The sequence below is a fragment of the Prauserella rugosa genome, assembly GCF_000719975.1.
GTDB classification, from domain to species: Bacteria; Actinomycetota; Actinomycetes; order Mycobacteriales; family Pseudonocardiaceae; genus Prauserella; species Prauserella rugosa.
Genome location: NZ_JOIJ01000004.1, coordinates 230687 through 288357 on the forward strand (window position 1 = coordinate 230687; position 57671 = coordinate 288357).

50 protein-coding genes (1 of these 50 cut by a window edge) are annotated in these 57671 nt (G+C 70.1%); 31 read left to right on the plus strand and 19 right to left on the minus strand.

Translation table 11 applies throughout. The features are described from left to right. Positions 1 to 798, plus strand: partial view of a precorrin-4 C(11)-methyltransferase gene (gene cobM / locus IF64_RS0107825; protein WP_051757552.1) — the 3' portion only. 27 nt of this gene lie to the left of the window's left edge; only the last 798 of its 825 coding nucleotides appear in the window; the start codon falls outside the window, past its left edge; the stop codon is at positions 796 to 798. A 31-nt stretch (positions 799 to 829) separates the two neighbouring features. Further along, positions 830 to 1447: a DedA family protein gene (locus tag IF64_RS0107830; protein WP_030531359.1), complete on the plus strand. Its 618-nt coding sequence runs from the start codon at positions 830 to 832 to the stop codon at positions 1445 to 1447. Here IF64_RS0107830 and erm read toward each other — a convergent pair. Together erm and IF64_RS0107840 are read right to left on the minus strand one after the other, a co-directional pair. After that, a complete protein-coding gene (erm, locus tag IF64_RS0107835) occupies positions 1338 to 2162 on the minus strand; it encodes a 23S ribosomal RNA methyltransferase Erm (RefSeq protein WP_051757553.1) in 825 nt (274 codons plus the stop codon). The two genes, IF64_RS0107830 and erm, sit on opposite strands and share 110 nt — an antisense overlap. Before the next feature lie 322 nt (positions 2163 to 2484). After that, positions 2485 to 3552: a cobalt-precorrin-5B (C(1))-methyltransferase gene (locus IF64_RS0107840; RefSeq protein ID WP_030531361.1), complete on the minus strand. Its 1068-nt coding sequence runs from the start codon at positions 3550 to 3552 to the stop codon at positions 2485 to 2487. A 61-nt stretch (positions 3553 to 3613) separates the two neighbouring features. On the opposite strand from IF64_RS0107840, the gene IF64_RS25305 reads away from it, so the two are divergent. Beyond that, positions 3614 to 4396 carry a cobalt-precorrin-6A reductase gene (locus IF64_RS25305; protein WP_036875962.1) on the plus strand — a complete coding sequence of 261 codons (783 nt, stop codon included), beginning with the start codon at positions 3614 to 3616 and terminating at the stop codon, positions 4394 to 4396. 35 nt (positions 4397 to 4431) lie between these two features. Further along, complete coding sequence (locus tag IF64_RS0107850) at positions 4432 to 7599, plus strand: arabinosyltransferase domain-containing protein (protein WP_036875965.1); 3168 nt, start codon at positions 4432 to 4434, stop codon at positions 7597 to 7599. A 75-nt stretch (positions 7600 to 7674) separates the two neighbouring features. Here the strand turns inward: IF64_RS0107850 and IF64_RS0107855 are convergent, their stop codons facing one another. The 4 genes from IF64_RS0107855 to IF64_RS0107870 are packed head-to-tail and all read right to left on the minus strand — an operon-like array spanning position 7675 to position 11639. After that, positions 7675 to 8211, minus strand: a complete 537-nt coding sequence (locus IF64_RS0107855; RefSeq protein WP_030531363.1) for a nitroreductase family protein — start codon at positions 8209 to 8211, stop codon at positions 7675 to 7677. A gap of 13 nt (positions 8212 to 8224) precedes the next feature. Then, positions 8225 to 9757: a precorrin-2 C(20)-methyltransferase gene (locus IF64_RS0107860; RefSeq protein WP_030531364.1), complete on the minus strand. Its 1533-nt coding sequence runs from the start codon at positions 9755 to 9757 to the stop codon at positions 8225 to 8227. Continuing rightward, positions 9754 to 10383, minus strand: coding sequence for a precorrin-8X methylmutase (locus IF64_RS0107865; protein ID WP_030531365.1), 630 nt, complete (start codon positions 10381 to 10383; stop codon positions 9754 to 9756). The genes IF64_RS0107860 and IF64_RS0107865 overlap by 4 nt, the downstream gene beginning before the upstream one ends. Continuing rightward, positions 10380 to 11639: a hypothetical protein gene (locus tag IF64_RS0107870; protein WP_051757554.1), complete on the minus strand. Its 1260-nt coding sequence runs from the start codon at positions 11637 to 11639 to the stop codon at positions 10380 to 10382. Before IF64_RS0107870 ends, IF64_RS0107865 begins: the two co-directional genes overlap by 4 nt. 179 nt (positions 11640 to 11818) lie before the next feature. On the opposite strand from IF64_RS0107870, the gene cobN reads away from it, so the two are divergent. Continuing rightward, positions 11819 to 15442, plus strand: a complete 3624-nt coding sequence (cobN, locus tag IF64_RS0107875) for a cobaltochelatase subunit CobN (protein ID WP_030531367.1) — start codon at positions 11819 to 11821, stop codon at positions 15440 to 15442. 98 nt (positions 15443 to 15540) lie between these two features. Here the strand turns inward: cobN and ilvD are convergent, their stop codons facing one another. Beyond that, on the minus strand, positions 15541 to 17214 hold the full coding sequence (ilvD, locus tag IF64_RS0107880; RefSeq protein WP_030531368.1) for a dihydroxy-acid dehydratase: 1674 nt from the start codon (positions 17212 to 17214) through the stop codon (positions 15541 to 15543). Positions 17215 to 17257: 43 nt separating this feature from the next. Between ilvD and IF64_RS0107885 the strand changes: the two genes are divergently transcribed. Both IF64_RS0107885 and IF64_RS0107890 read left to right on the plus strand, forming a co-directional pair. Next, positions 17258 to 19660, plus strand: a complete 2403-nt coding sequence (locus IF64_RS0107885; protein WP_030531369.1) for a Tex family protein — start codon at positions 17258 to 17260, stop codon at positions 19658 to 19660. Positions 19661 to 19798: 138 nt separating this feature from the next. Beyond that, positions 19799 to 20263 (plus strand): GreA/GreB family elongation factor, encoded by a 465-nt coding sequence (locus IF64_RS0107890; protein WP_030531370.1) that lies wholly within the window; start codon positions 19799 to 19801, stop codon positions 20261 to 20263. On the opposite strand, the gene IF64_RS0107895 is transcribed toward IF64_RS0107890, so the two are convergent. The 4 genes from IF64_RS0107895 to IF64_RS0107910 form a co-directional block, all read right to left on the minus strand. After that, on the minus strand, positions 20247 to 21083 hold the full coding sequence (locus IF64_RS0107895; protein WP_030531371.1) for an alpha/beta fold hydrolase: 837 nt from the start codon (positions 21081 to 21083) through the stop codon (positions 20247 to 20249). The genes IF64_RS0107890 and IF64_RS0107895 overlap by 17 nt on opposite strands. A 70-nt stretch (positions 21084 to 21153) precedes the next feature. Beyond that, positions 21154 to 22986 carry an NPCBM/NEW2 domain-containing protein gene (locus tag IF64_RS0107900; RefSeq protein ID WP_030531372.1) on the minus strand — a complete coding sequence of 611 codons (1833 nt, stop codon included), beginning with the start codon at positions 22984 to 22986 and terminating at the stop codon, positions 21154 to 21156. A gap of 138 nt (positions 22987 to 23124) precedes the next feature. Next, on the minus strand, positions 23125 to 23421 hold the full coding sequence (locus IF64_RS0107905; protein ID WP_048808203.1) for a hypothetical protein: 297 nt from the start codon (positions 23419 to 23421) through the stop codon (positions 23125 to 23127). 97 nt (positions 23422 to 23518) lie between these two features. After that, positions 23519 to 24622 carry a WXG100 family type VII secretion target gene (locus tag IF64_RS0107910; protein ID WP_030531374.1) on the minus strand — a complete coding sequence of 368 codons (1104 nt, stop codon included), beginning with the start codon at positions 24620 to 24622 and terminating at the stop codon, positions 23519 to 23521. Positions 24623 to 24856: 234 nt separating this feature from the next. Here IF64_RS0107910 and IF64_RS27060 point away from each other — a divergent pair, with 234 nt between their 5' ends. Beyond that, on the plus strand, positions 24857 to 25222 hold the full coding sequence (locus IF64_RS27060; RefSeq protein ID WP_145600644.1) for a hypothetical protein: 366 nt from the start codon (positions 24857 to 24859) through the stop codon (positions 25220 to 25222). A gap of 213 nt (positions 25223 to 25435) precedes the next feature. On the opposite strand, the gene mftR is transcribed toward IF64_RS27060, so the two are convergent. Further along, complete coding sequence (mftR, locus tag IF64_RS0107915; protein WP_246134855.1) at positions 25436 to 26023, minus strand: mycofactocin system transcriptional regulator; 588 nt, start codon at positions 26021 to 26023, stop codon at positions 25436 to 25438. 89 nt (positions 26024 to 26112) lie between these two features. Between mftR and mftA the strand changes: the two genes are divergently transcribed. Genes mftA through mftE form a run of 7 tightly spaced genes read left to right on the plus strand, consistent with a single transcriptional unit; the run spans position 26113 to position 31707 of the window. Further along, positions 26113 to 26235, plus strand: coding sequence for a mycofactocin precursor MftA (mftA, locus tag IF64_RS0107920; RefSeq protein ID WP_030531376.1), 123 nt, complete (start codon positions 26113 to 26115; stop codon positions 26233 to 26235). Beyond that, positions 26225 to 26506, plus strand: coding sequence for a mycofactocin biosynthesis chaperone MftB (gene mftB, locus IF64_RS0107925; protein WP_030531377.1), 282 nt, complete (start codon positions 26225 to 26227; stop codon positions 26504 to 26506). Before mftA ends, mftB begins: the two co-directional genes overlap by 11 nt. Continuing rightward, positions 26507 to 27724, plus strand: coding sequence for a mycofactocin radical SAM maturase (mftC, locus tag IF64_RS0107930; protein ID WP_030531378.1), 1218 nt, complete (start codon positions 26507 to 26509; stop codon positions 27722 to 27724). It abuts the gene before it with no gap. Beyond that, positions 27724 to 28896 carry a pre-mycofactocin synthase MftD gene (gene mftD, locus IF64_RS0107935; protein ID WP_030531379.1) on the plus strand — a complete coding sequence of 391 codons (1173 nt, stop codon included), beginning with the start codon at positions 27724 to 27726 and terminating at the stop codon, positions 28894 to 28896. The genes mftC and mftD overlap by 1 nt, the downstream gene beginning before the upstream one ends. Positions 28897 to 28901: 5 nt before the next feature. Further along, positions 28902 to 29681, plus strand: a complete 780-nt coding sequence (locus IF64_RS0107940) for a mycofactocin-coupled SDR family oxidoreductase (protein ID WP_030531380.1) — start codon at positions 28902 to 28904, stop codon at positions 29679 to 29681. After that, complete coding sequence (gene mftF, locus IF64_RS0107945; protein ID WP_030531381.1) at positions 29678 to 31012, plus strand: mycofactocin biosynthesis glycosyltransferase MftF; 1335 nt, start codon at positions 29678 to 29680, stop codon at positions 31010 to 31012. The genes IF64_RS0107940 and mftF overlap by 4 nt, the downstream gene beginning before the upstream one ends. After that, positions 31009 to 31707 carry a mycofactocin biosynthesis peptidyl-dipeptidase MftE gene (mftE, locus tag IF64_RS0107950; RefSeq protein ID WP_084705720.1) on the plus strand — a complete coding sequence of 233 codons (699 nt, stop codon included), beginning with the start codon at positions 31009 to 31011 and terminating at the stop codon, positions 31705 to 31707. Before mftF ends, mftE begins: the two co-directional genes overlap by 4 nt. On the opposite strand, the gene IF64_RS0107955 is transcribed toward mftE, so the two are convergent. Beyond that, complete coding sequence (locus IF64_RS0107955) at positions 31695 to 31913, minus strand: hypothetical protein (protein ID WP_030531383.1); 219 nt, start codon at positions 31911 to 31913, stop codon at positions 31695 to 31697. The genes mftE and IF64_RS0107955 overlap by 13 nt on opposite strands. Before the next feature lie 195 nt (positions 31914 to 32108). Here IF64_RS0107955 and IF64_RS0107960 point away from each other — a divergent pair, with 195 nt between their 5' ends. From IF64_RS0107960 to IF64_RS28120, 8 genes are all read left to right on the plus strand, one after another. Then, the gene (locus tag IF64_RS0107960; RefSeq protein WP_030531384.1) at positions 32109 to 32963 is read left to right on the plus strand and encodes an SAM-dependent methyltransferase; all 855 of its coding nucleotides are present in this window, start codon (positions 32109 to 32111) and stop codon (positions 32961 to 32963) included. A 223-nt stretch (positions 32964 to 33186) separates the two neighbouring features. Beyond that, positions 33187 to 34569 carry an FAD-binding oxidoreductase gene (locus IF64_RS0107970; protein WP_145600642.1) on the plus strand — a complete coding sequence of 461 codons (1383 nt, stop codon included), beginning with the start codon at positions 33187 to 33189 and terminating at the stop codon, positions 34567 to 34569. 6 nt (positions 34570 to 34575) lie between these two features. Continuing rightward, a complete protein-coding gene (locus tag IF64_RS0107975; RefSeq protein ID WP_036875968.1) occupies positions 34576 to 35934 on the plus strand; it encodes a class I SAM-dependent methyltransferase in 1359 nt (452 codons plus the stop codon). 3 nt (positions 35935 to 35937) lie between these two features. Beyond that, positions 35938 to 36438, plus strand: coding sequence for a DUF2867 domain-containing protein (locus tag IF64_RS0107980; RefSeq protein ID WP_030531387.1), 501 nt, complete (start codon positions 35938 to 35940; stop codon positions 36436 to 36438). Between the two features lie 35 nt (positions 36439 to 36473). Continuing rightward, a complete protein-coding gene (locus IF64_RS0107985) occupies positions 36474 to 37304 on the plus strand; it encodes an alpha/beta fold hydrolase (RefSeq protein ID WP_030531388.1) in 831 nt (276 codons plus the stop codon). Between the two features lie 142 nt (positions 37305 to 37446). Continuing rightward, the gene (locus tag IF64_RS0107990; RefSeq protein ID WP_030531389.1) at positions 37447 to 39486 is read left to right on the plus strand and encodes a neutral/alkaline ceramidase; all 2040 of its coding nucleotides are present in this window, start codon (positions 37447 to 37449) and stop codon (positions 39484 to 39486) included. Positions 39487 to 39642: 156 nt separating this feature from the next. Then, a complete protein-coding gene (locus IF64_RS28115; protein WP_342779960.1) occupies positions 39643 to 39825 on the plus strand; it encodes a hypothetical protein in 183 nt (60 codons plus the stop codon). Positions 39826 to 39827: 2 nt separating this feature from the next. Beyond that, entirely contained in the window at positions 39828 to 40151 is a 324-nt protein-coding gene (locus IF64_RS28120; protein ID WP_030531391.1) for a Rossmann-fold NAD(P)-binding domain-containing protein, read from the plus strand. A 104-nt stretch (positions 40152 to 40255) separates the two neighbouring features. On the opposite strand, the gene IF64_RS0108005 is transcribed toward IF64_RS28120, so the two are convergent. Next, positions 40256 to 42046, minus strand: coding sequence for a thiamine pyrophosphate-requiring protein (locus IF64_RS0108005; RefSeq protein WP_030531392.1), 1791 nt, complete (start codon positions 42044 to 42046; stop codon positions 40256 to 40258). A gap of 74 nt (positions 42047 to 42120) precedes the next feature. Between IF64_RS0108005 and IF64_RS0108010 the strand changes: the two genes are divergently transcribed. Then, positions 42121 to 42963 carry a phosphoribosylaminoimidazolesuccinocarboxamide synthase gene (locus tag IF64_RS0108010; RefSeq protein WP_030531393.1) on the plus strand — a complete coding sequence of 281 codons (843 nt, stop codon included), beginning with the start codon at positions 42121 to 42123 and terminating at the stop codon, positions 42961 to 42963. A 33-nt stretch (positions 42964 to 42996) separates the two neighbouring features. Here IF64_RS0108010 and IF64_RS0108015 read toward each other — a convergent pair whose 3' ends face one another. Then, the gene (locus IF64_RS0108015) at positions 42997 to 43308 is read right to left on the minus strand and encodes a DUF3040 domain-containing protein (protein WP_048808194.1); all 312 of its coding nucleotides are present in this window, start codon (positions 43306 to 43308) and stop codon (positions 42997 to 42999) included. Between the two features lie 296 nt (positions 43309 to 43604). Here IF64_RS0108015 and urtA point away from each other — a divergent pair, with 296 nt between their 5' ends. The 5 genes from urtA to urtE all read left to right on the plus strand — a co-directional run bounded on the left by urtA (position 43605) and on the right by urtE (position 48378). Further along, entirely contained in the window at positions 43605 to 44873 is a 1269-nt protein-coding gene (gene urtA, locus IF64_RS0108020; RefSeq protein WP_246134854.1) for an urea ABC transporter substrate-binding protein, read from the plus strand. 67 nt (positions 44874 to 44940) lie between these two features. Then, positions 44941 to 45825, plus strand: a complete 885-nt coding sequence (gene urtB / locus IF64_RS0108025; RefSeq protein WP_030531396.1) for an urea ABC transporter permease subunit UrtB — start codon at positions 44941 to 44943, stop codon at positions 45823 to 45825. Continuing rightward, positions 45822 to 46937, plus strand: a complete 1116-nt coding sequence (urtC, locus tag IF64_RS0108030; protein WP_051757555.1) for an urea ABC transporter permease subunit UrtC — start codon at positions 45822 to 45824, stop codon at positions 46935 to 46937. The genes urtB and urtC overlap by 4 nt, the downstream gene beginning before the upstream one ends. Continuing rightward, positions 46934 to 47692 (plus strand): urea ABC transporter ATP-binding protein UrtD, encoded by a 759-nt coding sequence (gene urtD, locus IF64_RS0108035; protein WP_246134853.1) that lies wholly within the window; start codon positions 46934 to 46936, stop codon positions 47690 to 47692. The genes urtC and urtD overlap by 4 nt, the downstream gene beginning before the upstream one ends. Continuing rightward, positions 47692 to 48378 carry an urea ABC transporter ATP-binding subunit UrtE gene (urtE, locus tag IF64_RS0108040; protein ID WP_030531399.1) on the plus strand — a complete coding sequence of 229 codons (687 nt, stop codon included), beginning with the start codon at positions 47692 to 47694 and terminating at the stop codon, positions 48376 to 48378. Before urtD ends, urtE begins: the two co-directional genes overlap by 1 nt. A gap of 24 nt (positions 48379 to 48402) precedes the next feature. Here the strand turns inward: urtE and IF64_RS0108045 are convergent, their stop codons facing one another. After that, positions 48403 to 48876 carry a nitroreductase family deazaflavin-dependent oxidoreductase gene (locus tag IF64_RS0108045; RefSeq protein WP_030531400.1) on the minus strand — a complete coding sequence of 158 codons (474 nt, stop codon included), beginning with the start codon at positions 48874 to 48876 and terminating at the stop codon, positions 48403 to 48405. 37 nt (positions 48877 to 48913) lie between these two features. Here IF64_RS0108045 and IF64_RS0108050 point away from each other — a divergent pair, with 37 nt between their 5' ends. Further along, a complete protein-coding gene (locus tag IF64_RS0108050; RefSeq protein ID WP_030531401.1) occupies positions 48914 to 49822 on the plus strand; it encodes an RluA family pseudouridine synthase in 909 nt (302 codons plus the stop codon). Between the two features lie 121 nt (positions 49823 to 49943). Here the strand turns inward: IF64_RS0108050 and IF64_RS0108055 are convergent, their stop codons facing one another. The 3 genes from IF64_RS0108055 to IF64_RS0108065 all read right to left on the minus strand — a co-directional run bounded on the left by IF64_RS0108055 (position 49944) and on the right by IF64_RS0108065 (position 56821). Beyond that, a complete protein-coding gene (locus IF64_RS0108055; RefSeq protein WP_030531402.1) occupies positions 49944 to 52427 on the minus strand; it encodes a DNA gyrase/topoisomerase IV subunit A in 2484 nt (827 codons plus the stop codon). A gap of 71 nt (positions 52428 to 52498) precedes the next feature. Continuing rightward, a complete protein-coding gene (locus IF64_RS0108060) occupies positions 52499 to 55474 on the minus strand; it encodes an ATP-binding protein (RefSeq protein WP_030531403.1) in 2976 nt (991 codons plus the stop codon). 297 nt (positions 55475 to 55771) lie between these two features. After that, on the minus strand, positions 55772 to 56821 hold the full coding sequence (locus tag IF64_RS0108065) for a DNA polymerase IV (RefSeq protein WP_425468467.1): 1050 nt from the start codon (positions 56819 to 56821) through the stop codon (positions 55772 to 55774). Between the two features lie 322 nt (positions 56822 to 57143). Here IF64_RS0108065 and IF64_RS0108070 point away from each other — a divergent pair, with 322 nt between their 5' ends. After that, a complete protein-coding gene (locus tag IF64_RS0108070; protein ID WP_048808187.1) occupies positions 57144 to 57455 on the plus strand; it encodes a WhiB family transcriptional regulator in 312 nt (103 codons plus the stop codon). Positions 57456 to 57671 lie beyond the last annotated feature (216 nt).

Sequence of the window (57671 nt, forward strand, 5' to 3'; positions counted from 1 at the left end):
CAGGCAGCGCGAGCGACCGTGCATTTCATCGGCGCGGGCCCGGGGGCGGCCGACCTGATCACCGTGCGCGGTCAGCAGCTGCTCGCCCGCTGCGGCGTGTGCCTGTACCCGGGCAGCCTCACCCCGACCGACCTGCTGGCGCACTGCCCGCCCGGAGCGAGGCTGGTCGACACCGCCGACCTGACGCTCGACGACATCGTCGACACGCTGGTCCAGGCCTGCCGGGACGGACACGACGTGGCCCGGCTGTGCTCCGGTGACCCGGCCGTGTACAGCGCCGTCGCCGAGCAGATGCGCCGTCTCGACGCCGCGGACGTGCCCTACGACGTCACGCCGGGAGTGCCCGCCTTCTCGGCGGCGGCCGCGGTACTGGGACGCGAACTGACGGTGCCGACCGTCGGCCAGAGCCTGGTCCTGACCAGGGCGCAGGCACGGTCGACGTCGATGCCCGACGGCGAGGAACTCGCCACCTTCGCCAAGTCCGGCACGACGCTTGCCCTGCACCTGGCGGTCAACCGGGTCGAGCAGGTGGTCGACGAGCTGCTGCCGCACTACGGTGCGGACTGCCCCGCCGCGGTGGTGGCCAAGGCGACGCAACCGGGCGAGACCGTGCTGCGCGGCACGCTCGGCGACATCGCCGGTCAGGTGCGGGACGCCGGGGTGAACCGCGCGGCGATGATCTTCGTCGGCAGGGTGCTCGCCGCCGAGAACTTCCCCGACAGCTTCCTGTACTCGCCGGGCAGGGAGCGGCACGCGCCCGGCGATCCCTACTGCGAGAACGGGGGCCAGCCCCACTGACCGTGCCGCCCTTCATCGCCAGGGTGGAGGTATGACGGGCGAGGTACTGGACGGCGGGTGGCTCCTGCCACTGCTGGCACTGGCCGTGCTGGCCGACGGTCCGCTGCCGTTCCTGCCGAGCGAACCGCTGCTGCTGTCGTCGGTGGCCTGGGCAGGCGGCGCCGGCGACGGTGGGCGGATCGCCGCGGTGGCGGCAGCGGCCTTCGTCGGCTCCGTCGTGGGCGATGCCGTGCTGTACGTGCTGGGGCGGAGTTCGCATCGGTTCCTGCGGGGCAGACGCGACGGCACATGGGTGCGCAGGCACCTGCACCGCAGGCCGGTGCTGACCCTCGTGGCCGTCCGATTCCTACCGGGTGGCCGGCTGGTGAGCGTCGCGGCAGCGGGCCGCGTCCGGCTGGGCGTGCGGCGGTTCGTGCCCGCGACGCTCACCAGTTCCGCGGTGTGGTGCGGCTACATGACCGGCATGGGACTGCTCATCGCCCCGCTCACCCGCGGCGATCCACTGTGGTCGCTGCTCGCGGGCCTCGGCATGGCCGCGGTCATCGGACTCGTCGGCGAGTCCGCCCGGCGCCTCGCCGGTCGGGTGCGGACGCCCGCGACGGCACCGCCGCGTCCAACGCATGCAGCGCTGCCCACTGCCGTGCGGTGAGCTCACGCGGCAATGCCGCGGGATCCACGTCGTGCTCGGCGAGCCACCGGCGTACCGCGATGCGATTGCCCAGCCGCCGCACCAGGATCGCCTCGATGCCTCGGCCGGCCCCGGTGAACACGGCGTGGACCAGATCGGCGTAGGCGCGGCGCTGCGATTCCGGCACGAGCGGCTCCCGCCTGCGGTGCACGGTCAGCAAGCCGCCGTCGACGTCCGGGCGTGGGCGGAAGGCCGACGCGGCCACCCGCCGGTCCAGGGCGAACTCGAACCACGGCCACCACTGGGCCGTCATCATGCTCGCCCCGCCCACCGCGGCCCTGCGCCGCGCGACCTCCCACTGCACGAGCAGCACCGCGTCCGTCCAGTGCCCGGAGGCGAGTATCCGGCGGAGCATGCCGGTGGTGCGGTGGAAGGGAAGGTTGCCGACCAGCACGTGCCGGGCCCTGGGCAGGGCGAAGCCGCCGAAGTCGGCGCGGACGACGCGGGTGCCGGCTCCCACGCGGTCGCGGAGCCTCGCGGCGAGCCGGTCGTCGATCTCGACCGCCGTGATCTGCCTGCCGAGCGTTTCGAGCGGGATCGTGAGGGCGCCCGCACCGGCGCCGATCTCGACGATCGGGCCTTCGGTACGGGCGACGAGGTCGACGATGCGGGTGATCGTCGGCCGATCGGTGAGGAAGTTCTGGCCGAGCTCGTGCCGGCCACCATGACGGGACATGAGGGTGCTTCTCCGGATGCCGTGGGGTGAGCCGGGCAGCACGACCTCGCCGCCCGGCGGGACCTGCCGGCGGCGGCCACGGTGAACACGCTGCTGCGCGCCGCTCGGCGTCTCATGCGCCGGCGGGGCGTCGAATCGCAGGTGGGGCCGCCGCCTATGCGCGGCGCAGCCGCGCGAACACGGCGACGGAGAGAGCACCCATGGACATGGCCTCACCGTAGCGAGCGGCCCGCCCCCCGGGCGAGCGGATTTTCAAGCCCCCAAGGGCCCCATAGTCGCGTTGAACGCGACTATGGGGCCCTTGGGAGTTTTCCTCGGTGGGTCAGCCGGCGCGGCCGACGATGGTGCCGCCGCGGTCGACGGCGACGACGTCCACGGTCACCGGAGCTTCGCCCAGCACCGCGGACGCCTCGTGCCGCGCCTTCCTCGCCACCAGGTCGCCGAGGTTCAGGCCCGCCGCGTCGGCGATCTCCCACGCGTGCAACGCCGTGTTGGCGGCGCGGATCGGTTCGGCCAGGTCGTCCCGGCCCGCCTCCTGCGCGATCCGGGCCAACAAGCCCAGGTCGACCTGGGAGCGTTTCGAATGCAGGTCCAAATGGCCCGCGGCGAGCTTCGAGAGCTTGGCGAATCCGCCCGCGAGCGTCAGCCTGGGCACCGGATTCCTGCGCAGGTACTTCAGCACGGCGCCTGCGAAATCGCCCATGTCGAGCAACGCCGTGTCGGGCAGGTCGTAGAGCTCCTGCACGACGCGTTCCGACGTGGACCCGACCGCACCGGCCACGTGGTCGTGCCCGAGCGCGCGGGCGACGTCGACCCCGCGCCGGATGCTGTCGATCCACGCCGAGCACGAGTACGGCACCACCACGCCCGTCGTGCCCAGCACCGACAGTCCGCCGATGATGCCGAGGCGCGGATTCCATGTGTGCCGCGCCATCTCCTCGCCGCCGTCGATGGAGATCTCGACGACCACGTCGGCCGGCTCACCGTGGTCGGCGGCGACCCGCTGGACCGCCTCGGTCATGAGGCTGCGCGGCACCGGGTTGATGGCCGGCTCGCCGACGTCCAGCGGCAGCCCCGGCAGCGTCACCGTCCCGACGCCGGGGCCCGCGCGGAACGTCACCCCGCTGCCCGGCGCTCCGCGCCGCACGGTCGAGATCACCAGTGCGCCGTGGGTGACGTCCGGATCGTCGCCGGCGTCCTTGACGACCCCGGCGCTGGCCTCGTCGTCGCCGAGCCGTTCGGTGGCCAGGGCGAACGACGGCCGCCGCCCCTTCGGCAGGCGCACCTCGACCGGGTCGGGAAAGTGCCCGGTCACCAGCGCCGTGTACGCCGCGGTGGTGGCCGCGGTCGCACATGCACCGGTCGTCCAGCCGTATCGGAGCTCGGTCACACGATCAACTCAGTCACACACTCGCTCGGCCGGGCCAGGCGCTCGGTCACACTGTCGGGTCATGGACAGTATCGCTCCACGGGTGTTGATCCTCGGCGGCACGTCCGAGGCCCGCGCCCTCGCCGCCGAACTCGTCGACAGGGACGTCGCGGTGACGTCGTCCCTCGCCGGCAGGGTGGCCGAGCCGCGCCTCCCGAAGGGTGACATCCGAGTGGGTGGTTTCGGCGGACCAGAGGGGCTCGCGCGCTGGCTCGCCGACCACCGCGTCGTCGCCGTCGTCGACGCCACGCACCCGTTCGCCGAGCGGATCTCCTCGTCCGCGGCCGTCGCCGCGACCAGCGCCGACGTGCCGGTGCTGCGCCTGGAACGCCCCGGGTGGAGCCAGGGACCCGGCGACGACTGGCACTGGGCCGACACGTTGGCCGATGCGGCACGCATGCTGCCCGAGCTCGGCACGCGGGCGTTTCTCACCAGCGGCAGGCAGGGCCTGGCCGAGTTCGCCGGTCTCGACATGTGGATGCTCGCGCGCTGCGTCGATCCCCCCGAACCGCCGTTGCCTGCCCGCCTCGAGGTGATCCTGTCGCGCGGGCCCTACCGCGTCGAGGATGAGGCCGACCTGCTGCGCAGGCACCGCATCGACGTGCTGGTCACCAAGGACAGCGGTGGTGCGATGACCGAGGCGAAGTTGACCGCCGCACGTGAGGCGGGCATTCCGGTCATCGTGGTGCGCCGTCCGCCGCGCCCGGCGATGCCCCGTGTGGACGATGTGAAATCCGCCGTGCGCTGGGTTGTCCCGCACATGAACGGCCATCCCCACGACAGCCCGTCGGGGAGCTCCCGCTAGCGTGACGTCCGATGTGCCCAGCGATCTCGACTTCGATGGACAAATCCGGCGACACCCCGGAGGAATCCGGCACGCCCACCGAATCCCCCCGTCCACGCGCGAACTCCCAGAAGAAGTGGCTCGCCACGATCCTGGGCCTCATCGCCGCCGTGTGCGCGATCGCCTATCCGTTCCTGCCGGTCGTGCAGGACACGGCGCGGATCACGTGGCCGAACGGTGGCGACACCGAACAGGTCAACGCGCCACTGGCCGGGTACTGGGCACAGGAACTGAGCGCCGAGATCCCGTGCGAGACGGTGCGATCGGTGGACCAGCGCGGCGCAGGCGAATCCACCCTCCTGTCGACCGTCCCGCCCGAGCGGCTGGAGAACGGCGCCGGGCTGCAACTGCGGGTCAACGACAACACCCTCATCGCCTCGAGCCGCGGTGAGCAGGTCGCACGGCAACCGCTGCCGGCAGGCGACTGCTCGATCACGGTCCAGTCGACGGCGGAGCGCACCGCACTGTCGGTTGCGGGCACGCCGGTGTACTCCGAGGACGGCGACGTGCGCCCGCGCGTGGTGGGCATCTACTCGTCCATCGAGTCGGGGCAGGACCCGGTCGACGGGCTGAGTGTGTCGATCACGCCCGACACCCGGTACCAGTCCGAGGCGACCGTGGTGAAGCTCGTCGTCGGCGGGGTCGGCGTCGTGGCGCTCATCGCGTGCCTGTTCTTCGTCAACCGGCTCGACCGCGGCTTCGCCAGACGCGCCCCGCGCTGGGCTCCCGTCGGCTGGTGGCGGCTGACCGGCCGCGACGCCGTCGTGCTCGGCGTGCTCGGCGTCTGGGTGTTCATCGGCCCGGTGACCGCCGATGACGGCTACATCCTGTCGATGGCCAGAGTCGCCGAGGACGCCGGCTATCTCACCAACTACCACCGATGGTTCGGCGTCGCGGAGGCGCCGTTCGGCTGGTTCTACCACGTCTACGAGGCGATGGCGCAGGTCAGCACGGTCGCCCCGTGGATCCGACTACCGTCGTTCCTGCTCGGCGTGCTCAGCTGGCTGTTGATCAGCCGCGAGGTGATGCCGCGGCTGGGCATGGCGGTGCGGTCGAGCCGTGCCGCCGGGTGGGCCGCGGCGATGGTCTTCCTCGTGTGGTGGATGACCTACAACACCGGTACGCGCCCCGAGCCGGTCGCCGCGCTCGGTTCGCTGCTGGCCATCTGCGCCGTGGAACGCGCACTGGTCACCCGTCGCCTCCTGCCGGTGTGCCTGGGACTACTGGCCGCCGCGTTCACGCTCGCGGCCACCCCGACCGGCCTGATCGCCGTCGCCCCGTTCCTCGTCGCCGCGAAGCCGCTGTTCCAGCTGTTGCGCCAGCGCGCCCGCGACAACGGGTGGCTGCCCGTGCTCGGCCCGATCGCCGGGTCGGGGCTGCTCGTGCTGTTCGTCGTGTTCGCCGACCAGACCTTCGCGACGGTGATGGAGGGCACGCGGCTGCGCACCGAGGTCGGCCCGAGCCTGTCGTGGTTCCAGGAGCTCAACCGCTACCAGCTGCTGTTCGCCGACTCCGCCGACGGCTCGGCCACCCGCCGGTTCCCCGTGCTGCTGCTGTTGCTGTGCACGGCGGCCTGCCTGGCGGTGCTGCTGCGCAGGAGCCGCATCAAGGGTGCCGCGCTCGGCCCGAGCAGGCGGCTGATCGGCACCACGGCCGTCTTCTTCCTGATGATGGCCCTCACGCCCACGAAGTTCACGCACCACTTCGGTGCGTTCGCCGCCGTGGGCGGTGCGATGGCGGCGCTGACGGCGCTGGCGGTCAGCGCGTCGGTGTTGCGTTCCCGGCGGAACCAGGCGCTGTTCGTCGCGGGGCTGCTCGGTGTCGCGGCACTCGCGCTGACCGGGCCGAACGCCTACTGGTTCATCTCCCGGCTCGGCGTGCCGTGGTGGAACATGGCGCCGGAGCTGTTCGGCATCAAGCTCTCCACGGTGCTGCTCGCCGGTGCGGCGCTGTTCGCGCTGTACGCCTTCATCGAGAACATCCGGGCTCGCTCGCCCGAGGAGTCGATGATCTCGCAGCATCGCAAGCTGTACCGCGGTTCACTGGCGTTCGTCGTCGTGAGCGGTCTGTTCGTGGCCGCCGAGATCGGGTCGATGGCCAAGGCCATCCACGAACAGCGCGACACGTACTCGTTCGGCAAGGCCAACGTCGAACACCTCACCGGCTCCAGCTGCGGTCTCGGCGACTACGTGATGGTCGAACGCGACCCGGTCTCGAGCATGCTGAAGCGCCTCCCGCCGCCGCAGCAGCGCACGGCCCCGGTGCAGCAGGAACAGCAGCAGGACGGCAACCGGCCCGAGCAGCTGCCGCGGCCGCAGGAGAACAACGGTCCGACGCAGGCGGGCTTCCACAACCGTCCGCTCGGCGACAGCGACGCCCTCTCCGATCCGCCGCACGGCTTCACGCCCGAGTCGGTGCCGATGTGGAGCAGCTACAACGAGGTCGCCAACCCGACCGGCGAGCTGCGCACCGACTGGTTCGGCCTCGGCGAGCGCAAGAAGGGCGACCAGGTCGTCGTGTCGGCCTACGCCCCCGGCGGCAAGGCCACGCAGGTGGGGCTGGAGTTCGGCAGGCAGTCGCCGCAGGGCTTCGAGGTCGTCGGCACCGAGACGGTGCTGAGCTCGGGCGACGGGGGCGGCGAGTGGAAGGACCTGCGGCTGAACCTCGACGACGCCCCGGAGCAGGCCACGGCCGTCCGGGTGGTCGCGAACGACGACGACCTCACCGAGGACGGCTGGGTCGCCGTGACCGCCCCGCGCGTGCCGACGTTCACCACGCTCACCGAACGCGTCGGCGACGCCCCGGTCTACATCGACTGGCCCGCCTCGTTCGTCTACCCGTGCCTCAACCCGATGAAGATCCGCAACGGCATCTACGAGATGCCCGAGTACCGGATCATCTCCGAGCCGCTGGCCAACGAGTCCAACATCGCCAGCAGCCAGGGCGGCGGTCCGATCGGCAACCTCGAGGAGGTCGCCGACGAGCCTGAGGTGCCCAGCTTCGTCAAGGGCAACCCGAGCCAGCCGTGGGGCTCGCTGTACGAGATCCGGCCGTACGTCCAGGGCACCGAGCCGACAGTGGAGACGGGCCAGGAGACCTTGTGGGGTTGGGAGTCGCCCAGCCCCGGCCCGCAGCAGCCGGACGGCTCGACGAAGAGCAGGTGAGCCGGAGCAGGTAGGCCCCGCGAGGGCGGTGCACCGACATGAGTGAGGGCACCGGATCGGATCCGGTGCCCTCACTCATGTCCAGGTGAGAAGGTCGGCCACCGCGTGTCTGCCCGTCGGTACCGCCGACGTACCCACCGGAGCGTCGACCTCGCGCGCGCGGCCGACCGACAGGGCGTGCTCGGCGCGCCACCCGGACCCGATACCGAGCAGGTCGGCGACCGTGTCCACGTTGTCGTCGGGATAAAACGTCGCCAGGCACGTGTCGTAGCCGCAGGCGGCGGCCGCGAGGATCAGCGACTGCGCGACCCTGCCGAGGTCGAAGGCGGTGTCGCGGAATCCGTTCTCGCGGCCCACCACGACGAGCACCAGCGGCGCACCGGCGAGGTGCCGCGCGTAGGCGCCGCACGCGGCCAGCCGGGCACGCAGTTCCGCATCGGTGACGGCGACGAACCGCCACGGCTGGCGATTGCGGGCCGAACCCGTCCGCCTCGCGACGTCGATCATGCGCTCGACGTCCGTACGCGGAACCGGTTCGTCGCTGAACCGGCGCCGCGAGGGCCTGCCGACGAGGTCCCGCAGTGCGTCCAGCGAGTCGGAGCCCGACGTCATCGCACGTGCCCGGTCACTCGTAGCTGCGTGGTGTCCACACGACGTGGGTGTCGCCGGGTCCCGTCCGCACCTGCGTGCGGGAGGAGCCGACGATGAGCAGGCAGCGCATGTCGACCTCGGCGGGATCGAACCCGCCGAGCGTGTCGACCCGCACCGATTCCTCGGGACCGCCCACGTCGCGGGCGATCACGACCGGTGTCTCGGCCCCGCGGTGGCGCAGGAGCACGTCCCTGGCGGTCGCCAGCTGGGTCGTGCGGCTCTTCGACGCCGGGTTGTACAGCGCCACGGCCAGGTCGGCCGCGCCGATCGCGTCGAGCCTGCGTTCGATGATCTCCCACGGCTTCAGCCGGTCCGACAGCGACACCACGGCGAAGTCGTGGCCGAGCGGTGCGCCCACGCGGGAGGCCGCGGCCTGCGCCGCCGTCACGCCGGGCACCACCCGCACCGAGACGTCGGCGAACTCGGGCGCCTCGGCCTGTTCGAACACGGCCGAGGCCATCGCGAACACGCCGGGGTCACCGGAGGACACGACCGCGACCCGGGCGCCGCCGGCAGCCAGCTGCAGGGCCTCCCGTGCCCGGTCCGCCTCGACCCGGTTGCCGGAGGCGTGCCGCTGCTGTCCCGCGCGCTGTGGCACCTTCGCGACGTACGGGCCGTAGCCGACGATGTGCTCGGCCGCCTTCAGCGCCTCGTCCGCCTCCGGGGTGAGCCACTCCGGGCCCGCGGGCCCGAGTCCGACGACCACGACGTCGCCCGCCACCTCGCCTGCCGCCTCGGAAGCCGGGGCGGGGGCCTCGTCGGCTCCGGACGTGCGTGCGGCGTACGCCGGGCTCGGCACGACGGCCAACGAGAAGTACGGCACCGTCTCGGGGTCGACGTCGGCGAGCGGCTCGACCCGCTGTGCCTGCCAGCTCGCACGCTCCACGTAGAACGCCTCGTCGAGCCGTCCCGACTCGGTGAGCGCCTCGTGCACCGCGCCGAACGTCCGCCCGAGCTTCAGCACCGCGGCGGCCTCGGTGTCGGCGAGCCTGCGCGCCAGCTCGGGGGCAGGCAGCGTGCCGGGCAGCAGGGTGAGGACCTCGTCGCGCTGCACCAACGGGCGGCCGAGCTCGGCCGAGGCGCCGCTGACCGACGTCACGCCGGGCACGACGTGCGCCTCGTACCGGTCGGCCAGGCGTTCGTGCATGTACATGTAGGAGCCGTAGAAGAACGGGTCGCCCTCGCACAGCAGCACCACGTCGCGGCCCTCGTCGAGGTGTTCGGCCAGGCGCTTCGCGGCGAGCTCGTAGAACTCGGCGATGGCTCCCTCGTAGCCGCCCGGATGGTTGGTCGTCTCCGTGGTGACCGGGTACATGAGCCGCTCCTCGAGCTGGCCCTCACGCAGGTACGGCTCGGCGACCGACCGCGCGATGCTGCGGCCGTGCCGCGCGCAGTGGTAGGCGATGACGTCGGCGCCGCCGATCAGCCGGGCCGCCTTGACCGTCACGAGCTCCGGATCACCCGGCCCGAGGCCGACGCCGTAGAGCACACCGGTACGGGACGTCACAGGATCTCCTCCTTGGTGGCGAGCGCGTTGACCGCGGCCACGGCCATCGCGCTGCCGCCCCGTCGTCCGCGCAGGGCGAGGTACGGCGCGGGCGCGCGGGTGATGAGCAGGTCCTTGGACTCGACCGCGCCGACGAATCCGACGGGTACGCCGATGATCGCCGCGGGTTTGCCCACCCCCTCGTTGATCAGTTCGAGCAGGCGGAACAACGCGGTCGGCGCGTTCCCGATGGCCACCACCGAGCCGGGAAGGCGGTCTCGCCAGAGTTCGAGTGCGGCAGCCGAACGCGTGGTGTTGAGCTGTTCGGCCAGGTGCGGGACGCGTTCGTCGGACAGCGTGCAGACGACCTCGTTGTCGGCGGGCAACCGCTTGCGCGTGATGCCGCTGGCGATCATGTTCGCATCGCACAGGATCGGCGCGCCTGCTTCGAGCGCGCCGCGGGCCGCGTCGACGACGTCGAGGCTGTAGGCCAGATCGTCCACGAGATCGGTCATCCCGCAGGTGTGGATCATCCGCACCGCCACCCCTGCGATGTCGTCGGGCAGCACGGCGAGATCGGCCTCCTCCCGGATCATGGCGAACGAGTGTCGGTAGATCTCCGCGCCGTCGCGGATGTAGTCGATCACTGCTGTCCTTCCCGTGTCGTGCGGTCGTGTGCCTGCGCGGACAGGGCCTCGGCGACCCGGTCGAGCCCGACGAACGTACCCCCGACGTGGTAACCGCCCTCCGCGGCGACCACGTCGATGTGAGATCCGCCCGGTCGGCCGCACCGCCGCGAACACCCTGCGAAGTGGGCCACGGCGCCGGGCAGACCCCGCCGGGCCAGCTCCGCGGTCACCGCCGTCGCGTCGCCACGCACGTCGGCGTGCGATTTGGCGCAGTGCGGCGCACCGATGCAGGCGCTCACCCCGAGTAGCGGGTCCGCCGGATCGACGACCAGATCCGAGTATCGACCGGCCAGCGCCGCCGCGGAGGTGTCGTGCACCACGACGGTCCGCCACGGCGTGACGGTGAGCGCCGACCCCGCCCCGCCCAGTCCGCGCAGCGTGTCCGCCGTCAGCTCACCCAGCCGCGGGGCGACCACCACCACGTCGTCGCGGCCGTCGACCGGTCCGACGAACGGGACGGGACGGGGCTCGCCCTGCGCTGGTTCGGTCGGTGCTGGTTCGGTCGGTGCTGGTTCGGGAGTCTGCTCGGCCGTGGCCTCGGTCCGCATGGCATCGACGACGGGCGCGGGGTCGAGCTCGCGCAGCCGCCACGCCGCGCCGCGGGACTCCTCGAAGGCGCGGGCGCCCGCCACCAGCGCCGCTACGGCTCGCCCGCGGGGCACCCGCAGTCCGGTGTCGGCCCCCGCGGTGAGCAGCGCGCCGGTGTCGGATGTCACCGCGTGCCAGCACAGATCGGCGTCGGGTGCGACGTCGCCGCGCCCGTCGTCGAGGGCGAACAGGAACCGGCCCGGCAACCCCGTGAGATCGGCCGACGCGCACAGCGCGTGGTCGAGATCGCGCACCAGATCGCGCACGTCCGCCACGCCCCCGTGCACACCCGACAGGGGCGAGCCGAGGATGTTGCGGATCCGCTCACGGGCAGGGGACGGCAACAGCCCGGCCGCCGACAGGCGGGTGACCAGTGCGTCGACGTCGCGCACCGCGCGCAGCTGGAGGTTCGCGCGCGAGGTCAGGTGGATCCGTCCGTCACCGAGCTCGGCCGCGCACGCCGCGACCGCGACCGCCTGCTCGGGCGACAGCGCACCGCCGGGCAGGCGAATGCGCGCGAGCGGCCCGTCCGCGGCCTCATGGGTGGCCAGCACCCCGGGACACGCGTCGGCTCGCATCCTGCCCCGCCCCTCGCCGGGGAGGCGCTCTGCTGGTGACGTCGACATGGCCCACACCCTATGCACGGCCCCCGACGCCCGAGGAGCTCAACGCAGGACCGCGCACGGCAGCGCGTCGCGAACGGTCCGTTCGCAACGCGGCTCCCAGGTCAGCGCTGTCAAGCGCAGAACGTCACCTTGACGTCGTCACCGGGGCCCCGGAGAGTGAGCCGCGAGGAGGAAATTCTGTGATCTTGCTGCTGTCCACGTCGGACACCGACCTGTTGAGTGCGCGCTCGTGTGGCGCCGACTACCGCCTTGCCAACCCCGCCCGGCTCGAGTTGTCCGAGCTGCCAGGGCTACTCGACGGCGCGTCGATCGTCGTCGTGCGCATCCTCGGCACGGAACGCACGTGGGCCGAGGGCCTGCGCATCGTGCGGGAAAGCGGTGCGCACGTCGTGGTAATCGGCGGCGAGCAGTCGCCGGACGCCGAACTGATGGCGCTGTCGACCGTTCCCGTGGGCATCGCGACCGAGGCCCACACGTATCTGGCCCACGGCGGGCCGGACAACCTCGCCCAGCTGCACCGCTTCCTGTCCGACACCCTGTTGCTGACCGGCGACGGGTTCGAACCACCCGCGCCGCAGCCGTCGTGGGGCGTGCTGCCCCGCGAGTCCTCCGGGGGCGACGGACCGGTCGTGGCGATTCTCTACTACCGGGCACACCATCTGTCCGGCAACACTGCCTTCGTGCACACGCTCGCCGACCAGGTGGAGGCCGCGGGCGGGCGCGCGCTGCCGATCTACTGCGCGTCGCTGCGTTCCCGCGAGCCGGAGATGATGGCGGAGCTGGAGAAGGCGGACGCACTGCTGGTGACGGTGCTCGCCGCGGGCGGCACCCGCCCGTCCGAGGTCGGCGCGGGCGGGGACGACGAGGCATGGGACGTCGCCGAACTGGCGGCCCTGGACGTGCCGACGCTGCAGGCGATGTGCCTGACGAGCGACCGGGACACGTGGCTCGACAACGACGAGGGCCTGTCCCCCATGGACGCGGGCAACCAGATGGCGGTGCCCGAGTTCGACGGCAGGCTCATCACGGTGCCGTTCTCGTTCAAGGAGCTCGACGAGGACGGACTCCCCCACTACGTCCCCGATCCCGAGCGCGCCTCGCGCGTCGCACGCATCGCGCTGGCTCACGCCCGGCTGCGGCACACCGCGCCCGCGGACCGCCGGATCGCCCTCATGCTCTCGGCGTACCCGACGAAACACTCGAGGGTCGGCAACGCGGTGGGCCTCGACACCCCCGCCTCGGCGGTCGAACTGCTCAGGCGGATGCGCGCGCAGGGCTACGACCTGGGCGCCGACGCCTTCCCCGGCGTCGAGCCCACCGGTACGGACCAGCCGGACGGTGACGCACTCATCCACGCGCTCATCGAGGCGGGTGGACAGGACCCCGAGTGGCTCACCGAGGAGCAGCTGGCGGGTAACCCGATCCGGGTGCCCGCAGCGCGCTACCGCGAGTGGTTCGCGGAGCTGCCGGAGGAGCTGCGCGAGGCGATGATCGAGCACTGGGGTCCGCCGCCGGGCGAGCTCTACGTCGACGGCGGGGAGGACGGCGACATCGTGCTGGCCTCACTGCAGGCGGGCAACGTCGTGCTGATGATCCAGCCGCCGCGCGGGTTCGGGGAGAACCCCGTGGCGATCTACCACAACCCGGACCTGCCGCCCAGCCACCACTACCTGGCCACGTACCGCTGGCTCGAGGAGGAGTTCGGCGCCCACGCCGTCGTGCACCTCGGCAAGCACGGTTCGCTGGAGTGGCTGCCCGGCAAGACGGCCGGGCTGTCGGCGGCGTGCGCGCCGGACGCGGTGCTGGGCAACCTCCCGATGATCTACCCCTTCCTGATCAACGACCCCGGCGAGGGCGCACAGGCCAAACGCAGGGCGCACGCGACGATCGTCGACCACCTCGTGCCGCCGATGGCCAGGGCCGAGAGCTACGGCGACATCGCGAAGCTCGAGCAACTGCTGGACGAACACGCCAACATCTCGGCGATGGATCCGGCCAAGCTGCCCGCGATCCGCCAGCAGATCTGGACCCTCATGCAGGCCGCCAAGCTCGACCACGACCTGGGTCTCGAGGAACGTCCGCACGACGCGGAGTTCGACGACATGCTGCTGCACGTCGACGGCTGGCTGTGCGAGGTGAAGGACGCGCAGATCCGCGACGGTCTGCACATCCTCGGTCAGGCGCCCACCGGGGAGGCACGGGTCAACCTCGTGCTGGCGATGCTGCGGGCGAACCAGATGTGGGGCGGCACGAAGGCGGCCGTTCCGGGGCTGCGTTCGGCGCTCGGCCTCACCGAGGACGCGCCGAAGTCCGATGTGGACCGGATCGAGGCGCAGGCGCACGAGCTGGTCGCGGCCATGGAGGAACGCGACTGGTCGCCCGCGGTCGTCGACGAGGTGTGCACGGACGTGGCGCAGGAGCGGCGCGCGGACGTGGCCGCGGTCCTGCGGTTCGCCGCGGAGGAGATCGCACCGCGCCTCGCGGGTACCAGCGGGGAGCTGGACGCGGTGCTGCACGCGCTCGACGGCGGGTACATCCCGGCGGGCCCGAGCGGATCGCCGCTGCGTGGTCTGGTCAACGTGCTTCCGACGGGACGCAACTTCTACACCGTCGACCCGAAGGCGATCCCGAGCCAGCTGGCGTGGGAGACCGGTCAGTCGTTGGCCGAATCGCTGTTGCGCCGTTACCGCAGCGACCACACCGAGGGCGGTTCCGACGGCGAGTCCGGTGGCGAATGGCCGCGCTCGGTCGGACTGTCGGTGTGGGGCACGTCGGCGATGCGCACCTCGGGTGACGACGCCGCGGAGGTGCTCGCTCTCCTCGGCGTCCGACCCGTGTGGGACGAGGCCTCGCGCCGGGTCACCGGCATCGAGCCGATCCCTCTCGACGAGCTCGGCAGGCCCCGGATCGACGTCACGGTACGCATCAGCGGCTTCTTCCGGGACGCGTTCCCGCACGTGGTGAACCTGATCGACGACGCGGTGCGGCTCGTCGCCTCGCTCGAGGAACCGGAATCACAGAACTACGTGCGGGCGCACGCGCAGGCCGATCTGGCCGACCACGGCGACGAACGCCGCGCCACGACGCGGATCTTCGGTTCCAAGCCCGGTTCCTACGGCGCGGGCATCCTGCCCCTCATCGACTCGGGCAACTGGCGTGACGACTCGGATCTGGCCGAGGTCTACGCCGTGTGGGGCGGGTACGCCTACGGCCGGGGTCTCGACGGTGCCGAGGCACGGGAGGACATGGAATCGTCCTACCGGCGGATCTCGGTGGCGGCGAAGAACACCGACACCCGCGAACACGACATCGCCGACTCGGACGACTACTTCCAGTACCACGGCGGCATGATCGCCGCGGTTCGGGCGCTCACCGGGAGCGCGCCGCGTTCGTACATCGGAGACAGCACGAGTCCGGACTCGGTCCGCACCCGGTCCCTGTCGGAGGAGACCGCTCGCGTGTTCCGGGCGCGCGTGGTGAATCCGCGGTGGCTGGCCGCGATGCGCAGGCACGGCTATAAGGGCGCGTTCGAACAGGCCGCGACGGTGGACTACCTGTTCGGCTACGACGCCACGGCCGGCGTCGTGGACGACTGGATGTACGAGAAGCTCACCGAGTCGTACGTGTTGGACAAGGAGAACCAAGACTTCCTGGCCCAGGCCAACCCGTGGGCGCTGCGCGGCATCATCGAGCGGCTGAACGAGGCGGCCGACCGTGGCCTGTGGTCCGAACCGGATCCCGAGCTCATGTCGGCGATGCAGGAGGTCTACCTGCGCATCGAAGGCGATCTCGAGGACCGGTGACGCCGTCGCCCGTGGGTGCATGACGGGCGGTCCCCGTCATGCACCCACGGCGCTCGCGCGTCCACGGGCCCAGCGGCCTCGAGGACCCGGCCGCGGGGTCACGAGCAGACAGCGCCCTTCGCGGCCGTTCCGACGGTCTTCGCGTACTTGGCGAGCACACCCTTCGTGCGCGGCACCGGCGGCATCTCCCAGCCGTCGGCCCTGCGCGCGAGTTCCTCCTCGCTCACGCCGACGTCGAGCGTGCGCCGCTCCATGTCGAGCGTGATCGGGTCGCCGTCGCGGACGAACGCGATGGGCCCGCCGTGCGCGGCCTCGGGCGCCACGTGTCCGATGCACAGGCCGGTGGTGCCGCCGGAGAACCGGCCGTCGGTGAGCAGCAGCACGTCCTTGCCGAGTCCGGCGCCCTTGATCGCACCGGTCACCGCGAGCATCTCGCGCATCCCCGGTCCGCCCCGTGGCCCCTCGCCTCGGATCACCACGACGTCGCCGGGTTGCAGCGAACCGAGCGCGTCCATGGCGGCCTGCTCCCCGTCGAACACCCTGGCCGTGCCCTCGAACCGGGCGGAGTCGAAGCCCGCGCTCTTCACGACGGCACCCTCGGGCGCGAGGCTGCCGCGCAGGATCGTCAGCCCGCCCGTCGGGTGGATGGGCTCGCTGAGCCTGCGGATGACCTCGCCGTCCAGCTCCGGCGGCTCCAACTCGGCGAGGTTCTCGGAGAGGGTCTTCCCGGTGACGGTGAGGCAGTCGCCGTGCAGCAGGCCCGCGTCGAGCAGCGCCTTCATCACGACGGGCACGCCTCCCACCCGGTCGACCGCAGTCATGACGTGCCGCCCGAACGGCTTGACGTCGGCCAGGTGCGGCACACGGTCGCCGACGCGGGAGAAGTCGTCGAGCGTGAGTTCCACCTCGGCCTCGGCCGCGATGGCCAGCAGGTGCAGCACCGCGTTCGTCGACCCGCCGAGCGCCATGACGACAGCGATCGCGTTCTCGAACGCCTCGCGGGTGAGGATGTCGCGAGCGCTGATGCCCTTCTCCAGCAGCCCGACGACGGCTTCCCCGCTCGCCCTGGCGAACCGGTCGCGCCTCCGGTCCACCGACGGCGGACTGGCCGAGCCCGGCAGCGACATACCCAGCGCCTCGGCGGCACACGCCATCGTGTTGGCCGTGTACATGCCGCCGCATGCACCCTCGCCGGGGCAGATGGCGCGTTCGACCTTGTCGACCTCCTCGCGGGTGATCAGTCCCCGCGCGCAGGCTCCCACGGCCTCGAACGCGTCGATGATCGTCACCTCACGGCCGTCGACACTGCCGGGCAGGATCGAGCCCGCGTACAGGAACACCGATGCCACATCGAGGCGGGCGGCGGCCATGAGCATTCCGGGCAGGCTCTTGTCACACCCGGCGAGCAGTACGGCGCCGTCGAGGCGTTCGGCCTCCATCACCGTCTCCACCGAGTCGGCGATCACCTCCCGCGACACGAGCGAGAAGTGCATGCCCTCGTGCCCCATCGAGATCCCGTCCGACACCGAGATGGTGCCGAACTCCATCGGGAATCCGCCCCCGCCGTGCACGCCCTGTTTGCTCGCCTCGGCCAGCCGGTCGAGGGACAGGTTGCAGGGAGTGATCTCGTTCCACGACGAGGCGATCCCGATCTGCGGTTTCGTGAAGTCCTCGTCATCCATTCCGAGCGCTCGCAGCATGCCGCGAGCCGCCGCCCGTTCCATCCCGTCGGTAACCTCGCGACTGCGAGGTTTCACGTCGTGTTCGGCCATGGAGGAGATCCTCCCCCGAATCCGGCCCGGCCGGCAGGGCACAATGCCCTGCGTGGTTCAGACGGTGTCCATCCCCCAGAAGATCGCCGACGAGCTCGGCGTCGGCCCCGGCCAGGTCCAGTCCGCTGTCGAGCTGCTCGACGGTGGCGCGACCGTGCCGTTCATCGCCAGGTACCGCAAGGAGGTGACCGGCGCCCTCGACGACACGCAACTGCGCACGCTCGAGGAGCGGCTGCGCTACCTGCGGGAGCTCGAGGAGCGGCGGACGGCGATCCTCGAGTCGATCGACTCGCAGGGCAAGCTCGACGACGAGCTCAAGGCCAGCATCATGGCCGCCGACACCAAGGCGCGCCTCGAGGACATCTACCTGCCGTACAAGCCCAAGCGGCGCACCAAGGCGCAGATCGCGCGCGAGGCCGGCCTCGAACCGCTGGCCGACGGCCTGCTGTCCGACCCGACCACCGACCCCCAGGCCGCCGCGGCGGTGTTCGTCGACGCCGAGAAGGGCGTCGCCGACGCGCAGGCCGCCCTCGACGGGGCGAAGGCGATCCTCGTGGAGCGGTTCGCCGAGGACGCCGACCTGATCGGCGAGCTGCGCGAGCGCATGTGGACCCACGGGTGGATGACCTCGAAGGTCCGGCAGGGCAAGGAGACCGAGGGCGCCAAGTTCGCCGACTACTTCGACTTCGCCGAGCCCTTCACCAAGCTCCCCTCCCACCGCGTCCTGGCTCTGCTGCGCGGCGAGAAGGAGGAGATCCTCGACCTGTCGACCGAACCCGAGCAGCCCGCGGGACCGGACGAGGCACCGCGCACGGGCCCGACCGAGTACGAGATGCGGATCGCGGACCGGTTCGGCATCTCCGACCAGGGCCGTCCCGCCGACAAGTGGCTCTCGGACACGGTCCGCTGGGCCTGGCGCACCAAGATCCTGCTGCACCTCGGCATCGATCTGCGGATGCGGCTGCGGCAGAACGCCGAGGACGAGGCCGTCCGCGTGTTCGCGGCCAACCTGCGCGATCTGCTGCTCGCCGCGCCCGCCGGCACCCGCGCGACCATGGGGCTCGACCCCGGTTACCGCACCGGTGTGAAGGTCGCCGTCGCCGACTCCACGGGCAAGGTCGTGGCCACCGACACCATCTACCCCCACAAACCGCAGGGCCGGTGGGACGAAGCGCTCGCCAGGCTGGAGAAGCTGGCCCGCGAGCACGACGTCGAACTGATCGCCATCGGCAACGGCACCGCCTCGCGCGAGACCGACAAGCTCGCGGGTGAGCTGGTGAAGGCCAAGCCGGAGCTGAAGCTCACCAAGGTGATGGTGTCGGAGGCCGGCGCGTCGGTGTACTCGGCGTCGGCGTACGCGGCCCGTGAGCTGCCCGACCTCGACGTCTCGCTGCGCGGCGCCGTCTCGATCGCCCGCAGGCTCCAGGACCCGTTGGCCGAGCTGGTGAAGATCGACCCGAAGTCCATCGGCGTGGGCCAGTACCAGCACGACCTGTCCGAGTCGAAGCTGTCGCGTTCGCTGGACGCCGTGGTGGAGGACTGTGTGAACGCCGTCGGCGTCGACCTCAACACCGCGTCGGTACCGCTGCTGTCGCGGGTGTCGGGGATCAGCACGTCGCTGGCCGAGAACATCGTCGCCCACCGCGACTCCGAGGGCCGTTTCCGCACCAGGGACGGTCTCAAGCAGGTGCCGCGGCTCGGGCCGAAGGCGTTCGAGCAGTGCGCGGGCTTCCTGCGGATCCCCGGCGGCGACGACCCGCTGGACACCTCGGCTGTGCACCCGGAGGCCTACCCCGTCGTGCGCCGCATCGTCGACGAGACGGGCACCGGCATCCACGAGCTCATCGGCAACGCGCGGGCGCTCAAGAGCGTCGACCCGGCGCGGTTCGTCGACGACACCTTCGGCCTGCCGACCGTCACCGACATCCTGTCGGAGCTGGAGAAGCCGGGCAGGGACCCGCGGCCGGAATTCACGACCGCGACGTTCGCCGAGGGTGTCGAGAAGATCGCCGACCTCGAGCCGGGCATGCGCCTGGAGGGGGTCGTCACCAACGTGGCCGCGTTCGGCGCGTTCGTCGACGTCGGCGTGCACCAGGACGGCCTGGTGCACGTCTCGGCGATGTCGCACGAGTTCGTCAGCGATCCGCGTGAGGTCGTCAAGCCGGGTGATGTCGTGAAGGTGAAGGTCCTCGACGTCGACGTCGAACGCAAGCGCATCTCGCTCACGCTGCGTCTCGACGACGAGGTCCCGGCTGGCGACGGCCAGGCCGAGGGCAAACCTCGGGGTGGCCGCGCCCAGGGCGGCAACCAGGGCGGGGGCGGCCGCGGACGCGGTAAGCCAGGCGGCGGCAAGCAGGGCAGGCAGAATCGCCAGGGCGGTCGTGGCCAGGCACCCGCGGGCGGTGCCATGGCGGACGCCCTGCGCAAGGCCGGTTACGGAGGCTGACCGGCCCCCGGTGGACCATTCCGGCCCTCCCGCACGTGATCATGATCGCGGGCTAACACGTGGCGAGCAGGCGACGAAGCATCGACAATGTCGTAGATCGCGGCGCGAACGTCGTCGGATCACGTGAGGGAGGGCCGGATGACGTCGACCGGAGGAATGAGCGCGGGCACCCGCGAACGGCTCGAGCAGGAGCTCGAGACGTTGCGGCAACAGCGCGAATCCCTGGCCCCGCGGCTGGGCGAGGATCCGCTGGGGGACAGCGCCGATCAGGCGGACCTGCTGGAACGGGCCGAGTCGGTGTCCAAGCTCGATCGGCGTATCGCCGAGATCACTGATCTGCTGCACGGCGGCCCGACCGCCGAACAGGACGAGGGTCTGCTGCCGTCGGGTACGCGGGTGCGCCTGAAGTTCGCCGACGGCGACGAGGAGGACATGGTCGTCGTGGGCTTCACCGCCGAGGCCGACGACGAGGTCTCCAGCATCACCGCCGACAGCCCGCTCGGCAGGGCGATCGCCGGCCACGACAAGGGCGACACGATCACCTACCGCACCCCGGCGGGCCAGGTGACCGCCGAGATCGTCGCGCTCACCCCGCCGAAGTAGCCGCCAACCAGCGGTGCAGCCGGGTGGCCAGGCGCGCGGGCTGGTCGAGCTGGATGAGGTGGCCCGCGTCGTCGACGATCTCGAGCTCGGCGCCCGGGATCGTCTGGGCGAGCCGGTGGGCCCTGTCGACGGGGATCCACGTGTCCTCGCGGCCCCACACCACGAGCACCGGCAGGTCGAGTTCGCCGTAGCGTGGCTGGACCTCGTCGGTGTAGCGCTGGTCGGCCTGGGCCATCTGCCGGTAGAACGCGTGCTGCCCGGTCTCGCCCAGCCACGGCGTGACGAGCGCGTCCAGGTCGGCCTCGCGCAGGCCGACGTGACTCGCCCCCGCGACGTAGGTGCGCACCAGGCTCTCGTGGATCTCGGGGGCGAGGGTCGTGAACGCCTCGGGCGTCCGGCGCACCTGCCGGAAGAACGGCGAACCCCACGGCGCGAGCGCGACCACGTCCACGAGCACCAGCGAGGCGTAGGCCGCCCCGTGCAGCAGATGCGCACGCAACGACACGGCACCGCCGTAGTCGTGGGCGACCACGTGGGGGCGGCGCTCAGGGACGTCGAGTCCCCATGCGGCGAGCAGGTCGGCGAGGAGTTCGCCCTGCACGTCGAGGGACACGTCGTGGTCGGGAAACATCGACGACGTGCCGTACCCGGGCATGTCCCACAGGTGGACGGTGAACTCGGCGGCGAGGGCGTCGGCGTACGGCTCCCACAGCCATGACGACCACGGCGTGCCGTGGCAGAACACCACCGGCGGCCCCGAACCCCACCGAGCCCATCGCACGGTGCGGCCTCGCCAGTCGAACGTCTCCGTCAGGCGCACGGGGCCCCCTTCGTCGAGGATGATCAGGCCCGGTCTCCCCCACCGTAGTGAGGAAGACCGGGCGCGGGAATCAGCCGGCGCAGGTCAACGTCGGCTCACCCCAGTCGGCGTAGTCGCCGGTGGACGTACCGTCGGCGTCCTCGGCGACGAGCCGCACGGTGTCGGCACCGTCGACGGCCGCCTCGACCGAGACCGGGGGCTCGCCCTGCCGGACGACGTCGCTGCGGTAGACCTCGCGGCCGTCGGCCTCGACGACGAACACGACGTCGCCGGTCTCACCGCCGGGGAACGGGCGCTTCTGCGAGCCCTGCGGAATGGTGTCGTCGAGACCGGCCGTCGCCGTGAATCGCGTGCACGCGCCGCCGGTGAACACGGTGGCCGACGCCGGAGCGAGCATGCCGAGTCCGTGGTCGTAGGTGGTCCCGTCCATCGTGATCGGGCCACCGTCGGCCGGGGCGGGCCCGCCGTTGGTGCGGTCGCGTTCCACCGGTCCGTGGGTGTTCGACTCGGCCAGGAAGGGCAGGTCGGACACGCGCGTCTCACCCTGCGGAGCCTCGGCGACGCGCACCTCGAGCAAGGCACGGTCCAGTTCCCTTCCCGCACGGTCGCGGGCGACGACGTTCACCGTGGCGCTGCCGGAGGCCTCCGGAGCCCGCAGGGTCCACGTCAGCCTCTCGCGCTCGCCCGGCTGGATCGGACCGACCGGGCGGCTGGTCTGTTCGCCGGCGTCCCAGCCCTCGGGCACGTCGAGGTCGACCGTCGCACCGCCGAGCGCGCCGTTGCCGAGTCGGGCCGCCGTCGCGGTGACCTCGACCTGCTCGCCGGGTGCTACGGCCTCGACCGGGCTGTCCAGGGTGAGCGTCGTCGATCCGGGCCCCTGCGCGGCCTTCGCCACGGCGAGCTCGTTGATCACGGTGCCGTCGCTCGCGTCGCGGGCGCGGACGACGGCCCCCTTCGGCCCGGTCGTGACCTGGATGTACTGCTGGTTCAGCACCGCGCCGGTGTCCACCGCGGTGAAGCCGTCGGGGTGCCCGCCCGGAACGTGGACGCGGGTCGCCCACCAGTCCTGGCTGATGTCGGCGTGGGTGTGGGAGGAGAACAGCACCGCCTGCGGGTAGTCACCGAGGATCTCGCGGATCTCGTCCTCCATCAGGTGGTAGCGGCCGGCGTCGCCGTCGGACTGGGTGACCGTGTCGGCCAGCGGGTAGTGCGTGAAGACGAAGAACGGCTTGCCGGTGCGACCGTGGGTGCGCACGCGGTCGCGGAACCAGTCCATCTGCTCCTGTCCGATGTGGACGTGGTCGTCGAGGTTCGCGTCCTCCCACCACATCAGCTTGTCCGGGCCGATGCCGATCATGGGGATGCCGTCGACGACCCGCTCGCCGTAGACCTTGTCGGTGCCTGCGAAGTCGAAGTACGTGCCGTACAGGTCCTCAGGGGTGAATCCGTTGGGCCAGCTCGGCTGGCACAACGTCTCCTGGTCGCACCACGCAGGCGCGTACGCCTCGTGGTTGCCGAACGAGGTCAGCATCGGCTGGTTGCGGTCGTGGGCGTCCATCACCTCGCGGACCTCGTCGTACTCCTCGGCGTAGCCGCGGTCGACGATGTCGCCGTTGATCACCGTGGCCACCGATCCGGGTGCGGACTGCTCGGCGTCGGTGAGCACCGCGTCCCAGTCGTCGATGTGCCCCTGGATGTCGCTGAAGACGTCGAACGTGGTGGTGCCGTCCTGCCCGGGCCGGTAGTCGACCGAGGCCGGGCGCTCGGGACTCGGCGTGCCGGGCTCGGCCACGGCGAGGGCGGGCTGGGCCACGAGCGTCGTGCCGGCGAGCGCGGCGAGCAGGATGTGCAGGCGGGGACGGGCTCGGCCAGGCCGAACCGGAGGAGTGCGATGCTGGACCATGGCGCCAGCTTTGTCCGGCAAGAGAACCGGTGATCGACATCCAGGCGATGCCGTCCCCTCCAAAGGGTGAACGGAGAGAATCGTGTCCGAACATCCGGTATGCCGGGTTGCCCCACGCGACGGCCCTGAACCCTTCGACTACCGCAGGACCGTGTGCTCCGCGAAGTACTCGTCGTCGTCATCGCCGACCGCGCCCGTGACACCCTCCGACACTGCACCCTCCGACAGCGCGCCCTCCGGTGCGACGCCGTCTCCGGCGGATTCCGAGTCGGCGCCGAACAAGTCCCCGATGGAGCCGCCGAACTCCAGCAGGGACGCACGCTCCTCGTCCGACAACGACTCGAGTCGCGCAAAACCCTCGTGAAAGAACTCCGAATAGGCAGCACTGTGCATCAGATCACGAGGACGGGCCCCGTCGAGGACAGCGCGGGCCATTTCCCGAATCTCCGGGCGATCCGACCGAGCAAGCTCTGAGTACTCGTCCATAATTCGACGACGTACCGATTCGATGTCAAACATAAGTCCCACTTGTCTACAGTTGTTCGTATTGCTCGACAACCACCGGCAAACCGTCGTCATTGAGCATCAACCCACTCCCACTACCTCCTATCTCCCTGAGCTCGACCAGCTCCACCTCGGTGAAGTCGACCTTCTTGGTCTCCGCCGCAGCAAGCGACCCCGCTGCTATGTCCACCGCCTGATCAAGTGAAGGCTCGACCGCCTCCTTGATGAAGTCTTTCAATTTGAACGTGTTCTTCACGAGTCCAAACCCCATGGTCCCGATGGCATCCACCACCGTGCCCATAATGGGCTCGATTGCCAGATAATCTTGAACCGTACTACTCGCCGCGTCCCGGTAGTTCTTCGCGAGATCTTCGATCGGCACAACGGTTCCGTCGACTATCTGGTCCCTGATGTTCCGCAACGCAAGATTGAAGGCATCGTAGGCGTTGCCGCTCCAGGCAGCCTCCAGCTGATCGACATGGGCGATAAAATTATCCGCTACATCCCTGATGCAGGAGGCTACGTTGTCCAAGGCATCAGCGCAGGCCAGGAAGGCTTCCCAGTCTCCGGCGAACCTCTTCCCCAGCCAGTCCATCGGATCATCGTGATCGGTGAACATGACGATCATCTGCCGGGCGACGAACTGGACACTGAAGTGATCCAGAACGTTATTCGGCTCCGGCTGGATGTACACGTCGTCGGCGTCGGGACTCGGAGTAGTCAATCGATCGCCGGGTTCGGCAGGACGCGGAAATCCCGTATCCGGCTCGGTCGTTGTGGCACCCGAATCGCGGTCCCGGACCAGCCGGTCCGAATCCGCCTTGAATGTTCGCTCAAGCTCGCGGAGCTTCTCCTCGGCGCCATCCTCCTGCACATGGTAAAGACCCAGAACCTCGCCCATATGCTGATGCAATGTGGAGGTGAAATACTCGTGGAGATGATCGATTTGACTGTTTACCCTTCCCAGAGCATCTTCGTGCGCAGAGGAGAAGGTGTTGAGAATTCCCTCCCCCGTGAAACCGAAATCCCCATGCGTCCCCAGGTACGATTTGGCCGAGCTCAGATCTTCACCCAGTTCTTCCAGTACCCCCTGAAAGCCCACGACCCCCGTGGCATGGAATTCGTACCCCAACGCAATACCTCCCGGCATGGAAATGTCTCGAGTTCGAGGTGTTTGCGACGCCCCCAGTCGAGCACACGACACCGCAACCACACTCTGCGCCGATACCAGCCCGGATACTCGACCCTCACACCCGGGACGTGTCCGGTTTGACCCTTATGTCGACTATAGCCGACCCATTGTTGACCAGGCAACAGGCCGGACGATCTCGGTCACAGAAACGGAGATCTGTATCGACACACCACCATGATCTGCATCGATGTCGGCAAGGCGGCCGCCGGCAGTCCAGTCAACGATGACGCGCATGGCCGGAGCGCACAACGCCAAGAGTTGTCGGCCGCACGCTCAGCGATACACGTCGGTGCGGCCCACGTCATTGCGAAACCCCACCGCTTCGACCCCAGGTCATTGCGGGCGCCCGTCACTGCGGTGCCCGACTGCGTCGCGACAGAGCGCCACACCGGTACAGGTGAAATCATCAGGACATCAACGCGGACCATCCGGGAAATCCGCCGACCGAACCTTGACTACGAGCTGTTCCACATCAGAACAAGGACAGAGAATTCGACACCGGTGCTGAACCCGCCCAAATTGAACACTGGCAGAATTTGACCCCGTTGGAATCGAGTGCCGTCGGAACTGACTATCAGTCGAACTCAACGTCGCCTGGTTCAACGTCGCCTGGTTCAACGTCGCCTGGTTCAACGTCGCCTGGTTCAACGTCGTCGCCGACGATCGGCTCCGTCGTTTCACGGTGAAAGAGCCCGGCACCCTCGTTGACGGCCTACCGGAGCGCGACGGCCGACGAGGCCCCGCCGGCCTGCCCTATCCGCCGAATCCGCGTGCCAGGTCGGCGAAGGCGATGTCGAGGACGTCGCACAGGTCGGCGTCCGTGGTGCGCAGCCAGTGCTCGTACGCGGCGAGCGCGGTGCCGAGCGCGGCGTGCGCGATCGCCTGCGGACGCAGGGCGGTGGAGGTGTCCCCGAGGCGCTCGGCCGCGAACTCGGCGACGACCGCCCGCCAGTCGCCGTAACGCAGCGTCGAGTGCGCCTGCAGGGCGGGCACCCGCAGAATGAGTTCGAGACGTCTGCGGTGCCGTTCGGTCTCGGCGGGTTCGACGCGGTTGAACTCCACGACCACCGCACGCAGCGCGTCCATGAGCGGTTCGCCGTCCGGCCGTTCGGCGAACCGGCGGCGCATGTACTCGAGCTGTTCGGTGAACGCACCCCACACGACGTCGTTCTTCGAGTCGAAGTAGCGGAAGAAAGTCCGCCTGCTGATGCCCGCGCCCCTGGCGATGTCGTCCACCGTGGTCTCGTCGAAGCCCGCGCGGTCGAACAACGCGAAGGCGACCTTCTCGAGTTCGATCCGACTGGTCGAAGGGCGCCGACCCGGCCGTCCGGGTGGATCCACGACGCTGCCCACCTGACCCCTTCCATTTGACACCGGGTGCCATTAACGTCGTGTGGGCTGTCACACAACGACGTGAGAGGTAGCTTGCCATGCCGGAAAACGCAGCGAACACCACCGCAGCCAACACCACTGTCACCACGGCCGAGGCCGACATCGAGGAGGACCTGCTCGTCGAGGAGGTCTCCATCGACGGAATGTGCGGTGTCTACTGAGGTATTCGCCCCGGACCGGCCGTATCGGCTCTCCCCGAGTGTCGCTCTGCGGCCGGAACCGTTCGGGGCGCTCGTCTACGACTTCACCACGCGGAAGCTGTCCTTCCTGAAGACCCGGCTGCTCGTCGACGTCGTACGCGCACTGGAGGACGCCTCCGACGCGCGGGACGCACTGCGGTCGGCCGAGGTACCCGCCGACGATCACGACCGGTACCTCGACGCCCTCGCGGGGCTGGCCTCCGCGGGCACGATCGAAGTCAGAGGTGACTAGATGAAACTCGTCGAGCATTTCCAGCACGGACTCGACGCACCGATCTGCCTGACGTGGGAACTGACCTACGCCTGCAATCTCTCGTGCGTGCACTGCCTGTCCTCCTCCGGCCGCCGCGATCCCCGTGAACTGTCCACAGAGGAATGCAAGGCGGTCGTCGACGAACTCCAGCGCCTGCAGGTGTTCTACGTGAACATCGGGGGCGGCGAACCGACCGTGCGTTCGGACTTCTGGGAGATCGTCGAGTACGCCGTCGACCACCAGGTCGGCGTCAAGTTCTCGACCAACGGCGTGCGCATCACGCCCGAACGCGCGCGTTGGCTGGCCCGGTCCGACTACGTCGACGTCCAGCTCTCCTTGGACGGCGCCACGCCGGAGGTCAACGACCCCGTGCGCGGCGAGGGTTCGTTCGACACCACCATGACCGCCATGCGCAACCTGCGCGACGCGGGTTTCACCGGGTTCAAGATCAGCGTGGTGATGACCCGCCACAACATCGGCCAGCTCGACGAGTTCAAGCGCATCGCCGACGAGTTCGACGCCCAGCTGCGCATCACGCGGTTGCGCCCCTCCGGCCGTGGGGCCGACACGTGGGACGAGTTGCACCCGCTGCCGGAACAACAGCTCGAGCTCTACGACTGGCTCGTCGCCCACGGCGAGGACGTGCTGACCGGTGATTCGTTCTTCCACCTCAACGCACTCGGCTCGACCCCGCTGCCCGGGCTGAACCTGTGCGGCGCGGGTCGGGTGGTGTGCCTCATCGATCCGGTCGGCGACGTCTACGCCTGCCCGTTCGCGATCCACGACGAGTTCCTGGCAGGCAACGTGCGTGACGAGGGCGGCTTCACGTCCGTCTGGCGCGAGTCGCAGCTGTTCACCCGCCTGCGCGAACCGCAGACCGGCGGGGCGTGCACCTCGTGTTCGGCCTACGACTCGTGCCAGGGCGGGTGCATGGCGGCGAAGTTCTTCACCGGACTGCCGTTGGACGGCCCTGACCCCGAATGCGTCAAGGGCAACGGCGAGCGGGCACTCGAGCTGGTCGGGGCGGGAGCGGACAAGCCGACGCCCGACAAGGATCACTCCCGTCGTGGCGGGAGGAAGCAGACCGGGGTGCCGGTCGCGATCGGCTGGGGCCCGCCGGAGCCGGACCGGCTGCCCGATCGGGCGTGCGACACCAGTCCGCTCGCCGGCATGCCGGCACCGAGGGAGGTCCGCTGATGGCCAGCACGAAGGACTGGTTCGAAACGGTGGCCGAGGCGCGCGAACGTGCGCGCAAGAAGCTGCCGAAATCGGTCTTCCTCGCCCTGCACGCAGGTTCGGAGGCCGGCGGCACCCTCGCCGACAACACGGCGGCGTTCGCCGAACTCGGCCTGCGGCCGCGGATCGCCGACCTGCCCGCCGAGCGACAGCAGTCCACCACGGTGCTCGGGGTCGACATCTCGCTTCCGGTGATCGTCTCCCCGACGGGGGTGCAGGCCGTGCACCCGGACGGCGAGGTCGCCGTCGCCAAGGGCGCCGCCCAGTCCGGCACGGCGATCGGGCTGTCCTCGTTCGGTTCGAAGCCGATCGAGGAGGTCGTGGCCGTCAACGACAACACGCTGTTCCAGGTGTACTGGCAGGGCAGCAGGGACGACATGCTCGCGCGCATGGATCGGGCGAGGAGGGCGGGCGCGAAGGCGCTCATCGTCACGCTCGACTGGGTGTTCGCGACCGCCCGCGACTGGGGGTCGCCGCCGATCCCCGAGAAGGTCGACCTGAAGACGGCCGTCAAGTTCGCACCCCAGGTGCTCAGCAGGCCCGCTTGGCTCGGCACGTATCTGCGTTCGGGCCGGCTGCCGGACCTGACCACGCCGAACATCGTGCCCGAGGGCCAGAAGGGACCGCCGTTCTTCGGCGCCTACGGCGAGTGGATGGGCACTCCTCCCCCGTCGTGGGACGACCTCGCGTGGCTGCGCAGCCAGTGGGACGGCCCCTTCGTCGTCAAGGGCATCTATCGCCCCGACGACGCCAAGCGCGCGGTCGACATCGGCGCGAGCGCGATCTCGGTGTCGAACCACGGTGGCAACAACCTCGACTCGACACCCGCGACGATCCGCGCACTTCCCGGCGTGGCCAAGGCGGTCGGCGGGCAGATCGAGGTACTGCTCGACGGCGGCATCCGCCGCGGCAGCGACGTCGTCAAGGCACTCGCGCTCGGTGCGAACGCGGTGCTGATCGGCCGGGCGTACCTGTGGGGCCTGGCCGCCGGCGGCGAACGCGGGGTGCACAACGTGCTGGAGATCCTGCGACAGGGCATCGACAGCACGCTGTACGGGCTCGGCAAGGCGTCGATCCACGACCTCGACGCAGGCGACGTGCTCGTCCCCGACGACTTCACCCGGGGCATGTGAAGCCCGTGGACGGTGCTGCCGTCGCGCTGGTGACCGGGGCCGCCCGCGGGATCGGGGCCGCCACCACCCGCAGGCTCGCCTCGGCGGGCTGGCGCGTGGTGGCCGTCGACATCGGCGATGCTCCCGACGCCGCCCCCTATCCGCTCGCGACGCGGGAACAACTGTCCACTGTGGCTGCCGAGTTCCCCGGAGCGGTCGTCGACGTCGTGGCCGACGTGCGCGACGCCGACGCGCTGCGCAGGGCCGTGGCCACCGCGGAGGACGAATTCGGGCGACTGGACGCCGCGGTGGCGTGCGCCGCGGTCATGGCGGGCGGCACCCCGCTGTGGGAGGCGACCGACGCCGAATGGTCCGCGCTGTTCGACACGGGCGTGGCGGGCGTGGCCAACCTGGCCAGGGCGGCCGTGCCCGCGCTGCTGCGGTCGCCGCACGGGCGGTTCGTCGCACTCGCCTCGTCGGCGGCCCACCACGGGCTGTGGCACCTGGCCGGGTACAACGCGGCCAAGCACGCCGTGGTCGGCCTGATCAAGGGGCTGGCCGCCGATCTGCGCGGTACGGGGGTGTGCGCCACGGCGGTGTCACCGGGCTCGACGCGCACCGATCTGCTCGCCGAGACGGCCCGCCTCTACGATCTGGAGAGTATGGAGGAGTTCGCGAGTCACCAGCTGCACGAACGGCTCCTCGATCCGGATGAGGTCGCCGCCGTCGTGGCTTTCCTGTGCTCGGCGGAATCGTCGGCGATCACCGGTTCGGTCGTCCACGCCGACGGAGGATTCCAGCCGTGAAGCCAGGAACCCGGTTCACGCTCGACGTCGCGGCGCGCCGCACGGGATCGGTCGTCATCGGCGGTTCGCCCCTGCGTCTGGTGCGCCTCGGATCGGCGGGCACGCGCATGCTCGACGACTGGACGTCGGGCAGTCCGCTCACCGAGTCGCCGGGGCAGATCCGGCTGGCCCGCAAACTCGTCGACGCCGGGATCCTCCACCCGAAACCGCCGGCCGGGGCGACCGCGGCCGACGTGACGGTCGTCGTGCCGGTGAAGGACGACGCGACGAGACTGCCGCGGTTGCTGGAGGCGACCGCCGAGTGCGACGCGCGCATCGTCGTCGACGACGGCTCCCGCGAGCCCGTGCCGGATGCGACGGTGCGGCACGACGAGCCGAAGGGTCCTGCCGCGGCGCGCAATGCCGGGTGGCGGGCTGCGCGTACCGAGTTCGTCGCCTTCCTCGACGCCGACACCGTGCCCGAACCGGGGTGGCTGCAGTCGCTGTTGCCGCACTTCAGTGACCCGTCGGTGGTCGCGGTGGCCCCGCGCGTGCGCAGCTCGCCCGGCGACGGACTGCTCGCCGACTACGAGCTCGAGCAGTCCAGTTTGGACCTCGGAACGAACCCCGCCCCCGTACGGCCGATGAGCAAGGTCAGCTACGTGCCGACCGCGGCGCTGGTCGTCCGCCGCGGTGCGCTCGTCGCCGCGGGCGGATTCGACGAGGACCTGCGCTACGGCGAGGACGTCGACCTCGTGTGGCGGCTGCTCGACGTCGGCGCCGTGCGCTACGAACCGGCGTCGATCGTGCGCCACGCGCCGCGGCCGACCCTGCGCGCATGGCTCCGGCAGCGGTTCGACTACGGGACCTCGGCCGCTCCCCTGTCGGAACGCCACCCCGAACGCCTCGCACCCGCGCGCGTGTCGGCGTGGACGACGGCCGCGTGGGCGCTGGCCGCACTGGGCCGTCCGCTGCCCGCCGCCGCGGTCGCGGCCGGGGCGACCGCCCTGCTCAGCCGCAGGCTGTCGACATCCACGCGGGACGTGCCCACCGCTGAGGTCGTCCGGCTGGCCGCCCGTGGGCAGCTCGGCGCGGGACGGCTGCTCGCCGCCGCGTCCCGCCGGGTGTGGTGGCCGCTGCTGCTGCCCACCCGCCGCGGCCGCAGGGTGCTGGCCGCGGCGTACACCCCGTTCGCCGTGCAGACGGCCTCCCCCGGGCGGCTCGCACTGCGCATCGCCGACGACGTCGCCTACGGGGCGGGTGTGTGGACCGGCTGCGTGCGGCACCGGACGGCGACTCCCCTGCTGCCCCAGTTCACCGAGCGTCCGTTCGCGCAGGGCCGAGGGCGGTGACTTCCAGCGGAAGCGCACTCGGGTCGGCCCGCTGGCCCGAGGTGGGTGCCTCGGTGCTCGCCGTGCCCCTCGGGGCGACCGAGCAGCACGGGCCCCATCTTCCGCTGGACACCGACACAACGGTCGCCGCCGAGCTGTGCCGCCGCCTCGCCGGCCGGGTCGCCGATGTCGTCGTCGCGCCTGCCGTGCCGTACGGCGCCAGTGGGGAGCACGCCGGGTTCCCCGGCACGCTGTCGATCGGCACGCAGGCACTGGAGCTGCTGCTGGTGGAGCTGGGCCGGTCGTGCGACCGCTTCCGCGGCGTGGTGTTCGTCAACGGTCACGGCGGCAACCGGGCAGCACTCGAGGCCGCGGTGCGGCTGCTGCGGTTCGAGGGCAGGCGGATCCTCGCGTGGGCGCCGTCGGGGCCGCAGGACGACAGCCACGCGGGCCGCACCGAGACGTCGGTGATGCTGCGGCTGCGCCCCTCCGACGTCCGGCTCGACGTCGCGGAACCGGGCGCCACGGCACCGCTGCCGGAGTTGATGGACGAGCTGGTGCGCGGCGGGGCCGGCGCGGTGAGCACGAACGGCGTCCTCGGCGATCCGACGGGCGCGACGGCGGCCGAGGGCGAGCGCATTCTGGAGACGTGGGTCGCGGACCTCGCCGGCGCGGTGCGCACGTGGCTCGACCGCCTCCCGGTTCACGATTCCTGATCGGCCGGACCGATCCGGGCCTCCAACTCCGCGGCACGCCGCAACAACCGGCCCGCGAGCCGCTGGAGATGCTCGCCGATCACCCGGAGCCCCTCCGGGGGCAGTTCACCGCCGTCCTGGTGGGCGAGCAGTTCGACGACGGCCTCGCCCAGCCGCGTGTTCACCGCGGACAGATCCGCGAGCAGCTCCCGGTCCCGACGGATCATGCGTGTCCCCCTGCAGTGGGCTGCGTCCAGATACGGCGCCGACGATACCAGCGCGGACCGACGCGGTGTGGTTCGGTACGACGCGGCGCGAGCAGATGTATCGGGTGCCGCGCCGGCCCGCGAAGATGCGATCATCACCGATACGAGGGACGCGCCGGTTCGTCCCGCCTGCCGGAGCGACGAAGGAGACGTGCGGTGAGCAGCACAGACCGCGACAGCGCGTTGCGTGCCGTCGAGGACAGCCTGGACAAGCCCTCGGCGGCCCGGGTCTACGACTACTTCATCGGCGGCGAGACGAACTACGCCATCGACAGGGCGTTCGCCGAGAAGGCCCGCGAACGGATCCCACTGCTGGGCGAGTACTGCAGGACGAGCAGGCAGTTCCTCGGCCGCACGGTGCGTTGGTGCGCCGCCGAGGCCGGCCTGCGCCAGTTCGTCGACCTGGGCTCGGGCCTGCCGACGGCGGGCAACGTCCACGAGGTCGCCGACGAGGCGCGTCCGCAGCACGACACCCGCGTCGTCTACACCGACAACGAGCCGATCGCGCTGACCCACTCGGAGATGCTGCTGGCCGACACGGCCGACACCGACCGGCACGTCGCCATCGCCGCCGATCTGATGGACCCCGACGAGCTGTGGTCCCGCGTCATGGCCACGAACCTCATCGACCGCGACGAGCCCGTGGTGCTGCTGGTCAACGCGGTGCTGCACTTCATCAAGGACGAGGAGAACCCGGACCGGCTGCTCGAGTTCTACCGCGGACAGCTTCCTGCCGGCTCGATGCTCGTGCTCTCGCAGATGACCAACGAGAACCCCACGAGCGAGTCCGAACGCAAGGCACTCCAGGACCTCGTCGACTACTACGAGAACACGACGAATCCGGGCCAGCTGCGCACGTCGGAGGAGTTCACGCGTTTCTTCGGCGATTTCGAGATGGTCGAGCCCGGCCTGGTGTACGCACCGGCCTGGCGCCCGGACGCCGACACCCTGTTTGCCCGCGTCCCCTCGGAGTCCCGGGTGATCGGAGGCGTGGCCCGCAAACCCGCCTGAGCCGACCACGCCGTGTTGCACCCCCAGGAGCCCGTGTTGCGGGTTCAGGAGCCCGTGTTGCGCCCTCCGGGGCCCGTGTTGCGGATTCCGGGGCGCGTGTTGCGAACTCGGGAGCCCGTGTTGCGCCCCCAGGAGCCCGTGTCGTCCATTCGGGCGGTCGTCCGGTTCGCCTGAGCGCATGATCACACTGGCAGGCCGGGCCGGTGCGCGCGATCATGGGTGTATGGCCTTCGGTGCCGCCATCCCCACGGGGTCGGGACACGCCGGGTACGCCGAGCGCGTCGCAACCCTTCGCGCCCACCTGGCCGACCTCCCGGAGGGGACGCCGGTCCGGCTGGCGAAGGGCACCTCGAACCTGTTCCGGCCGCGGTCCCGCGCCACGGCGGGGCTCGACGTGTCGGCCTTCGACCACGTGCTGTCGATCGATCCGCAGAACCGGACCGCCGACGTCGAGGGCATGGTCACCTACGAGCGGCTCGTCGACGCGACGTTGCCGCACGGCCTGATGCCGCTCGTCGTTCCGCAGCTCAAGACGATCACGCTGGGCGGGGCGGTCACGGGACTGGGCATCGAGTCGTCGTCGTTCCGCGAGGGCATGCCCCACGAATCCGTGGTGGAGATGGACATCCTCACGGGTGCGGGAGACGTGGTGACCGCGACCCCGGACGGCGAGCACAGCGACCTGTTCTTCGGGTTCCCCAACTCCTACGGAACGCTGGGATACGCGCTGCGCCTGCGGATCGAACTCGCGCCGGTGCGCCCGTACGTACGACTCGAACACCTGCGTTTCTCCGATCCGGCACGCTACTTCGAGCGCCTGGCGCGTGCGTGCCGCGACCGGGAGGCCGACTTCGTCGACGGCACCGTCTTCGCTCCCGACGAGCTGTACCTGACGTTGGCCACGTTCAGCGGCGAGCCCGACGAGGTCAGCGACTACACGTGGATGGACGTCTACTACCGCTCGATCAGGGAGAAGACGGTCGACCATCTGCCGATCCGCGACTACCTGTGGCGGTGGGACACCGACTGGTTCTGGTGTTCGCGCGCGCTCGGAGCGCAGAACCGGCTCGTGCGGCTGCTCGCGGGTCCACGTCTGCTGCGTTCCGATGTGTACTGGAAGATCGTCGGTTTCGAACGCAGGCACCGGCTGTGGGAGCGTGCGAGCCGGCTGCTGGGCAGGCCCGAGCGCGAAGCGGTGATGCAGGACATCGAGGTGCCGGTGCACCGCGCCGAGGAGTTCCTGACGTTCCTGCACCGGGAGATCCCCATCAGTCCGGTGTGGATCTGCCCGCTGAGTGGGCGGGACGCGCGCCGGTGGCCGCTGTACGAGCTCGACCCGGACGAGCTGTACGTCAACTTCGGTTTCTGGGGCACGGTGCCGCTCGAGCCAGGCGAACCGCAGGGTTCGCACAACCGGCGGGTGGAGAACGTGGTTACCGAACTCGACGGACGGAAATCCCTGTACTCGGAGAGTTTCTACGACCGCGACACGTTCTGGCGGTTGTACGGAGGGAATCAAGGACAGACGTACCAGGCCCTGAAGCATCGCTACGACCCGAACGGGAGATTGCTGGACCTGTACGCCAAGTGCGTTCAAGCGAGGTGATGAGGCATGGGGGCGAGCCGTCCCTTCTCGACAGCACTCTTCTCCCGGTTGGCGTCGTCGGGGCCACCGCTGCCCGCCAGGGCGGGGTCCCGATCGGCTGACTCGACGGCGTTGGACGCGATCCTGCGCCGCGTGCTCGGGGACGACCCGCCCGTGGCCGTGACCGCGTTCGACGGCACGGTGGTCGGTGACCCGGACTCGGCGCTGCAGCTGCACATCCGCACGCCGACGGCCCTGAGCTACGTGCTCACCGCGCCCAACGAACTCGGGTTGGCGCGGGCCTACGTCACGGGACATCTCGACGTGACCGGCGACGTCTACCAGGTGCTGCGCGCACTGACGAGCGTGGCCGAGAACCTCACGACGGCCGATCGGATGTGGCTGGCCGGCCGTCTCGCACGGGACTTCACCGACCGGCTGCGGCCGGTGCCGATCCCCGTCGAGGAGGCGCCGTCGCGGCTCCGCAGGACCGCACGTGGCCTCCGGCATTCCAAGGCGCGCGACAGCGACGCGATCTCCCGGCACTACGACGTCTCGAACCGCTTCTACGAGCTGGTGCTCGGCCCGTCGATGGCCTACACGTGCGCCTGCTACCCGGAGGATGCGGCCACGCTGGAGCAGGCACAGTTCCACAAGTTCGACCTCGTGTGCCGAAAGCTCGGTCTGAAGCCGGGGATGCGCCTGCTCGACGTGGGCTGCGGTTGGGGCGGCATGGTCGCCCACGCCGTGGAGCACTACGGGGTGCGGGCGATCGGCGTCACCCTCTCGCGCCAGCAGGCGGAGTGGGGACAGCGGGACCTCGAGGCCAGGGGCCTGGCCGATCGCGGCGAGATCCGCCATCTGGACTACCGCGACGTGCCCGAGACCGGGTTCGACGCGGTGTCGTCCATCGGGCTCACCGAACACATCGGCGCGCGGAACCTGCCGTCGTACTTCCGCTTCCTGCACTCGAAGTTGCGTCCCGGCGGACGGTTGCTCAACCACTGCATCGTGCGCCCGCACACCTACGACTCCCATCGGACGGGCCCGTTCATCGACCGCTACGTCTTCCCGGACGGCGAACTCGAGGGCGTCGGGACGATCGTGTCGGCGATGCAGGACCACGGGTTCGAGGTACGGCACGCGGAGAACCTGCGGGAACACTACGGGCGCACCCTCGCGGCGTGGTGCGCCAATCTCGACGCGCACTGGGAGGCGGCGGTGGCCGAGGCGGGCGTGCAGCGGGCCAGGGTGTGGGCGCTGTACATGGCGGCCTCCCGGCTGTCGTTCGAACGTCATGAGCTCGAGCTGCAGCAGGTGCTCGGCGTGAAACCCGACGCCGCGGGCGGGTCGTCGATGCCGCTTCGCCCGGACTGGGGGGTGTGAGCCGTGCGCGTGGCACCGCCCCGCATCGGTGCCACACCCGGCGCGGTGGGCGCACCGGACTACGCCTCCGCCTTCCGCGTGCCGACGGCGGCGGCCCGCAGGCGTTCGCCGCGGGAATGGACGCGTGCGGTGTTCGAGGGCGCGCCCGCGCCGTTGGCGCTGTTCGTGCGTTGGGGATGGCTGGCCGTGCTCCGGTTGCGCCTCAGTGAGGACCCCGAGGCGGTGGCGGGCTGGAGACCCACGACGCTCGACCCCGGCACCTCCGACGCCCCCGACACCTCTGAGACAGCCGGAAACTCCGACGCTGCCGCACTGGAGGCCGAATCGCCGCTGCTGGAGGCGTGCAACGTGGCGTTCGTCGACGACGACGGTGTCACGTGGGCGACCTACGTCCGGTTCCGTGGTGGCCTCGGCCGCGCGGTGTGGGCGGTGGCGGCGCGGATCCACCACGTCGTCATCCCCTACCTGCTGCGGCGGGCGGTGCGGCGCACGGAACGGGAGTGAACGGGACTGTCGGCCCGGTCGGCTACGGTGCCAGCGTGATCGAGCACCTGAGCATTCCCACGCCCGCAGGCGATTTCGACGCGATCGCGGCCGGTCCGCAGGACGGACGTCCGGTTCTGCTGCTGCACGGCTTTCCCGAGGCGGCGGTCGAATGGGAGCACCAGGTCGCTCGCCTGGGCGGTGAGGGCTTTCGCGCCGTGGCCCCCGATCAGCGGGGCTACTCCCCCGGCGTGCGCCCGGACGACGTCGCCGCGTACGCGATGGACGAGCTGGTCGGGGATGTCGTCGCGATGGCAGACGCGTTGGAGTGGCGGCGGTTCGACCTGGTCGGGCACGACTGGGGCGGTGCGGTCGCGTGGTGGACGGCCGACCGCCACCCCGAGCGACTGCGCAGTCTGACGGCGGTGTCGACGCCCCATCCGCGTGCGCTGGGTGCGGCACTCCGCAGCGACGAGGACCAGGCCCTGCGATCGCAGTACATGCGCGACTGGCAGAGTCCGCGCACCGAGGAGCGGATGCTCGCCGACGGCGGCGAACCGCTGCGCCGGATGTACGAGTGGAAGGTGCCGCGCGCCCGCGTGGACGACTACCTCGCACGGTTGTCCGAGCCGGGAGCGCTGACGGCGGCGCTGAACTGGTACCGGGCGCCCACGCCGCGGGACCGAATCGGGGAGATCACCGTGCCCACGTTGTACGTCTGGAGCACCGAGGACGTCGCGCTCGGTTCGACCGCCGCACTCGACACCGAGAACTGGGTGAGCGGGCCGTACGAGTTCCAGATGCTCGAGGACGTGACGCACTGGGTTCCCGAGGAGGTTCCCGAGCAGCTCACCGCGCTCCTGCTCGACCACCTGCGCAGGCACTGACCGCCTTCTCGTCGTCGAACACCACGCCGCCGGTCGTAACCGGATCGGAGCATGGTGTCCGTTTTTCCTTGCGTTCACGCGCGCGAGCGCACAGGATTTGAATTTCCTTCACGTTATCCGGCGGATAGGTGAACACATGAAGATGCGCGCGCTGGCACTGGTCATGACGGTGGCCGTCGGGTCCTGCCTGCTCACGGGAACCCCGGCCGCCGGGCAGCCGCCCCACGAGGGACGGGACAAGCCGCGCGCATCGCAGCCCTACCTCGTCGGACGCGGCGTCGCGGACGCCACCGGCGAGATCGCCGAGGTCGGCATGATGGGCTACGGCCGGATCGACCAGCAGGCGGCAGGTCTGCACAACCGGCTGCGCTCGCGCGCGTTCGTCGTCGCCGACCCGGAGACCTCGCAACGCGTGCTCATGGTCGTGGTCGACGCGGGCATGATCTTCGACAGCGTGCGACAGGAGGTCCTGCGCCGGCTCCAGGAGCGCTACGGCGACACCTACAACGAGAGCAACGTGATGATCACCGCCACCCACACGCACTCCGGGCCGGGCGGGCACTCCCATCACCTGCTCTACAACATCACCACGCTCGGCTTCCACGAGAAGACGTTCGGCGCGATGACCGACGGCATCGTCGAATCGGTGGACCGCGCGCACGCCGACCTGGCCCCGGCGTCACTCACGCTCACCCACGACGAACTCACGACCGCGAGCGCGAACCGCTCCCGTGAGGCGTTCGACCGCAACCCCGACGAGGACAAGAAGCACTTCCCCGACGCCATCGACCCGCAGACGTCGTTGTTGCGCATCGAGCGGGACGGCGAGCCGGTCGGGGCGATCAACTGGTTCGCCAACCACGCGACCAACATGTCCGGGGACAACCGGCTGATCAGTGCCGACAACAAGGGATACGCCGCCTACCGCTGGGAACGGGAACGCGGTGGCGGTGACTATCGCGGCGGGGCGAATCCGCCGTTCGTGGCGGCGTTCGCGCAGACCAACGCCGGCGACATCTCGCCGAACGTCGACCTGACACCACCCAGCACGCCGGAGGACTTCGACCGGACGGTCGCCAACGGCACCCAGCAGTACGAGGCGGCCGCCGCACAGCTGAACTCCCCCGGAACGCCACTGGCAGGCGGGGTCGACTCGCGGATCGTCTACGTCGATATGTCCGATGTGGAGGTTCGTCCCGAGTTCACCGGCGACGGGCGCACCCACCGCACGTGCAAACCCGCCGTCGGTGCAGCCATGGCGGCGGGCAGCCTCGAGGACGGGCCCGCGTTCCCCGGCTTCGACGAGGGGAACAATCCGTTCTGGGACACGGTGTCGCACTCCGTGCTGTACAAGGCGTCACCGAAGCTCAAGGCCTGTCAGGCGCCGAAGGGCGTGTTCGCCCCGATCGGCGCGATGAACCGCATCTACCCGTGGGTGCAGGAGAAGTTCCCCGTCCAGCTGGTGCGCATCGGGGACCTGTACCTGATCGGCGTTCCCGGCGAGGCGACGATCACGTCCGGACTGCGGCTGCGCCGCACCGTGGCCGAGGCGGTGGGCGCGGACCTGAGCAACGTGCTCGTGGCGGGCTACAGCAACGCCTACTTCCACTACCTGGCCACCCCCGAGGAGTACGACGCCCAGCACTACGAGGGCGGCAGCACCCTGTTCGGCCGCTGGCAACTGCCCGCGATGCAGCAGACCGTGCACGGGCTCGCGACTGCGATGCGCGACGGTGCCGAGGTGCCCATCGGCGACAAGCCCGCCGACCTGTCCGGCAGGCAACTGCGCCTGCAGCCGGGCGTCGTACTGGACACCCCGCCTCTGGGCAGGAGTTTCGGGGACGTGCTCGACCCGCCTGCCGAGTCCTACGCGGCAGGCGACGAGGCGCAGGCGACGTTCGCGGGCGCCCACCCGAGCAACGATTTGCACCGCGGCGGCACCTACCTCGAGGTGCAGCGGTGGAACGGGCGAGCGTGGGAGACGGTCGCCGACGACGGCGACTGGTCGACGAAGCTCGAGTGGAAACGGCACGGCGTCTCGTCGTCGCGGGTGACGATCAGGTGGCGCACGCCGGAGGACGCCGAGGGCACCTACCGCATCCGCTATCGGGGCAACGCGAAGAACGCACTGGGCAGGGTCACCCCGATCACCGGCGCGACCCAGGGATTCACCGTCCGCTGACCCGATTCGCCACCCCGAGGGCCCGCCGCCCGCACACGGGAGTGCGCCGGTGGACGACGAGAAGGTCGCCCCGTTCGGCCGCTGGACCGTCGCCCACCGCGTGCCATACCGTCACGGCGGGGCGCCATCTGAGTCAACGACGACACGGAGATGGCCATGGGCACATTGGAAGGCACGGTCGCGTTCATCACCGGCGCCGCACGAGGTCAAGGACGCAGTCACGCGGTGGCACTGGCGCGCGAGGGCGCCGACATCATCGCCGTCGACACGACCGCGAAGCTGGACACCATTCCCTATCCGCTCGCCACCGCGGCGGACCCTCGTCCAAGGCCGGACTGATCATGCTCATGAAGGTGCTGGCGAAGGAGCTGGCACCCCACGACATCCGCGTCAACACGGTGCATCCGACCGCCGTGGCCACGGACATGATCCTCAACGAGTCGCTGTACCGTCTGTTCGCGCCGGACGTGGACAACCCGACGCGTGCGGACTTCGAGAAGGCGGCCCAGGACCTCAACGCGCTGCCGGTGGTCACGCTCGAAACCGGAGGACGTCACCGAGCAGGTGCTGCACCTGGTTTCCGACCATGGCCGCTACATCACCGGCTCCACGCACCTGGTCGAGGCGGGCACCAACCTGTGAGCCCGGCATCAGCGGCGCGGTAGGCGCCTGACCGGACGCCGCGGTGCCGACCGGCGGAATGCCGAGGGCACCGCGGCGTCCCGGCGTTCCAAGGCCGCGGAGGGCCGCTGCTGCGCACCGGCCCCGGTCAGCGGCTGCCGGGCAGGAACTCCTGGAGTTTCGTCTTCGCGCCCTGCATCAGCACGTGCCAGGCGTTCGGATCGCCCTTGACGAGCGCCTGCGCGGTGGAGGTCATCTGCTCGAGCGTGGCGTGCGGCGGGATCGGCGGGACCTCGGGGTCGCAGTGCACGTCCAGCAGCGCCGGGCCCGTGCCGCCGAGCACCCGGTCCCAGGCCGGACCCAACTGGTCCGGGTCGTCGATCGTGAGGGTGTCGAAGCCGAGGGCGGCCGCGAACGTCGCGTACGAGACGTCCGGAAGCGACTGCGACTCCTCGAACTTCGGCGCACCGCCCATGGCCCGCAACTCCCACGTGACCTGGTTGAGGTCGTGGTTGTGGAACACGCACACCACGAGCCGCCGGTCGGTCCACAACTCGCGGTATCTGGCGACGGTCAGCAGTTCGGCCAGTCCGTTCATCTGCATCGCCCCGTCGCCGACCAGTGCGATCACGGGACGGTCCGGGTGGGCGAACTTGGCGCCGATGGCGTACGGCACGCCGGCGCCCATCGTGGCGAGCGTGCCCGACAGCGACGCCCGCATGCGCCCGCGGATCCGCAGGTTCCTGGCGAACCAGTTCGTCGACGAGCCCGAATCGCCGGTGATGATCGCGTCCTCCGGCAGCCGTGCGGACAACTCGTGCACCACGCGCTGCGGGTTCACCGGTTTCGCGGCGAGCATCGCCTGCTGACGCATGGTGTCCCACCACTCGGAGACGTTCGAGGAGATCTCCGAACGCCACGCCGCGGCGTTCTTGCGCCGGATCTGCGGCAGCAGGGCCCGCAACGTCGCCTTGGCCTCACCGACCAGGTTCACCTCGGTCGGATACCGCATGCCGAGCACGCCGGGGTCGAGATCGATCTGCACCGCCCTGGCCTGGCCGAACTCGGGCAGGAACTGGCTGTAGGGCATGTTCGAACCGACGATGAGCAACGTGTCGCAGTCGCGCATCATCTCGTAGGTGGGCCGCGTGCCGAGCAGGCCGATCGAGCCGGTCACGTACGGCAGCTCGTCCGACAGCACGTCCTTACCCAGCAGCGCCTTCGCGACACCCGCACCGGTCAGTTCGGCGAGCTGCATCACCTCGTGCGCGGCGTTGCGGGCGCCCTGGCCGACCAGCATCGCCACCCGTTCGCCCGCGTTCAGCACCTCGGCGGCACGGGCGATCTCGTCCTCCGGCGGCAGAACGACCGACCGGGGTGTGCTCGGCGGCCCGGACGGAACGTGCTTGAACTCGTGCTGCGGCGGGCTGTAGTCCTGCTCCTGCAGGTCCGCCGGGATGATCACCGCCGTGACGGTCCGCTCGCCCCACGCGGTACGCAGCGCACGGTCGAGGGCGTTGGGCAGCTGTTCGGCGGCGTTGACCTCGACGAGATAGTCGGACGCGACGTCCGACAGCAGCGCCTGGAGATCGACCTCCTGCTGGTAGCTGCCGCCCATCGCGGTGCGTGCGGTCTGCCCGACGATCGCGACGACGGGCACGTGGTCGAGTTTCGCGTCGTAGAGCCCGTTCAGCAGGTGGATGGCACCGGGGCCCGACGTGGCCATGCACACGCCGACGTTGCCGCTGAACTTGGCGTAGCCGACGGCCTGGAACGCCGACATCTCCTCGTGCCGGGACTGGACGAACCGCGGCCGGTTGTCGGCGTCGCCGAACGCCGCGACGATGCCGTTGATGCCATCGCCGGGATAGCCGAACACCTGCTCGACGTCCCATTCACGCAGTCGCCGCAGTACCTGGTCACCGACCGTTTCCGCCATCACGTCTCCCGTTGTCGACTCCTCGGGGCCGTCCCGGGGCTACCCACCGGGCGGCGCAGCAACCCGGTCGTACGATGAGGCGCGTGAAGCACATCCACGCGGGCAAGGTCAGGGATCTCTACGACGACGGCGGCGACATCCTGCTCGTCGCCTCCGACCGCATCTCGGTCTACGACGTGACCCTGCCGACCCCGATCCCCGACAAGGGTGCGCTGTTGACCCAGCTGTCCCGCTGGTGGTTCGACCGGTTCGCCGATCTGGTCCCGAACCACGTGATCTCGGCCACCGACGTACCCGGCGAGTTCGCGGGGCGCGCGCTGCGGTGCAGACCGCTGTCCATGGTGAAGGTGGAGTGCATCGCCCGCGGCTACCTGTCCGGTTCGGGCCTGAAGGAGTACCGCGAACGCGGCACCGTGTCCGGCGTCGCGCTCCCCGACGGACTGGTGGAGGGCAGCGAGCTGCCCGAGCCGATCTTCACGCCGACCACGAAGGCCTCCGAGGGCCACGACGAGTCGATCACCTTCGACGACGTGGTCGCCCAGGAGGGCGGCGAGACGGCCGAACGGCTGCGGGAGCTGACATTGGCGCTGTATCGCGCGGGTGCGCGGCACGCCGCCGAGCGCGGGATCATCGTCGCCGACACGAAGGTCGAGTTCGGCTGGGACGCCGAGGGCACGCTCACGCTCGGCGACGAGGTGTTGACGTCGGACTCGTCGCGGTTCTGGCCCGCCGACGAGTGGCAGCCCGGCCGTCCGCAGCACGCGTTCGACAAGCAGTTCGTGCGTGACTGGGCGACGTCCACGGGCTGGGACAAGACTCCGCCGGGACCGGAGATCCCGGCCGACGTCGTCGAGGCCACCCGCGCTCGGTACGCCGAGGCCTACGAACGCATCACGGGCCACAGCTGGACGGCCTGAGCACGGCCCTTGGCCTGAGCGAACAACTGGTGGCTACTCCGCCGCGGCCGGTGGCTCGGTGCCCCGTTCCCCGGACACCGGCCACTCGCCCCATCCCTGCACGTGTGCGAACGCGGCGATGACCAGCACGATCGCCGCGAGCAACACCAGGCCGAAGTTCAGCGTCACCAGGCCGAGCACGATCAGCACGGCCGCGAACAGGTCGAGGCCGCGGCGCAGCACCCGCGCACCCGCCCACCGGCGCGGCGGAGCCCCGCGGCCGAAGGCCTTCGCCAGTTCCGGGTCGTCGTGGTAAAGCCGGCCACCGATCCGTTCGAGTTCCTCGCGTTCGCGACGACTCAACATGGCGTTCCCCGTCCTCGCTTCACATCCGTCGGCGTCTTGCGACGACTACCCGACCGGCCGCGGCACAAACCCCGAGGTGTCGGCCCACACAGCGAGGAACCAGGGCCGACCGGACGTAACGCCCGGATGTCGCAATCGGCGCCGACCCGGCGTGTGCCGTGATCGCCCGGTAATGATCGCGCGCCGGTTCCGGAAACACGGCGTTCCTAGCGTGAGCGGCCGACGCGGTCGAACGCTTCCTGCACGCGCACACCGCCGCGTCATGGCCTCGGTCCCCCACGGAAGGCGAATCCGACGTGACATCGGCGAGCACTGCACTGCGGCGTGGCCGCGTTCTGCGCGCGGCGGCGCTGGCCGTCACCGCATCCGTTCTGTTGGTCTCGTGCGGCAACCGTGTCGACGACGCGGGCGACACGGCGGCGGAGTCCTGTGTGGACACCTCGGGCGACTCGGTCAAGATCGGGTTCGTCAACTCGCTGTCCGGCACCATGGCGATCAGCGAGAAGACGGTGCACGACTCGCTGCAGCTGGCCGCCCAGCAGATCAACGACGACGGCGGAGTGCTCGGCAAGAAGCTCGAGGTGGTCAGCGAGGACGGCGCGTCCGAGCCGACCGTGTTCGCCGAGAAGGCGGGCAAGCTGACCGGGGACGACTGCGTGGCGGCGTTGTTCGGCGGATGGACCTCGTCCTCGCGCAAGGCGATGCTGCCCGTGGTCGAGGGCGCGGGCTCGCTGCTGTTCTACCCGGTGCAGTACGAGGGTCTCGAGTCGTCGCCGAACATCTTCTACACCGGTGCGACGACGAACCAGCAGATCGTGCCCGCCCTCGACTACCTGGCCGAGCAGGGCGCGAAGTCGCTGTTCCTCGTCGGCTCCGACTACGTGTTCCCGCGGACGGCCAACAAGATCATCAAGCAGTACGCAGAGGCCCACGACATCGAGATCAAGGGTGAGGAGTACGCCCCGCTGGGCCACACCGACTTCTCCACGATCACGAACAAGGTGCGCCAGGCCGGCGCCGACGCGGTGTTCAGCACGCTCAACGGCGATTCCAACGTGGCCTTCTTCAAGGAGTACCGCAACGCGGGGCTCTCGGCCGACGACATGCCCGTCATGTCGGTGTCGATCGCCGAGGAGGAGGTCGAGGGCATCGGCAAGGCGAACCTCGAGGGCCAGCTGACGGCGTGGAACTACTACCAGACCGTCGACACGCCCGAGAACGAGAAGTTCGTCGAGGCCTTCCGCGCCGAGTACGGCGACCAGCGCGTGACCTCCGACCCGATGGAGGCCGCCTACACCTCGCTGTTCCTGTGGAAGGAGATGGTCGAGAAGGCCGAGTCGTTCGCGACCGACGACGTCCGCAGGGCAGCCGACGGCGTCACCGTCGACGCGCCCGAGGGCACGGTGACGGTCGACGGCGACAACCAGCACATCGCCAAGACCTCCCGCGTCGGTGAGATCGGCTCCGACGGGCTCATCCACACCGTGTGGGACTCGGGCGAGCCGATCGAGCCCGACCCCTATCTCAAGGGCTACGACTGGGCCGGCGAGCTGGCCGACGGCTGACGGGTTCGGTCTCGCGGGCCCGCCCTGACCACCGGGGCGGGCCCTCCCGGATGCGGAAAGGACGTTCGTGGACGCATTCTCCAGTCAGCTCTTCGCCGGTCTCTCACTCGGATCGGTGCTGCTCCTGGCCGCGCTCGGCCTGGCGCTGACCTTCGGCCAGATGGGCGTCATCAACATGGCCCACGGCGAGTTCATCATGGCGGGCGCCTACACCGCCTACGTCGTGCAGGGCGTCGTCGGCAACGCCGGGGTGTCGCTGGTGCTGTCGATCCCGATCGGCTTCGTCGTGGGCGGCGCGCTCGGCGTGGCACTCGAGGCGACGCTCCTGCGTCGCATGTACCACCGTCCGCTCGACACCCTGCTGGTCACCTGGGGCGTTGCGCTCATCCTCCAGCAGTTGGCGAGGGACATCTTCGGGGCGCCCAATGTGGACGTCCGGGCGCCGGCATGGCTGTCCGGCAACGTCGACCTCGGTTTCGCGCAGGTCTCGGCGGCGCGGCTGTTCATCCTCGTGCTGTCGGTCGCGGCGGTCGCCGGTCTCGGCGCGCTGCTCAAGGCGTCGTCGTTGGGCAGGCGCATCCGCGCGACCGTGCAGAACCGCGACCTCGCCGAGACGGTGGGCGTGTCGACCCGCTCCACCGATCGCTTGACGTTCTTCATCGGTTCCGGCCTGGCCGGGGTCGCAGGTGTCGCCCTGACGCTGCTCGGGTCGACGGGACCGACGCTCGGCACCAACTACATCGTCGACGCGTTCCTGGTCGTGGTGGCAGGCGGCATCGGCCAGATCAAGGGATGCGTGATCGCCGCGTTCGGGCTCGGGCTGATCCAGGCGACGTTCGAGTACTCCACGACCGCCAGCCTCGCGAAGGTCGGCGTGCTCGTGGTGGTCGTCGTGTTCCTGCAGGTCCGTCCACAGGGGATCTTCAGCGTGCGGACGAGGAGTCTCGTATGACGGGGAAGGCGGTGGGCGGGAACGTCCGGCGCAGCCTGCCGACGATCGCCGGTTTCGCCGGCATCGCCGTGGCACTGCTGGTGGTGGCTCCCTCGCTGCTGTCGGCGTTCCGGCTGTCGTTGCTCGGGCAGTTCGTGTGTTTCGCGATCGTGGCCGTCGGCATCGGACTCGCCTGGGGTCGCGGTGGCATGCTCACGCTCGGCCAGGGCGTCTACTTCGGCCTCGGTGCCTACGTGATGGCGATGCACATGAAGCTCGACGACGCCGGACCCGGTGGCGTTCCGGACTTCATGCAGCTCTACGGCAGCGGCGAGGTGCCGTGGTGGTGGGAACCGTTCCGCTCCCCGCTGGTCACGCTCGTGGCGGTCGTCGCGGTACCGGGGATCGTCGCGTTCGCCCTGGGGTGGGCGATCTTCCGCCGCCGGGTTCGCGGTGCCTACTTCGCGATCCTGTCGCAGGCGCTGGCCGCGGCGTTCGCGATCCTGCTGATCGGCCAGCAGACCACCACCGGCGGCACCAACGGCCTCAACGGATTCCGCTCGTTCTTCGGATACGACCTGTTCGACCCGGTCAACAAGCGGATGCTGTTCTTCCTCGCCTCCGCCACGCTCCTGGTGATGCTGCTGGCCGCCTGGCAACTGCACCGCAGCCGCTACGGAGAACTCCTGGTGGCGGTGCGCGACCAGGAGGAGCGCGTACGGTTCCTCGGCTACGACCCCGCGATGGTCAAGACGGTCGCCTACGTCCTCGCCGCGGTCATGGCCGGTATCGGCGGCGCACTGTTCGTCCCGATCGCGGGCATCATCTCGCCCGAGGACGTCGGCGTCGTGCCCTCGATCGGATTCCTCATCGGTGTCGCGATCGGCGGGCGCAGCACGCTCTTCGGCCCGGCACTCGGTGCACTGGCCGTGGCGTGGGCGCAGACGTCGCTGTCGGAGAGCTTCCCGTCGATGTGGACCTACTTCCAGGGCGCACTGTTCGTGTTCGTGATCGCGTTCCTGCCCGGCGGGCTCGCCGCACTGAGCGGACGCCGGCCCCTGCGCAGGCGACGACACGGAGGCGACGCGGACCCGACCGACGCGGCACCGGCTCGTGAGGAGGCCTCGGTATGAGCATGACGGCCGACTATCTCGAACTGTCCGACGTGCGCGTGGAGTTCGACGGTTTCCGTGCCGTGGACGGCGTGTCCATGACGGTGCTGCAGGGCGATCTGCGTTTCCTCATCGGACCGAACGGGGCAGGCAAGACGACCCTCGTCGACGCGATCACGGGGCTGGCGAAGGCCACCGGCTCGATCCGATTCGGACGGAGCGATCTGCTCGGCAGGCCGGTGCACCGGATCGCGCGGCTCGGCATCGGGCGCACGTTCCAGACCGCCAGCGTGTTCGAGGAGCTCTCGGTCCTGCAGAACCTCGACATCGCGGCCGGTGCGCACCGCGGCCCGCTGACCCTTCTCCGCGCCCGCACCGCGGTGCCCGCCACGGTCGAGGAGGCGCTCGAGACGGTCGGGCTCGCCGCGCACCGCGAACGGAAGGCGGGCGAGCTCTCACACGGCCAGAAGCAGTGGCTCGAGATCGGCATGCTGTTGGTGCAGAACGCGCGCGTGCTGGCGCTCGACGAACCGGTCGCGGGCATGAGCGCCGACGAACGGCAGGCCACCGGCGAGCTCCTGCACGCGGTGGGCGCCGACCGGACGGTGATCGTCGTCGAGCACGACATGGACTTCATGCGCGCGTTCGCCGACTCGGTGACCGTGCTGCACGCGGGCCGGGTGCTGGCCGAAGGCGGCGTCACCGACGTGCAGGCGGATCCGCGCGTCCAGGAGGTCTACCTCGGAACGAGCGGTTCCCGTGGGGAGGTGGCGTGATGCTCGAGCTCGTCGACGTCCATGTCGGGTACGGCCGCGCGACGGTCGTCCACGGAGCGAGCGTGTCGGTGCCCGACGGCGGCGTCGCCGCGGTGCTCGGACACAACGGTGCCGGCAAGACGACGTTGCTGCGCGCCGCCGTCGGCCTGCTCACCCCCACGTCGGGACGCATCCTGCTCGACGGCGTGGACATCACGCGCCTGCGCACCAACAAGCGGGTCCACCGCGGTCTCGCCTACGTGCCCCAGGGCCAGCAGGGCTTTCCCCAACTCACCGCGGCCGAGAACCTTCAGGTGGTCGCCGACGCCCATCCCGCGGCCCGCATCGACGACGTCCTCGATCTGTTCCCCGCGCTGCGGCAGGTGCTGGCGCGCAAGGCGGGACTGCTGTCCGGCGGGCAACGTCAGCAACTGGCGATCGCGCGGGCACTGCTCACCGGACCGCGCGTGCTGATCCTCGACGAACCGACCGAGGGCATCCAGCCGTCCGTCGTCGCCGAGATCGAGCAGACGATCACGAGCCTGACCGAGGCGGGCAGCCTGTCGGTGTTGCTCGTCGAACAGCACGTCGGATTCGCCCTCGCGGCCGCACAGCGGTACTACGTGCTGGCCTCGGGCCGCGTCACCTCGACCGGGGAGGGTGGCACCGAAGCGCACGACACGGTGCGCGCCGCGATGGCGATCTGACGGGACCTGCCGTGGTCCGCGTTCTCACGCGCTGGGGTCGAGACGGACGAACCGCACCTCGCGGCCGAGTGCGCGGTAGTCCTCGTCGCTGCCGTCCACCCGGAAGCCCATCACGCGGGCCAGCCGTGCGGCGAGCTTCGGATGCCGGCGCCCGTAGTCGGCCATCAGGTCCTCGCCGGTGTCGACGTCCAGCGGGGTGGCGCGCGCGGCGGTGCGCCTGCGCCCGCTCTGCAGCGTGACGTCCGGGTTCGCCACGACGTTGCGATACCACGCCGCAGCCGTGCCGAACCCGGAGCAGACGATCACCGCGTCGCCGTCCCTGCGCACGACCTCGAGCACGACGTCGCGCCTGCGCCCACTCCGGCGTCCGGTGTGCACCAGATACACCAGCCGCCTGCCCAGCAGAGCCCCCAGGCCCCGCCGATACAGCACGATCGGCGCCCTGGCCACGGCACGCCGCCACCCCGTCGGAGGGCCCTGGTCGGAGGTCCGTTCCATGCCGGGCACGCTACGCCCGATCGCTACCCTGGCAGGTATGAAACGCCCCGTCTCGCCGTTGCCGCAGCGCAACGGGCTCGACGCCGCCCGCGTGCGGCTCCCCATGGACGGGACGTGGACGACCGTGCGCGACCACCTCGTGCACCGGTTGCACCGGCTGGAGCCCGCCCGCATCGACGAGATGGTCGCGGCGGGGCGGTTCGTCACCGCGAACGGCCCGGTCACCCCGGACACGCCCTACGTGCCCGGCGACTTCGTCTGGTTCCACCGTGACCTGCCGCAGGAGGTGCCGGTGCCGTTCGACATCGGCATCGTGTACCGCGACGACGACCTGGTGGTCGCCGACAAGCCGCACTTCCTGGCCACGATCCCCCGCGGCAAACACGTGATGCAGACGGCACTGGTGCGCCTGCGTGACGAACTCGGCCTGCCCGAACTCAGTCCGGTGCACCGGCTCGACCGCGTCACCGCCGGGCTGCTGATGTTCACCGTCCGCAGACAACTGCGTGGTCCGTACCAGAACCTGTTCCGCGACCGTGCGGTGCACAAGGAGTACGAGGCGATCGCGCCCTACGACCCCGAGCTCACCCTGCCGAGGACGGTACGCAGCCGCATCGTCAAACGGCGGGAGGTCGTGACGGCCGAAGAGGTGCCGGGCGAACCGAACGCCGAGACCTACGTCGAACTCCTCGAGCACCGCGACGGACTCGGCCGCTACCGGCTGGTGCCCGCCACGGGCCGCACGCACCAGCTCCGGGTCCATCTCGCCTCGCTGGGCGTGCCGATCGTCGGCGACTCGTTCTACCCCGTCACCTACGAGACGGCGCTGGACGACTTCCGTAATCCGCTGCAACTGCTGGCGAAGGTCCTCGAGTTCATCGATCCGCTCACCGGCGAACGCCGCCGGTTCGAGAGCCGCCGCACACTGTCGGCCTGGCCCGGCTGAGCACGAACCCGCAACACGGGTACCTGGGGGTGCAACACGAGGCCCCGAAGGCGCAACACGGGCACCTGGGGGCGCAACACGAGGCCCCGAAGGCGCAACACGGCGCCTTCGGGAGCGCCGGTCAGTCGCGTTCGATGCGGTGGCCGATGAAGTCGGGGCCGGGGTGGGCGGAGCCCGAACCGTCGCGACGCGGTTCGACCTCCGGCAGTTCCACCGGGTCGCCCTTCCTCGACGCACCCGCAGGCCGCGGTCCGATCCACGCCACGGTCACCGCGTTCTCCCCCTTGAGGAAACGGTGCGCCCGCACACCGACCGTCGCACGCCCCTTGGCGGGGTACTCGGAGAACGGCGTCACCTTCACCGACTCGCCCGTGGCCGTGACCACGAACGGTGCACCGTGTTCGTCGTCGTCGGTGCGCACCGCGCCGAAGAACACCACCTCGGCGTCCCCGGACAGCTTCACACCGGCCATGCCACCGCTCTTGAGCCCCTGTGGGCGCACCAGCGAGGCCGAGTAACGCAGCAGGTTGGCCGCCGACGTGACGAAAGCCAGTTCCTCGTCGCCGTCGGTGAGCCACGCCGCGCCGACGACCTCGTCGCCGTCACGGAGGTTGATGACCTCGAACTCCTCGGACCGCACCGGCCAGTCGGGGGCGCACACCTTCACCACACCCGCCTTCGTGCCGAGGGCCAGCCCGGGGGAATCGCCGACGTGGTCGCCGATCGGCGCGAGTCCCACGACCCGTTCGCCCTTCTCCAGCGGCACCAGTTCCTTGGCGGCCATCCCCCCGCGCAGCGACACGGTGCCGGTCTGTTCCGGCAGTACGGGCAACGGCAGCACGTCCACCTTGAACGCCCTGCCCGCACTGGTCACCAGGATCACCTGGCCGCGCGCCGTCGTGCGCACCACGGCCTGCACCGCATCGTGCTTGACGCGGCCGTTGCGCCTGCGGCTCTCCTGCGCCTCCTCGGACTCGGCCGCCGTGCGCGCGACGAGCCCCGTGGCCGACAGGACGACGTGGCACGGGTCGTCGGCGACCTCCAGCGGGCCCGCGGGCTTCGAGGCGGCCAGTACCTCCTTGAGGTCGCCATCGATGAGGGCGGTGCGCCGCTCGGTCGGGAAATCCTTGGCGATCTTCGCCAGCTCCGCCGAGACGACCTTCTTCAGTTCCTTCTCGTCGTCGAGGATCTTCGACAGCTCGGCGATCTCGGCCCGCAGGCGCTCGTCCTCCTGTTCGAGGTCGAGCTTGTCGTACTTGGTCAACCGCCGCAGCGGCGTGTCCAAAATGTACGTAGCCTGGATCTCGGTGAGCTCGAACCGCTTCATCAGGCCTTCCTTGGCGGCCTTGGCGTTCTCGCTCTGGCGGATGAGCTTGATGACCTTGTCGATGTCGACGAGCGCCTTGAGCAGCCCCTCGACGAGGTGGAGCCGTTCCTCCCGCTTGCGCCTGCGGTAACGCGTGCGCCGCGTGACGACGTCGTAGCGGTGCTGCAGGAACACCTCGAGCAGCGGCTTGAGCCCCATGGTCTGCGGCTTGCCGTCGACGAGCACCAGGTTGTTGATGCCGAAGGACTGCTCGAGCGGCGTCAGCCGGTACAGGTCGGCCAGCAGGGCCTGCGGGTTGACGCCCACCTTGCACTCGATGACGAGCCGGGTGCCGTTCTCGCGGTCGGTGAGGTCCTTGACGTCGGCGATGCCGGTGAGCCGTTTCGTCTTGTTGACCTCGTCGGTGATGCGTTCGATGACCTTCTCCGGCCCGACGCCGTAGGGCAGTTCCGTGACGGTGATGCCCTGGCGCCTGCTGCCCTCGATCGGCCCGGTCTCCACGGTGGCGCGCATGCGCACGACCCCGCGGCCGGTCTCGTAGGCCTTACGCACCTGGTCGAGTCCGAGCAGCTGTCCGCCCGTGGGCAGGTCCGGCCCCGGCACGAACTCCATGAGCTTGTCGAGCGAGGCGTTCGGGTGGTTGATCAGCCACCGTGCGGCGGAGATGACCTCGCTCAGGTTGTGCGGGATCATGTTCGTCGCCATGCCGACGGCGATCCCCGACGTGCCGTTGACGAGCAGGTTCGGGAACGAGGCGGGCAGCACCGTGGGTTCGAGCAGCTCGCCGTCGTAGTTGGGCCGCATGTCGACGGTCTCCTCGCCGAGCTCGCCGACGAGCAGCATCGCCTCGGGCGACATGCGAGCCTCGGTGTAACGCGAAGCGGCCGGGCCGTCGTCCGGGGAGCCGAAGTTGCCGTGTCCGTCGACGAGCGGCACGTTCATCGAGAAGTCCTGCGCCAGCCGCACCATGGCGTCGTAGATCGCCACGTCGCCGTGCGGGTGGTACCGGCCCATGACGTCGCCGACGACGCGCGAGGACTTCACGTACGCGTGGTCGGGCCGGTAGCCGTTCTCGTTCATCGAGTAGAGGATCCGGCGGTGCACCGGCTTGAGCCCGTCGCGCGCGTCGGGCAGGGCTCGCGAGTGGATGACCGAGTAGGCGTACTCCAGGTAGGAGTCCTCGATCTCGGTCGCGAGGGAGTTGTCGTAGACCTGGGCGCCGGCCTGGTCGAACGCGGCCGGATCGACGCGGGTCGTCGGGTTCTTACGGCGTGCCATCGGGTTCTCCGGCTTCTGTCGGTCGCTTCAGCAGCGGCAGGGCGCTCGATACGGGGTGCGTCACGGCACCGTCAGATGTCGATCGCGGCGGTGTCGACACGTTCGGACGAGGAGACGAGCCAGTTCCGCCGCGGTTCGACCTTCTCGCCCATGAGCAGTTCGAGCGCCGCCTCGGCCGCGTCGGCGTCGTCGAGGGAGATCCGCCGCACCGCGCGGGTCGCGGGGTTCATGGTGGTCTCCCACAGTTCGTCGGCGTCCATCTCACCGAGGCCCTTGAACCGGGGCACCGGCTTCTTGATGGTCTTGCCCCGCGCCTCCAGTTCGGCCACCTTCTCCTGCATCTCGCGTTCGGTGAAGGTGTAGTAGGTCTCCTCGTTCTTGCCCTTGGTGACGACCTTGTGCAGGGGCGGCATGGCCGCGTACAGCCTGCCTTCCTCGATCACCGGCCGCATGTACCTGGCGAAGAGCGTGATGAGCAGGGTGCGGATGTGGGAACCGTCCACATCGGCGTCGGCCATGAGGATCACGCGGCCGTAGCGCATCGCCGACATGTCGAACGTGCGGCCGGTGCCCGCGCCGAGCACCTGGACGATCGACGAGATCTCGGCGTTCTTCAGCGCCTCGCCGAGTCCCGCCTTCTGCACGTTGAGGATCTTTCCCCGCAACGGCAACAACGCCTGGTACTCCGACACCCGCGCACTGCGGGCACTGTTGTGCACGAACACACCCGATTCCAGTGCGAAGTTGTGGTAGTGGTCCACGGTCAGGTCGTAGACGTCCTCGGTCTCGTCGAGGAACTCGACAGCCGCCACGCGATGATTGACATGCTGCGCCGCTTCCCGAAGTCGGCGGTAGTCGCCGTGGTAGTGCGCGAGCAGCCTCTCGAACCGGAGGCCCGTCCGCGCCGTGTCCAGCCGAAGCGCTTCGTACGCACCCTCCAGCTCGTCGTCCGACACGTCGAGGACGTTGGCGAGCCGTTTCAGCGCAGCGATCCGGCGGCCCTCGTTCTGCTGGGCGACCCTCTCCTGCTTCGGAACCGTCTCGACGTAACGAGCACGCCCCTCCTGGACCCGTGCGAGGTGACCGGTGTCGGGGTCGGACATGCGCACCTTCATGTGCACCGAATGCCGCAGGCCGAACTCGGGGTGGGCCTCGTGCCAGGCGGTCACCGTCCCGTTGGCAGGGCTGTCGAAGCCGTTCCGCAGGTTGTATCCGTCCGCGAGGTAGTGGGTGTAGACCCACTCCTCACGATCGTTCATCCACACGCGCTCGTAACCGTCGAGGTTGTCCCCTGCGGACTTGGCGGACACGGTGCGGTACAGCGGCATGAGCGAATCCCCGGCCACCAACTGGTCCGCACGCCGGTACGAACCGTTACGAAGCCGGAACAGATGGTCCGGGGTACACCGAACCGATTCGCCGTTGTCGAGCCGCACCCGCACGAGCTGCGCACCGCGTTTGGTCACCCGGGGTTCGACGAGCGGGGCGAGCACGACCCGCCCCTCGGCGTTCGTCGTGTAGCCGAAGTGCCTGATCCCCTGTGCCCAGTCATCGGCCAGCTCGGCGAACGTCTTGGCCCCGCCGCTGGCCAACGCGACGCGCGTGTCACCGGTGAAGCAGCCGAGGGCGCTGTCGCCCTCCACGAGGAACAGTTCGCTGCGGGCGATTCCGGTCGCACGGCAGTCGACCAGCTTCGGCGGCATCGCCGCGCCCTCGAGCGCCGTCTTACGCCGCGCCGCGTCCTTCTGCTGCTTCTGCGCGATGCGCACCCGCGAGGCGTCGACGATCTTCTGCAGGACGGTCTTGGCCTCGGACTTGGTCTTGCGGTGCTCGGTCCAGGCGCGGATCTCCTTGTCCACGATGCCCTGGATGACCTTGGTGATCCCGGCGGTCGACAGTTCGTCCTTGGTCTGCGACGTGAACTGCGGCTCGGGGATGCGCACGTGGATGACCGCCGTTATGCCCTCGGTGATGTCGTCGAGGGTCGGCGGATCCTCCTTCGGCTTGAGCAGCCCGCGGGTGCGCGAGATGGCGTCCTGCAGCGACCGCGTCAACGCGCGTTCGAAACCCTTGCGGTGCGTGCCACCGTGCACGTTGCGGATCGTGTTGGTGAAGCACTCGATGGTGCGCTCGTACCCGGTTCCCCACCGCAGCGCGACGTCGACCTCGGCCCTACGTTCCACATTGGACTGCATGACGCCGTTCTCGTCGGCGGCGTTCTCCTTGTAGGTTCCCTCGCCGGTGATGGACAGCGTGCCGCTCACGGCGCGGTCCCCCGTGGGCGCGAGGTACTCGACCATGTCGGTCAGGCCGTTGGGGTAGTGGAACGTCTCCTCGTCGATCGCACCGACCTCGCCGTCGGTCGCGGTGCGCAACACGTAGGTGACGCCCGGCACGAGGAAGGCCGTGTGCTGCAGCTTGGTGCGCACGTGCTCGACGTCGAGCTCGGCGCCCTTCTCGAAGTAGCGCGCGTCGTACCAGTAGCGGATCGAGGTCCCGGTGGACTCGCCGCGCTTCATCTTGCGCGCGACCCTGAGCCCGGATTGCGGGGTGAACTTCGCCTTCGGCCCGGGCCCGTCGAACACACCGGGAACGCCGCGGGCGAACGACATCTCGTGCACCTTGCCGCCGTTGCGCACCTCCACGTCGAAACGCAGCGACAGCGCATTGACCGCCGAGGCGCCGACACCGTGCAGACCACCCGAGGCCTTGTAGCCCGAGCCGCCGAACTTGCCGCCCGCGTGCAACCGCGTCAGCACCAGTTCGACGCCGGAGATGCCGGACTTGGCGTGCGTGCCGGTGGGGATACCGCGGCCGTTGTCCTCCACCTCGACGCTCCCGTCGGCGTGGAGCGTGACGACGACCCGGTCGGCGTGGCCAGCCACACCTTCGTCGGTGGAGTTGTCGACGATCTCGGCGAACAGGTGGTTGACGCCGCGGCTGTCGGTCGACCCGATGTACATGCCGGGCCGCTTGCGAACCGCTTCCAGTCCCTCGAGGTGGGTCAGATCGTCGGCCCCGTACAGGGTCTCGGCCGAAGCAGTCACAGGGTCGTCTCTCCCGGTCTCGTGATGCGGTGATGCCGTGCGGCACCCGTCCCGTTCCGTGTCCGCGTACCCGCATCGAGGCGGCGTGCGAACCGCTGGCACGCCCTCCGCAGGGCCGCCGGCGCCGGGCATGCTCACCGGCCCGACGGGAAGGCACCGTAGTGCAGCGTATCCGGATGGTCGGACATTCCCGCGCACGTGCCGGACTCCGGCCGTAACCCGGCCATAACGATGCCGCGACGGTCACCGCGCGGTGTGACTCACCTCATGTCGCGGCTCGCGGGTGCGGAAACGGCGTCATGCCTCGTCAGCCGGCTGCGACGGTGCCGGCTGCGCGAACTCGGCACGCACCCCGAGCAGACGCACCGGCCGGTCGAGTTCGAACCGCCCGAGCACCTCCAGCGCCGCGGTCTCGAGCTCGTCCGCCTCACTCGTGGGCGCGCCGAGCGACATGCTGCGGGTCTGCGTGACGAACGGGGCGAAGCGGACCTTCACCACCACCCTGACCGCGGGCCTCCCCTCGGCGACGACGTCGGCCGACACGCGCCGCGCCAGCTGCCGCACGGCACCCTCCAACGCGCCGCGGTCGGTGAGATTGCGCTGGAACGTCGTCTCGCGGCTGCGCGACTTCGGCACGTACGGCGTTGCCGTGACGTCCCGATCGCCCCACCCGTGCGCGAGCACGCGGAAGAACGGCCCCATGGTCGGGCCGAACCGTGCGGCGAGGTCGTCGCGATCGGCCGCAGCCAGCTGGCCGACGGTGTGGATACCCGCCTCGGCGAGCTTCTTCGTGGTACGCCCGCCGATCCCCCACAGCGCGTCCGGCGGGCGATCGGCCATGGTGGGCATCCATTCGCGTTCGGTGATCCGGTGGATCCCGCCCGGTTTGGCGAATCCCGTCGCGGTTTTGGCGCGCAGTTTGTTGTCGCCGATGCCGACGGAACATTCGAGCCCGGTGCGTTCCCGTACCGTCTGCCGCACCCGGCGCGCCAGCGCTTCGGGATCGTCGGTGTCGGAACCGAGAAAAGCCTCGTCCCATCCGGCGACCTCGACCACGACCGGAAGTTCCCGCAATACGGCCATGACGCGTTCGGACACCTCTTCGTAAGCGGCGACATCGGAGGGCAGGAACACCGCATCCGGGCATTTGCGGAGCGCGGTTCGCAACGGCATTCCGGAATGCACGCCGAATTCGCGCGCCTCGTACGAGGCGGTGGCGACGACCCCACGCTGTTGCGGATCGCCTTGTCCGCCGACCACCACGGGTTTGCCCCGTAACTCCGGGTGCCGCGCGACCTCGACGGCTGCGATGAACTGGTCGAGATCGACGTGCAGTATCCACTCCACGCCGATCAGTATGCGGCGAAATCGATACCCGGGGAAATCGTTCCCGCGGTTCACCTTTCGACCCCGTCAACGCGCGCAGGAATGTGGTACGGCGCACGTGACGGACGTCGCGCCACCGGGAAGCCCCGAACGGAACAACAAGTGGCCACGTACACGTTGACCCAGGTGCTCGCTGATTGCGACGCGTTTCCCGTGACTTCCCGTGCCGATCTCTTCGCGGGTGAGACGCGTGCCCGACATCGCCCGCGGAACGGCCGCGGCGATCTGGCGTCGACGTGACGGCAGGCGAGACGACCACGCCGCGAAAGGAGGGCGGCAGACCATGACCACACCAGAGAAGACCACGTTCGTCAGGGACACGTTCGACCGAACCCAGGATCTGGGCTGGGTCGACGACGCCGCCTGCCGCGACGAGGACCCGGAGCTGTTCTTCCCCGTCTCCGCCATGGGCCCCGGCGCTCAGCAGGCGGAGCAGGCCAAGGCCGTCTGTGCACGCTGCCCCGTCCGGGAGCAGTGTCTGAGCTACGCGCTGGAGTCCGGACTGGACTTCGGGGTCTTCGGCGGCCTCACCCAGGAGGAACGCCGGGAGCTGGCCCGCAAGCGGCGCGACCGGAACTCTCCGCACGCGGCCTGATCCGGACCGGCTCGTCGGGTGGTGGTCCCCCGGCACCACCCGACGAGCCCCCTTCGACACACCAGGTATCCCCCATCCGGAGGGAAATGTCCGGATATGCACCGATCCGCATGCACCATGGGACGACCCCCGACGTCGCCCCATGGTGCATATATGCATGCATAGCCGACCGGCACGCCGGTAACGAAGCGGCGCTGCGCTGCGATTCCAATCACA

Bases quoted from the DNA above. Each gene is read 5' to 3' on its own strand.
- IF64_RS27060 (WP_145600644.1), top strand. From the start codon at position 24,857: ATGATCTGCATCGATGTCGGCAAGGCGGCCGCCGGCAGTCCAGTCAAC.
- IF64_RS0108045 (WP_030531400.1), bottom strand. From the start codon at position 48,876: ATGGAACGGACCTCCGACCAGGGCCCTCCGACGGGGTGGCGGCGTGCC.
- IF64_RS0108050 (WP_030531401.1), top strand. From the start codon at position 48,914: ATGAAACGCCCCGTCTCGCCGTTGCCGCAGCGCAACGGGCTCGACGCC.
- IF64_RS0107970 (WP_145600642.1), top strand. From the start codon at position 33,187: ATGGCCTTCGGTGCCGCCATCCCCACGGGGTCGGGACACGCCGGGTAC.
- IF64_RS0107870 (WP_051757554.1), bottom strand. From the start codon at position 11,639: ATGTCGACGTCACCAGCAGAGCGCCTCCCCGGCGAGGGGCGGGGCAGG.
- IF64_RS0108015 (WP_048808194.1), bottom strand. From the start codon at position 43,308: ATGTTGAGTCGTCGCGAACGCGAGGAACTCGAACGGATCGGTGGCCGG.
- mftD (WP_030531379.1), top strand. From the start codon at position 27,724: ATGGCCAGCACGAAGGACTGGTTCGAAACGGTGGCCGAGGCGCGCGAA.
- IF64_RS0107905 (WP_048808203.1), bottom strand. From the start codon at position 23,421: ATGGCCCGCGCTGTCCTCGACGGGGCCCGTCCTCGTGATCTGATGCAC.
- urtC (WP_051757555.1), top strand. From the start codon at position 45,822: ATGACGGGGAAGGCGGTGGGCGGGAACGTCCGGCGCAGCCTGCCGACG.
- mftA (WP_030531376.1), top strand. From the start codon at position 26,113: ATGCCGGAAAACGCAGCGAACACCACCGCAGCCAACACCACTGTCACC.
- IF64_RS0108005 (WP_030531392.1), bottom strand. From the start codon at position 42,046: ATGGCGGAAACGGTCGGTGACCAGGTACTGCGGCGACTGCGTGAATGG.
- IF64_RS0108070 (WP_048808187.1), top strand. From the start codon at position 57,144: ATGACCACACCAGAGAAGACCACGTTCGTCAGGGACACGTTCGACCGA.
- IF64_RS0107885 (WP_030531369.1), top strand. From the start codon at position 17,258: ATGCCCTGCGTGGTTCAGACGGTGTCCATCCCCCAGAAGATCGCCGAC.
- urtE (WP_030531399.1), top strand. From the start codon at position 47,692: ATGCTCGAGCTCGTCGACGTCCATGTCGGGTACGGCCGCGCGACGGTC.
- IF64_RS0107900 (WP_030531372.1), bottom strand. From the start codon at position 22,986: ATGGTCCAGCATCGCACTCCTCCGGTTCGGCCTGGCCGAGCCCGTCCC.
- erm (WP_051757553.1), bottom strand. From the start codon at position 2,162: ATGTCCCGTCATGGTGGCCGGCACGAGCTCGGCCAGAACTTCCTCACC.
- IF64_RS0108010 (WP_030531393.1), top strand. From the start codon at position 42,121: ATGAGGCGCGTGAAGCACATCCACGCGGGCAAGGTCAGGGATCTCTAC.
- ilvD (WP_030531368.1), bottom strand. From the start codon at position 17,214: ATGGCCGAACACGACGTGAAACCTCGCAGTCGCGAGGTTACCGACGGG.
- IF64_RS0107975 (WP_036875968.1), top strand. From the start codon at position 34,576: ATGGGGGCGAGCCGTCCCTTCTCGACAGCACTCTTCTCCCGGTTGGCG.
- IF64_RS0107955 (WP_030531383.1), bottom strand. From the start codon at position 31,913: ATGATCCGTCGGGACCGGGAGCTGCTCGCGGATCTGTCCGCGGTGAAC.
- IF64_RS0107855 (WP_030531363.1), bottom strand. From the start codon at position 8,211: ATGACGTCGGGCTCCGACTCGCTGGACGCACTGCGGGACCTCGTCGGC.
- IF64_RS28115 (WP_342779960.1), top strand. From the start codon at position 39,643: ATGGGCACATTGGAAGGCACGGTCGCGTTCATCACCGGCGCCGCACGA.
- IF64_RS0107990 (WP_030531389.1), top strand. From the start codon at position 37,447: ATGCGCGCGCTGGCACTGGTCATGACGGTGGCCGTCGGGTCCTGCCTG.
- IF64_RS0108055 (WP_030531402.1), bottom strand. From the start codon at position 52,427: ATGGCACGCCGTAAGAACCCGACGACCCGCGTCGATCCGGCCGCGTTC.
- urtD (WP_246134853.1), top strand. From the start codon at position 46,934: ATGAGCATGACGGCCGACTATCTCGAACTGTCCGACGTGCGCGTGGAG.
- IF64_RS0107830 (WP_030531359.1), top strand. From the start codon at position 830: ATGACGGGCGAGGTACTGGACGGCGGGTGGCTCCTGCCACTGCTGGCA.
- IF64_RS0107850 (WP_036875965.1), top strand. From the start codon at position 4,432: ATGGACAAATCCGGCGACACCCCGGAGGAATCCGGCACGCCCACCGAA.
- IF64_RS0107890 (WP_030531370.1), top strand. From the start codon at position 19,799: ATGACGTCGACCGGAGGAATGAGCGCGGGCACCCGCGAACGGCTCGAG.
- IF64_RS25305 (WP_036875962.1), top strand. From the start codon at position 3,614: ATGGACAGTATCGCTCCACGGGTGTTGATCCTCGGCGGCACGTCCGAG.
- mftC (WP_030531378.1), top strand. From the start codon at position 26,507: ATGAAACTCGTCGAGCATTTCCAGCACGGACTCGACGCACCGATCTGC.
- IF64_RS28120 (WP_030531391.1), top strand. From the start codon at position 39,828: ATGCTCATGAAGGTGCTGGCGAAGGAGCTGGCACCCCACGACATCCGC.